Source organism: Lysinibacillus sp. RS10, assembly GCF_041956855.1.
In the GTDB taxonomy this organism is placed as follows: Bacteria; Bacillota; Bacilli; order Bacillales_A; family Planococcaceae; genus Lysinibacillus; species Lysinibacillus xylanilyticus_A.
Genome location: NZ_CP167122.1, coordinates 2,071,420 through 2,128,780, shown reverse-complemented (window position 1 = coordinate 2,128,780; position 57,361 = coordinate 2,071,420). Strand labels below are relative to the sequence as shown.

At 34.6% G+C, this 57,361-nt stretch carries 69 protein-coding genes, 3 pseudogenes and 1 riboswitch; of the genes and pseudogenes, 15 read left to right on the top strand and 57 right to left on the bottom strand.

Annotation, left to right across the window (positions count from 1 at the left end; translation table 11 throughout):
* Window positions 1-41: 41 nt before the first annotated feature.
* The 27 genes and pseudogenes from ACB089_RS10905 to ACB089_RS10775 form a co-directional block, all read right to left on the bottom strand.
* Entirely contained in the window at window positions 42-590 is a 549-nt protein-coding gene (locus ACB089_RS10905; RefSeq protein WP_374966415.1) for a hypothetical protein, read from the bottom strand.
* Window positions 591-1,042: 452 nt separating this feature from the next.
* Window positions 1,043-1,801, bottom strand: coding sequence for a MerR family transcriptional regulator (locus tag ACB089_RS10900; RefSeq protein ID WP_374966414.1), 759 nt, complete (start codon window positions 1,799-1,801; stop codon window positions 1,043-1,045).
* A 17-nt stretch (window positions 1,802-1,818) separates the two neighbouring features.
* On the bottom strand, window positions 1,819-2,160 hold the full coding sequence (locus tag ACB089_RS10895; protein ID WP_374966413.1) for a DUF4870 domain-containing protein: 342 nt from the start codon (window positions 2,158-2,160) through the stop codon (window positions 1,819-1,821).
* Window positions 2,161-2,480: 320 nt separating this feature from the next.
* Window positions 2,481-2,765, bottom strand: a complete 285-nt coding sequence (locus tag ACB089_RS10890; RefSeq protein ID WP_374966412.1) for a hypothetical protein — start codon at window positions 2,763-2,765, stop codon at window positions 2,481-2,483.
* Entirely contained in the window at window positions 2,765-3,061 is a 297-nt protein-coding gene (locus ACB089_RS10885; protein ID WP_068984527.1) for a DUF2089 family protein, read from the bottom strand. Before ACB089_RS10885 ends, ACB089_RS10890 begins: the two co-directional genes overlap by 1 nt.
* Window positions 3,062-3,903: 842 nt before the next feature.
* Window positions 3,904-4,230, bottom strand: coding sequence for a DUF5713 family protein (locus ACB089_RS10880; protein ID WP_374966411.1), 327 nt, complete (start codon window positions 4,228-4,230; stop codon window positions 3,904-3,906).
* Between the two features lie 69 nt (window positions 4,231-4,299).
* A complete protein-coding gene (locus tag ACB089_RS10875; protein WP_374966410.1) occupies window positions 4,300-4,758 on the bottom strand; it encodes a hypothetical protein in 459 nt (152 codons plus the stop codon).
* 198 nt (window positions 4,759-4,956) lie between these two features.
* Complete coding sequence (locus ACB089_RS10870; protein WP_374966409.1) at window positions 4,957-5,460, bottom strand: DUF6630 family protein; 504 nt, start codon at window positions 5,458-5,460, stop codon at window positions 4,957-4,959.
* 72 nt (window positions 5,461-5,532) lie between these two features.
* Window positions 5,533-6,387: a hypothetical protein gene (locus ACB089_RS10865; RefSeq protein ID WP_374966408.1), complete on the bottom strand. Its 855-nt coding sequence runs from the start codon at window positions 6,385-6,387 to the stop codon at window positions 5,533-5,535.
* Between the two features lie 230 nt (window positions 6,388-6,617).
* Complete coding sequence (locus ACB089_RS10860; protein ID WP_374966407.1) at window positions 6,618-6,875, bottom strand: hypothetical protein; 258 nt, start codon at window positions 6,873-6,875, stop codon at window positions 6,618-6,620.
* Between the two features lie 54 nt (window positions 6,876-6,929).
* On the bottom strand, window positions 6,930-7,235 hold the full coding sequence (locus ACB089_RS10855) for a hypothetical protein (RefSeq protein ID WP_374966406.1): 306 nt from the start codon (window positions 7,233-7,235) through the stop codon (window positions 6,930-6,932).
* A 283-nt stretch (window positions 7,236-7,518) separates the two neighbouring features.
* A complete protein-coding gene (locus ACB089_RS10850; protein WP_374966405.1) occupies window positions 7,519-7,920 on the bottom strand; it encodes a DUF2750 domain-containing protein in 402 nt (133 codons plus the stop codon).
* 502 nt (window positions 7,921-8,422) lie between these two features.
* Window positions 8,423-9,250 carry a hypothetical protein gene (locus ACB089_RS10845; protein WP_374966404.1) on the bottom strand — a complete coding sequence of 276 codons (828 nt, stop codon included), beginning with the start codon at window positions 9,248-9,250 and terminating at the stop codon, window positions 8,423-8,425.
* A gap of 263 nt (window positions 9,251-9,513) precedes the next feature.
* Complete coding sequence (locus tag ACB089_RS10840) at window positions 9,514-9,726, bottom strand: hypothetical protein (protein ID WP_374966403.1); 213 nt, start codon at window positions 9,724-9,726, stop codon at window positions 9,514-9,516.
* Window positions 9,727-9,777: 51 nt separating this feature from the next.
* Window positions 9,778-9,963: pseudogene (locus ACB089_RS10835) on the bottom strand (hypothetical protein); the annotation flags it as partial.
* 361 nt (window positions 9,964-10,324) lie between these two features.
* Window positions 10,325-10,840, bottom strand: coding sequence for a hypothetical protein (locus tag ACB089_RS10830; protein WP_374966402.1), 516 nt, complete (start codon window positions 10,838-10,840; stop codon window positions 10,325-10,327).
* 545 nt (window positions 10,841-11,385) lie between these two features.
* Complete coding sequence (locus tag ACB089_RS10825; protein ID WP_374967542.1) at window positions 11,386-11,481, bottom strand: S-layer homology domain-containing protein; 96 nt, start codon at window positions 11,479-11,481, stop codon at window positions 11,386-11,388.
* A gap of 152 nt (window positions 11,482-11,633) precedes the next feature.
* Window positions 11,634-12,023 (bottom strand): hypothetical protein, encoded by a 390-nt coding sequence (locus ACB089_RS10820; protein ID WP_374966401.1) that lies wholly within the window; start codon window positions 12,021-12,023, stop codon window positions 11,634-11,636.
* Window positions 12,024-12,142: 119 nt separating this feature from the next.
* A complete protein-coding gene (locus ACB089_RS10815) occupies window positions 12,143-12,376 on the bottom strand; it encodes a hypothetical protein (RefSeq protein ID WP_374966400.1) in 234 nt (77 codons plus the stop codon).
* Between the two features lie 242 nt (window positions 12,377-12,618).
* A complete protein-coding gene (locus ACB089_RS10810) occupies window positions 12,619-13,380 on the bottom strand; it encodes a hypothetical protein (RefSeq protein ID WP_374966399.1) in 762 nt (253 codons plus the stop codon).
* 363 nt (window positions 13,381-13,743) lie between these two features.
* Entirely contained in the window at window positions 13,744-14,373 is a 630-nt protein-coding gene (locus ACB089_RS10805) for a hypothetical protein (RefSeq protein WP_374966398.1), read from the bottom strand.
* Window positions 14,374-14,691: 318 nt separating this feature from the next.
* Entirely contained in the window at window positions 14,692-15,231 is a 540-nt protein-coding gene (locus tag ACB089_RS10800; RefSeq protein ID WP_374966397.1) for an SMI1/KNR4 family protein, read from the bottom strand.
* A 179-nt stretch (window positions 15,232-15,410) separates the two neighbouring features.
* Entirely contained in the window at window positions 15,411-16,013 is a 603-nt protein-coding gene (locus tag ACB089_RS10795; protein WP_374966396.1) for a hypothetical protein, read from the bottom strand.
* Window positions 16,014-16,307: 294 nt separating this feature from the next.
* The gene (locus ACB089_RS10790) at window positions 16,308-16,928 is read right to left on the bottom strand and encodes a hypothetical protein (protein WP_374966395.1); all 621 of its coding nucleotides are present in this window, start codon (window positions 16,926-16,928) and stop codon (window positions 16,308-16,310) included.
* A gap of 322 nt (window positions 16,929-17,250) precedes the next feature.
* Window positions 17,251-17,517 carry a hypothetical protein gene (locus ACB089_RS10785; RefSeq protein WP_374966394.1) on the bottom strand — a complete coding sequence of 89 codons (267 nt, stop codon included), beginning with the start codon at window positions 17,515-17,517 and terminating at the stop codon, window positions 17,251-17,253.
* 160 nt (window positions 17,518-17,677) lie between these two features.
* A complete protein-coding gene (locus ACB089_RS10780) occupies window positions 17,678-18,619 on the bottom strand; it encodes a hypothetical protein (protein WP_374966393.1) in 942 nt (313 codons plus the stop codon).
* Window positions 18,620-18,821: 202 nt separating this feature from the next.
* On the bottom strand, window positions 18,822-19,190 hold the full coding sequence (locus ACB089_RS10775; protein WP_374966392.1) for a hypothetical protein: 369 nt from the start codon (window positions 19,188-19,190) through the stop codon (window positions 18,822-18,824).
* Window positions 19,191-19,500: 310 nt separating this feature from the next.
* Between ACB089_RS10775 and ACB089_RS10770 the strand changes: the two genes are divergently transcribed.
* The 3 genes from ACB089_RS10770 (at window position 19,501) to ACB089_RS10760 (ending at window position 22,248) form a co-directional block, all read left to right on the top strand.
* Window positions 19,501-20,364: a YwqG family protein gene (locus ACB089_RS10770; protein WP_374966391.1), complete on the top strand. Its 864-nt coding sequence runs from the start codon at window positions 19,501-19,503 to the stop codon at window positions 20,362-20,364.
* A gap of 88 nt (window positions 20,365-20,452) precedes the next feature.
* Window positions 20,453-21,688: a DUF6138 family protein gene (locus ACB089_RS10765; RefSeq protein ID WP_374966390.1), complete on the top strand. Its 1,236-nt coding sequence runs from the start codon at window positions 20,453-20,455 to the stop codon at window positions 21,686-21,688.
* Window positions 21,689-21,699: 11 nt separating this feature from the next.
* The gene (locus ACB089_RS10760) at window positions 21,700-22,248 is read left to right on the top strand and encodes a hypothetical protein (protein WP_374966389.1); all 549 of its coding nucleotides are present in this window, start codon (window positions 21,700-21,702) and stop codon (window positions 22,246-22,248) included.
* A gap of 343 nt (window positions 22,249-22,591) precedes the next feature.
* Here ACB089_RS10760 and ACB089_RS10755 read toward each other — a convergent pair whose 3' ends face one another.
* The 3 genes from ACB089_RS10755 to ACB089_RS10745 are packed head-to-tail and all read right to left on the bottom strand — an operon-like array spanning window position 22,592 to window position 23,928.
* Window positions 22,592-22,966, bottom strand: a complete 375-nt coding sequence (locus ACB089_RS10755; RefSeq protein WP_374966388.1) for a hypothetical protein — start codon at window positions 22,964-22,966, stop codon at window positions 22,592-22,594.
* 28 nt (window positions 22,967-22,994) lie between these two features.
* Entirely contained in the window at window positions 22,995-23,471 is a 477-nt protein-coding gene (locus ACB089_RS10750; RefSeq protein ID WP_374966387.1) for an ankyrin repeat domain-containing protein, read from the bottom strand.
* Between the two features lie 22 nt (window positions 23,472-23,493).
* The gene (locus ACB089_RS10745) at window positions 23,494-23,928 is read right to left on the bottom strand and encodes a GNAT family N-acetyltransferase (protein ID WP_374966386.1); all 435 of its coding nucleotides are present in this window, start codon (window positions 23,926-23,928) and stop codon (window positions 23,494-23,496) included.
* A 689-nt stretch (window positions 23,929-24,617) separates the two neighbouring features.
* On the opposite strand from ACB089_RS10745, the gene ACB089_RS10740 reads away from it, so the two are divergent.
* Complete coding sequence (locus tag ACB089_RS10740) at window positions 24,618-25,094, top strand: GNAT family N-acetyltransferase (protein WP_374966385.1); 477 nt, start codon at window positions 24,618-24,620, stop codon at window positions 25,092-25,094.
* A gap of 570 nt (window positions 25,095-25,664) precedes the next feature.
* Here ACB089_RS10740 and ACB089_RS10735 read toward each other — a convergent pair.
* From ACB089_RS10735 to ACB089_RS10710, 6 genes and pseudogenes are all read right to left on the bottom strand, one after another.
* Window positions 25,665-26,075 carry a DUF6508 domain-containing protein gene (locus tag ACB089_RS10735; RefSeq protein WP_374966384.1) on the bottom strand — a complete coding sequence of 137 codons (411 nt, stop codon included), beginning with the start codon at window positions 26,073-26,075 and terminating at the stop codon, window positions 25,665-25,667.
* A 306-nt stretch (window positions 26,076-26,381) separates the two neighbouring features.
* Window positions 26,382-26,774: pseudogene (locus ACB089_RS10730) on the bottom strand (VOC family protein).
* A gap of 216 nt (window positions 26,775-26,990) precedes the next feature.
* Entirely contained in the window at window positions 26,991-27,347 is a 357-nt protein-coding gene (locus tag ACB089_RS10725) for an aconitate hydratase (RefSeq protein WP_374966383.1), read from the bottom strand.
* A complete protein-coding gene (locus tag ACB089_RS10720; RefSeq protein WP_374966382.1) occupies window positions 27,340-27,678 on the bottom strand; it encodes a YolD-like family protein in 339 nt (112 codons plus the stop codon). The genes ACB089_RS10725 and ACB089_RS10720 overlap by 8 nt, the downstream gene beginning before the upstream one ends.
* 56 nt (window positions 27,679-27,734) lie before the next feature.
* Window positions 27,735-28,949 (bottom strand): UV damage repair protein UvrX, encoded by a 1,215-nt coding sequence (locus ACB089_RS10715; protein ID WP_374966381.1) that lies wholly within the window; start codon window positions 28,947-28,949, stop codon window positions 27,735-27,737.
* A gap of 41 nt (window positions 28,950-28,990) precedes the next feature.
* Complete coding sequence (locus ACB089_RS10710) at window positions 28,991-29,212, bottom strand: transcriptional regulator (RefSeq protein WP_374966380.1); 222 nt, start codon at window positions 29,210-29,212, stop codon at window positions 28,991-28,993.
* 413 nt (window positions 29,213-29,625) lie between these two features.
* Between ACB089_RS10710 and ACB089_RS10705 the strand changes: the two genes are divergently transcribed.
* The 3 genes from ACB089_RS10705 to ACB089_RS10695 all read left to right on the top strand — a co-directional run bounded on the left by ACB089_RS10705 (window position 29,626) and on the right by ACB089_RS10695 (window position 31,575).
* Window positions 29,626-30,300, top strand: coding sequence for a cupin domain-containing protein (locus tag ACB089_RS10705; RefSeq protein ID WP_374967541.1), 675 nt, complete (start codon window positions 29,626-29,628; stop codon window positions 30,298-30,300).
* A 114-nt stretch (window positions 30,301-30,414) separates the two neighbouring features.
* Window positions 30,415-30,702, top strand: a complete 288-nt coding sequence (locus ACB089_RS10700) for a hypothetical protein (protein ID WP_374966379.1) — start codon at window positions 30,415-30,417, stop codon at window positions 30,700-30,702.
* Between the two features lie 387 nt (window positions 30,703-31,089).
* Window positions 31,090-31,575 carry a DUF3231 family protein gene (locus tag ACB089_RS10695; protein WP_374966378.1) on the top strand — a complete coding sequence of 162 codons (486 nt, stop codon included), beginning with the start codon at window positions 31,090-31,092 and terminating at the stop codon, window positions 31,573-31,575.
* Between the two features lie 43 nt (window positions 31,576-31,618).
* Here ACB089_RS10695 and ACB089_RS10690 read toward each other — a convergent pair whose 3' ends face one another.
* From ACB089_RS10690 to ACB089_RS10680, 3 genes are all read right to left on the bottom strand, one after another.
* The gene (locus ACB089_RS10690) at window positions 31,619-34,225 is read right to left on the bottom strand and encodes a cation-translocating P-type ATPase (RefSeq protein ID WP_374966377.1); all 2,607 of its coding nucleotides are present in this window, start codon (window positions 34,223-34,225) and stop codon (window positions 31,619-31,621) included.
* Between the two features lie 377 nt (window positions 34,226-34,602).
* A complete protein-coding gene (locus tag ACB089_RS10685) occupies window positions 34,603-34,893 on the bottom strand; it encodes a hypothetical protein (protein ID WP_068984569.1) in 291 nt (96 codons plus the stop codon).
* A gap of 105 nt (window positions 34,894-34,998) precedes the next feature.
* Window positions 34,999-36,189, bottom strand: coding sequence for an MFS transporter (locus ACB089_RS10680; RefSeq protein ID WP_374966376.1), 1,191 nt, complete (start codon window positions 36,187-36,189; stop codon window positions 34,999-35,001).
* Between the two features lie 91 nt (window positions 36,190-36,280).
* Window positions 36,281-36,380, bottom strand: a riboswitch (purine riboswitch).
* Between the two features lie 220 nt (window positions 36,381-36,600).
* Here ACB089_RS10680 and ACB089_RS10675 point away from each other — a divergent pair.
* Window positions 36,601-36,807 (top strand): hypothetical protein, encoded by a 207-nt coding sequence (locus ACB089_RS10675; protein WP_368635087.1) that lies wholly within the window; start codon window positions 36,601-36,603, stop codon window positions 36,805-36,807.
* Window positions 36,808-36,862: 55 nt separating this feature from the next.
* On the opposite strand, the gene lepB is transcribed toward ACB089_RS10675, so the two are convergent.
* From lepB to dacB, 6 genes are all read right to left on the bottom strand, one after another.
* Complete coding sequence (gene lepB, locus ACB089_RS10670) at window positions 36,863-37,420, bottom strand: signal peptidase I (protein WP_068984571.1); 558 nt, start codon at window positions 37,418-37,420, stop codon at window positions 36,863-36,865.
* Between the two features lie 280 nt (window positions 37,421-37,700).
* Window positions 37,701-37,808 carry a transcriptional regulator gene (locus ACB089_RS10665; RefSeq protein WP_068984572.1) on the bottom strand — a complete coding sequence of 36 codons (108 nt, stop codon included), beginning with the start codon at window positions 37,806-37,808 and terminating at the stop codon, window positions 37,701-37,703.
* A gap of 327 nt (window positions 37,809-38,135) precedes the next feature.
* A complete protein-coding gene (locus tag ACB089_RS10660; RefSeq protein WP_374966375.1) occupies window positions 38,136-39,068 on the bottom strand; it encodes an LCP family protein in 933 nt (310 codons plus the stop codon).
* A gap of 263 nt (window positions 39,069-39,331) precedes the next feature.
* A complete protein-coding gene (locus ACB089_RS10655; RefSeq protein WP_068984574.1) occupies window positions 39,332-39,766 on the bottom strand; it encodes a MarR family winged helix-turn-helix transcriptional regulator in 435 nt (144 codons plus the stop codon).
* Entirely contained in the window at window positions 39,744-39,929 is a 186-nt protein-coding gene (locus ACB089_RS10650) for a hypothetical protein (protein WP_374966374.1), read from the bottom strand. The genes ACB089_RS10655 and ACB089_RS10650 overlap by 23 nt, the downstream gene beginning before the upstream one ends.
* Before the next feature lie 121 nt (window positions 39,930-40,050).
* Entirely contained in the window at window positions 40,051-41,484 is a 1,434-nt protein-coding gene (gene dacB / locus ACB089_RS10645) for a D-alanyl-D-alanine carboxypeptidase/D-alanyl-D-alanine-endopeptidase (protein WP_374966373.1), read from the bottom strand.
* Between the two features lie 173 nt (window positions 41,485-41,657).
* Between dacB and ACB089_RS10640 the strand changes: the two genes are divergently transcribed.
* Window positions 41,658-42,026: a hypothetical protein gene (locus ACB089_RS10640; RefSeq protein ID WP_374966372.1), complete on the top strand. Its 369-nt coding sequence runs from the start codon at window positions 41,658-41,660 to the stop codon at window positions 42,024-42,026.
* Between the two features lie 87 nt (window positions 42,027-42,113).
* Here the strand turns inward: ACB089_RS10640 and ACB089_RS10635 are convergent, their stop codons facing one another.
* Window positions 42,114-43,847, bottom strand: coding sequence for an ABC transporter ATP-binding protein (locus ACB089_RS10635; RefSeq protein WP_374966371.1), 1,734 nt, complete (start codon window positions 43,845-43,847; stop codon window positions 42,114-42,116).
* Entirely contained in the window at window positions 43,844-45,586 is a 1,743-nt protein-coding gene (locus tag ACB089_RS10630; RefSeq protein ID WP_374966370.1) for an ABC transporter ATP-binding protein, read from the bottom strand. The genes ACB089_RS10635 and ACB089_RS10630 overlap by 4 nt, the downstream gene beginning before the upstream one ends.
* Window positions 45,587-46,774: 1,188 nt before the next feature.
* On the opposite strand from ACB089_RS10630, the gene crcB (ACB089_RS10625) reads away from it, so the two are divergent.
* Genes crcB (ACB089_RS10625) through ACB089_RS10615 form a run of 3 tightly spaced genes read left to right on the top strand, consistent with a single transcriptional unit; the run spans window position 46,775 to window position 47,832 of the window.
* Window positions 46,775-47,137 (top strand): fluoride efflux transporter CrcB, encoded by a 363-nt coding sequence (gene crcB, locus ACB089_RS10625; protein WP_374966369.1) that lies wholly within the window; start codon window positions 46,775-46,777, stop codon window positions 47,135-47,137.
* Complete coding sequence (crcB, locus tag ACB089_RS10620; RefSeq protein WP_374966368.1) at window positions 47,134-47,463, top strand: fluoride efflux transporter CrcB; 330 nt, start codon at window positions 47,134-47,136, stop codon at window positions 47,461-47,463. Before crcB (ACB089_RS10625) ends, crcB (ACB089_RS10620) begins: the two co-directional genes overlap by 4 nt.
* 21 nt (window positions 47,464-47,484) lie before the next feature.
* A complete protein-coding gene (locus ACB089_RS10615; protein ID WP_374966367.1) occupies window positions 47,485-47,832 on the top strand; it encodes a hypothetical protein in 348 nt (115 codons plus the stop codon).
* 152 nt (window positions 47,833-47,984) lie between these two features.
* Here ACB089_RS10615 and ACB089_RS10610 read toward each other — a convergent pair whose 3' ends face one another.
* From ACB089_RS10610 to ACB089_RS10595, 4 genes are all read right to left on the bottom strand, one after another.
* Window positions 47,985-48,527 carry a DUF2812 domain-containing protein gene (locus ACB089_RS10610; protein WP_374966366.1) on the bottom strand — a complete coding sequence of 181 codons (543 nt, stop codon included), beginning with the start codon at window positions 48,525-48,527 and terminating at the stop codon, window positions 47,985-47,987.
* Window positions 48,527-48,844, bottom strand: a complete 318-nt coding sequence (locus ACB089_RS10605; RefSeq protein WP_068984582.1) for a PadR family transcriptional regulator — start codon at window positions 48,842-48,844, stop codon at window positions 48,527-48,529. Before ACB089_RS10605 ends, ACB089_RS10610 begins: the two co-directional genes overlap by 1 nt.
* A 250-nt stretch (window positions 48,845-49,094) precedes the next feature.
* Window positions 49,095-49,931: a CbrC family protein gene (locus tag ACB089_RS10600; RefSeq protein WP_374966365.1), complete on the bottom strand. Its 837-nt coding sequence runs from the start codon at window positions 49,929-49,931 to the stop codon at window positions 49,095-49,097.
* A gap of 38 nt (window positions 49,932-49,969) precedes the next feature.
* Window positions 49,970-50,281, bottom strand: a complete 312-nt coding sequence (locus tag ACB089_RS10595) for an antibiotic biosynthesis monooxygenase family protein (protein ID WP_374966364.1) — start codon at window positions 50,279-50,281, stop codon at window positions 49,970-49,972.
* Between the two features lie 173 nt (window positions 50,282-50,454).
* Between ACB089_RS10595 and ACB089_RS10590 the strand changes: the two genes are divergently transcribed.
* Together ACB089_RS10590 and ACB089_RS10585 are read left to right on the top strand one after the other, a co-directional pair.
* Window positions 50,455-51,126: a response regulator transcription factor gene (locus ACB089_RS10590; RefSeq protein WP_368635101.1), complete on the top strand. Its 672-nt coding sequence runs from the start codon at window positions 50,455-50,457 to the stop codon at window positions 51,124-51,126.
* Complete coding sequence (locus ACB089_RS10585) at window positions 51,126-52,361, top strand: sensor histidine kinase (RefSeq protein WP_374966363.1); 1,236 nt, start codon at window positions 51,126-51,128, stop codon at window positions 52,359-52,361. The genes ACB089_RS10590 and ACB089_RS10585 overlap by 1 nt, the downstream gene beginning before the upstream one ends.
* Before the next feature lie 52 nt (window positions 52,362-52,413).
* Here ACB089_RS10585 and ACB089_RS10580 read toward each other — a convergent pair whose 3' ends face one another.
* Genes ACB089_RS10580 through ACB089_RS10565 form a run of 4 tightly spaced genes read right to left on the bottom strand, consistent with a single transcriptional unit; the run spans window position 52,414 to window position 54,777 of the window.
* On the bottom strand, window positions 52,414-52,968 hold the full coding sequence (locus tag ACB089_RS10580) for a ferric reductase-like transmembrane domain-containing protein (RefSeq protein ID WP_374966362.1): 555 nt from the start codon (window positions 52,966-52,968) through the stop codon (window positions 52,414-52,416).
* Entirely contained in the window at window positions 52,969-53,868 is a 900-nt protein-coding gene (locus ACB089_RS10575; protein WP_374966361.1) for an FAD:protein FMN transferase, read from the bottom strand. It abuts the gene before it with no gap.
* 13 nt (window positions 53,869-53,881) lie between these two features.
* Window positions 53,882-54,124 carry a hypothetical protein gene (locus tag ACB089_RS10570; protein ID WP_374966360.1) on the bottom strand — a complete coding sequence of 81 codons (243 nt, stop codon included), beginning with the start codon at window positions 54,122-54,124 and terminating at the stop codon, window positions 53,882-53,884.
* A gap of 11 nt (window positions 54,125-54,135) precedes the next feature.
* Window positions 54,136-54,777 carry a stalk domain-containing protein gene (locus tag ACB089_RS10565; protein ID WP_374966359.1) on the bottom strand — a complete coding sequence of 214 codons (642 nt, stop codon included), beginning with the start codon at window positions 54,775-54,777 and terminating at the stop codon, window positions 54,136-54,138.
* Window positions 54,778-55,155: 378 nt separating this feature from the next.
* Here ACB089_RS10565 and ACB089_RS10560 point away from each other — a divergent pair.
* Window positions 55,156-55,295 (top strand): annotated as a pseudogene (locus ACB089_RS10560) (glycosyl transferase family 2); the annotation flags it as partial.
* Window positions 55,296-55,664: 369 nt separating this feature from the next.
* Here the strand turns inward: ACB089_RS10560 and yiaA are convergent.
* Window positions 55,665-56,135 (bottom strand): inner membrane protein YiaA, encoded by a 471-nt coding sequence (gene yiaA / locus ACB089_RS10555; RefSeq protein WP_374966358.1) that lies wholly within the window; start codon window positions 56,133-56,135, stop codon window positions 55,665-55,667.
* Between the two features lie 351 nt (window positions 56,136-56,486).
* Window positions 56,487-57,206 carry a metallophosphoesterase family protein gene (locus ACB089_RS10550; RefSeq protein ID WP_374966357.1) on the bottom strand — a complete coding sequence of 240 codons (720 nt, stop codon included), beginning with the start codon at window positions 57,204-57,206 and terminating at the stop codon, window positions 56,487-56,489.
* Window positions 57,207-57,361 lie beyond the last annotated feature (155 nt).

Sequence of the window (57,361 nt, the reverse complement as noted above, 5' to 3'; positions counted from 1 at the left end):
TTTTGAAAGCGAGGTAAAAAATAAGGTTAATGATGTAAGTTTTATCCATATAGCATGGCTGGTGCACGAACACCTTGTAAATAGTCTGCAAGCTTCCCAGCATATACTTTTTCTAAATAGGGTAATTGTGCGATACAATGTGGTGTCATTAATGCTGGGTTTTGATAAATTTTCAAACCACCAACCTTTAAAAGCATCGCCACAAATTGTGAGCAAAAATAGGCACGCTCTCTTCGAACCTCCTTTTGCATGACAACCCCAAAGAGTCCAATAAAATTATATTTATAGCGATCTCGATTACAATACATATAACGTACAAATTTCATCATTTCTAAGTATTGATCATGTGAAACTCTGCAACGATAAATGACACAATCTGCTGTCTCAAACAATCCTCTTTCTGCATCTTCTCGCAAAAAACCGCCGCTTAGAGGATTATTTAGCTGCTTACGTCCAAAGCTATACATGTCGAAAAGCTCCTCATCGAACGCAATAGATGCATGATTCATCTCTTTCCCAGTATACATTCCAATAGCTTTTGATAATAATGTTCCTGTTTTTGTTAATACTATGTAAATGGTGTATGCCATTTCTTCACCTACTTCAATATTCTTTACTACTACCAATACGGATTAAATCTTCAAATAGTTTCGTAAATTCCATTTTTTTATAAGTATATAATTCAAATCTTAATTTTTTCCTCTATAGAAACTTAAAAATTTCTTAATTTTTTTGTATTTTTCATCTACTAACTCAGGAATCAATGTTTGCATGCCTTTTATTTTTCTACTACCTTTATTTATATGTCTTGAATCTTAATCTTATGTGGTGCACAGATGGGGTGTGAATGATTTTTTACTGGGGGAGTTGGGGTAAAATATATCCTCTCGGGGATGTACCTTAATCAGATAGCGACGATAGATATTTATAAATTAAAGAAAGTCACTCATTATTTTTTCAAATGAGTGACCTTTTCATATTAGAAATTTTTCAACTTGTCTTTTCAATGCTGGATTTTTAAATCTTAATTCTTCATTATTTCCTAGGTGTTGCTACAATTATTTTGATATATTTTCATCGCTTCTTTTAAAAATATTTGTTCTTTTTCTGTAAAAGGATTCGGAAATTTGAATGATTCTGTGGATGGTAGTTTTTCTTCAATCAAATCTAACTTTCCTTTCAAGGTTTCATTCATAAGTACTAAAAGTGTTCCAACAGTTTCTTGGGATTCTTTAGAAGAAGGTATAGCTTCAGTGAGCGTTAAATGTTTAATTTCAAATAAAACCTTTGTCCATTTTTTATCTAAATCGATTTCTTCGGATTTATTTATATTAAATAATTCATCAGTTATATCTTGTGAAAAGTGTTCTTTAAACCATGTTTCAGTATTTTCAGCAAATATTAATTTTTGTAGCATCGCACAAAATATGTCGATATTGATAACTTCCTCATCTTTTACTGTTTCAATAAGATGATTTAAATCAGATAATGTATTAATAATTTCAAGTTTTTTTGCTTCAAATAACTGTTTTTGATCGATTAGAGATTTTAAGATCACTTCGCCTTTAACAGTATTTTTTTGAAGCATGTCTTTAATTTCTTTTAGCGACAAACCGAGAAACTGTAATGACTTAATGTTTTGTAGAATAGTTAAATCCTCATTTGAATAAAGTCTATGTCCACCCTCTGTATAATCACTTGGTTTAAGTAGGTCTATACTGTCATAATATCGAAGTGTCCTAATACTAACACCAGACTTTTGCACAAGTTCACCTATCGTAAATATACCTTTTCCCGACAAATTATTCTCTCCTCTATTCACTTAATATTGACTTTAAAGTAACGGATAACGGGATAAGAAAACTTTTTTCCATTAAAAGTATAAATTGCCGCAATTACGATTAATATCGTTTCAAGTATAATAAGGACAAAAGAAAGGCTAGAAGCTGCACTCCATTTTTCGGAAATAAAAGTTAAAAACAAAAATACTGGGAAGAAAGTAAAATGAAGATTCATCCCTTCTTTTGCATGATCAGCAAAATATTTATTCTTATTCCTTGTTACTAAGTATACCAATATAGGTAAAACAAAAGTTAGTATTAGCGAGAACAGATGCATTAAACTTGCCAATCCTCGGTTTAATAAACTCTCTTTTTTCATAGTGCTGTTCCTCCAATCGCATTATTTGATTGTTTACCTTTTAAAGTAAGTAACCAAATTCATCATAAAAGGTGACGTTACTGGAGATTCAAGGACAAATGATAATTTTTTTATTAAACACTTACATAACAGAATTAGCGTTCGGATTTTGGTGATTAATTTCATATAAACTCTGATGTGTTTAGTAACCATTCATTAGATGACGCTGATTTCCGCACAGCTGAAAATAAAAAAGACAAGATACGGAACTGCACCCCATTGCTAGACAAATCTAACAAATGGATGCAGTTTAGCATCTTGGTCTTAGTTATTACTACCGATTATAAGTCAAAAGCCTTCATCTTTTCTAATTCTCTCTGTCTTTTACTAGCTAAAATTTTTCTGCCACTCATCCAATATCCTACTAAAAATAGTTCTCCGACAATCCCAAATAAAATGAACTGCATCATAGACCATTCAAATATCCCGTAAAACTGTACACTTATTAGCGTTGCTATGTATATAATTGGTAACAAACCTCCCCAATACATATTATTTCTAGTAGATAAAAAATGTTGCATTGCAAAAACAATTAAAATTAATAGTAGTCTATACCAATCGCTCATTATTTTTGTACCTCCATTTTATATTTTTCAATTATTAATTTAGCGTCCTCTAAGCTAATTCGATCATCAATTGACAGCCTCTTTATAAAACTTATGAATTCTTCATTTTCGGAACTCTCATTCACATTAATTTTATTTATCAGCTTATCTAACCGAATTCTTACAGTAGGATAGGACACGTTATAATATTTCGCTATCTCTTTTAATGAACCTGAATTTATTACAAAATTTTTAATAAACTCCACATCTTCCTTTTCTAAAGATAAAAGCCAACTTGGAATTTCATTATTATTCAAATTATCCCTCCTTCACATTATTTAACTTTACTTCATCATTATCTTTAACTTTATTCAACTTTTATTTAATTTTATTTATTTTTTTTAAAAAGAATACTTCATTCTTTGCTAATAACATCGCTCAGAATATCCTAGGATCCGGTCCATTGTTCCACTTAATGCGATGCTTGTACCATCCAGCTTTTTTCATCACCCAATGTAATAAAGTTTTCCATTTACAAAAAGGAACAGATACTCACATCTTAATCGAGTACCTGCTCCTTTTTTGCTTATTTACTTCGAATTCTAAATTATAATTATCTATTTTGCATGCTTAATAATTTTTAGCTTAAAATCTAAATAGGATACTTACTTTTTATTTTAATTTTATTTTTCAGGCAATTCACTATATAAACATAACATTCGAAGCATAATAATAGTAGTGTAAAGCAATTCAGCTTTGCACCTTCCGATTTGTTGGCTAGGGTCACTCTGGTCCAGTGACCCTTTTTAATTTTTATCTCATTCCATATCATGCGTACGAAATTTATAGACTGTGAAAACTTATTTTCACCTTCTTTTTTTGCTTCTCTTAATGCATATGCTATACCAAGATTTAATAATAAAGGAGCAGAAAAACGTTAGAGAGGCAAATTTATAGTTATTATCTCTACATAATATCGATTCTTTTTTCCTGTGCTTTTTCATCCAAAATAGCTGTTGTTATTTTTAGTTTGCCTTAATATATGTTATAATTCCTTTACTGACTAACCTATGTAAGACAAAAACCAATTCTAAGCTGTAGCGATACCGTACGCTACAGCTTTTCTTTTGAAGGAAGTTAAAATATATTCGGACTTAATTCACCATTCGCGTTCTCTAATAGCTTCTTCAATATCGATATCAAGCTCAAAATATTGTAAAATTTCTTCTACAGTTGTACCAATTGAATCACGTGCAACCGTTTCAATCTCACTATCATTTTGATCAAACTCATTTTGTAGTTCATTAATAGCTAGCGTCATTTCATCTAACTTTTCCTGAATCTCTTCTATTGTATAAGTGTTCTCCTCAATAAAATGAACTACTTTAACAATATGTAATTTAAGTTTATCCACTAAAAATGTTGGAAAATAAGGATCTTCGTACATATCCACTAAGTATTTGAATTCAGAATCAAGTTTCTTCACAATGTTTCCTCCTCGTTGTTGATGTCATAAGTAGAATACCACATTTCTTCTACTATTTTAAAACCATCTTTATTTATCAAGATCTACAGACCAATCAATCTCTTCATTAAACCAATTACACAATTTAGTTGAACCATTATCCATTTTCAAAGGGATTTCTCTTGCCCACATTTTAATGTCACTTATGAACATCTCTTTTTCAAGCCCTTCAAAGTTGTGTTTTTCTAACGCCCTGTTTAGAAACTCTAAAAATAGATTCCCCAAATGATACCGTTGCTCTACTTTATACATTTTTTCATATTCTTCTACCGTAACTGCCATATCGATTGTCAAATAGTTATCTTTTTTAGTATATCGAATAAATGACTTTCTTCCATAGGATTCAGGTAAGCATCTAAAGGCTATTCCGATCGAAACATCGACATTCCTATATTTTGAATTTATATTAGATTCCAATGCGTGTATTAATTCACTAGCTAATTCACCAACTCTTGCACCTGCAGTGTCTGTAACTATTGAAAAATCCATTTAACGCACTCCTCCATTTTTATTCCTGTAGGTTATAAAGATTCCAACTACAAAAAATACTATTCTTCTGCAGCTTCATTAAGCCAATCCAAATTTCCCCTTCTCCCTATTTCTATTTTGGAATATTTTTCGCAAATGGTTTATCTCATTCCATCTACATATCGTATACACTAAACTCATTCTAGGAGGCTCGCTACTTCAAAATGAGTCTTGAATTCTATATCCCGCTTCTTGTGCCAACTTCTTAATTTCATCGATGTCAAATGATGGAACAGTGATCAGAACGTAACAGTCACTTTCAATATCTAAACATGCCAACGAAATTCCCTTTTCCTTTAATTTTTTGGAAACTTCATTTAAAAACTCAGACGTTGGCAGCTCATCAAATTCCCCATCTTCAAACTCTTCCCAGCTTACGCACTCCATTTTTTTCCTATCCAATAATTCGTCAACAACATCGCAAATATATAACCCTGTTTCTTTCCAATCGATTTCATATGCTAAATCTTGATCAAGAAGTGCATCCACTAAAGAAATCCATGCTAATTGTTCAATCGGGCTATCTATTCCTCTTTCATCAAGTCGATCTTCGAACTTCTCGAAATAGGTTTCTGGTTTTTCTATAGCTAATGAAACCTCTGAAAAAATTTGTTCTTCCGCATCACATGAAAGCTTTTGCACAAGTAACAGCATTGCATTCATACACTCACTCCTCTTTTCCACTTAATAGTTGAAGGTATCTCCTATTCTTTAAAATTTCACAATCAAATGCCCTTAACGTATAAGGCGTTGTGCATCCAGCACTTTTTCATTTTGAATGACGAATTGCAATATCTCATCCTCATCAAGTTTATACCCAGGTTTATCCTTTGGAATTTCAGCCAGAGGTGTTTGAAGCAACGGATGCTCTATATTTGGTGTGGCTAGTCCCTCTTTTTCTCTTATTAATTGAATACAATAATAATCGTAAGGAATACAGTCGAACGATAAAATTTCACTTGATTTATCTGGTGTGTCGCTTAGACTATAGATGTGAAAATCACATAGCTCATAAAGATGCTCTCCAAATTCGTTTGTATCGTTCCAACTGCGCATTAATTTTTGGTAAACATGATCTTCAGGTAAAATATTAAACAATTCAGGCATTTTGCCAGTTTTCCAAGAATGATATAGGCATGTCATAAAAACATGATGAGTCTTATTCTCAGAATAAAAATTTCGATCTTTCATGAACATATTAGTTGAATATTTATATGTTAGCTCTGCAATATCTTCATAACCCCATAATAAAGAAAGCCCAATCAGTCCTCCTATCTCCCTGTCCGATACATTTCTTTCACTTGGATTGCTTTTGATCATTTGATTCAACCAAAAAAGTTGCTGCTCTAATAAAATCCATGCTGATGGTTCTCCATTTAGTATTCTATTTTTTGCATTCATTTCAAGATGTACACCTATTAATAAACCTAAGCTCTCAGCTAAACAATTTCGTTCATTTTTTTGAATTAAGTCCTTCATTTCCTTCATTCGATCATCTAGTATTTCTTTCACTTCTTCATCTGAAATTACTCTTTTTTTGTACTCTTTCATCACTCGATTAAAGTACTTCCAATACTTGTTGGTACGCATATTTCCACCCCTTTGATGTCCATTCAATAATAAAAAATTGATTTTAAGGTTTATTTTATTGTCATCTAATTTGACTGATTAAATGTTAATATACCTCCGTTGACTCGCCGAACTTTTTAAAACATATTTCATCTGCGATACCGAATAGAATTTCACAATTTTCAGCTGTAACCAAAGCCTCCCAGAAAGAGCGAGCTTCTCATTTTCTAGTGGTATTCAGACACTGCAAGCTAATTATTATCCCATATCCTTACATGCAGTGAACAAAATCCAAATACAACATCTAATAATTCGAGTATTCTATCTTCATAAGAATCATCCTTAACGACTGCTCTTAAACTTTCTAACACTGCATATGCATCATTTCGCTTACCACCGGCATCTTTATATTCCTTAAGGATTTTAAGCAAGTCAAATAATTCACAATGATTTAATAAACCATTGTGAATGTCAGTTTTCAATTTTTTATTATCATATTCTTTATTCATTCACTTTGCCCCATTTAATATATAGATAACCTTTTTAAAACTTAGTTCTAAACTTCATTCAAACAAAATCTCAGCCAATCTAGATATTTCGTGAACTGCATCTTCAAATAGCTCTTCTTCTTCTTTAGTGTACTTGCCCTCATGAAAATAAAAATAATTACTTATATCTACAAAACATAAAGCGAGTTTTTTAGGAACTTCAGATTGATCTTTATATTCTTCAATCAGCTTTGTCATTGCTTCAATTAAGAGTTTGTAGCTTTCTTGATTTAATCCTTCCCCTGCTCGTAACTCCACCAATCTTGAGTGATCACCAATTGTATAATCATAAACTACATTAAGTGCCTTATCTTTATTCATCGACTTCTCCCCCTTTATTGATATTATGTAATCGCTGAAGCTGGTTCTTGACCTTGAACTAATCCTTCTTTTGATTTTACAGCAGCTCTACTCAACAAAATTATTAACTGTTTCTGATTATATCTTTTCATAAACAGTTCTATCCTGTGGTGTTATGTCAACACTATCAGTAAATTCGTCATTTTCTTGATTCTGAAAGCTTGCCAAAAAATCCTCAAGCCTGCGAGTTATTCTATGTGGATTTTATTAAAAAGTTTTGATATCCATATTTTCACTTCACATTCTATTCTAATTGAGAACACTCATATAATAAATTATTCTTAAAGTCATCAGCAGATACTCTTACAACTTCTGGATTTTCGGGAACCTTGAATACAACTACTTGCGTTCCTTCTTCTGATAGGTTAGGTAATATTTCTTCTATAAGTGTATGTAAATCTATTTTTTGTGTTTTACAGTTTTCCCATTCATCTCCTACACATTTCATAGCATACTCTTTAAATGGCCAAATAGGCATAGACAGATTTCCCTCTTTATCTGAAGTTGTAACAAACCCTTCATTTAGTTTCAAAGACCACGCCTCTTCCCAGTCTGCAATACGTTTTACAGAGTAAATATATCTATCCCTAGCTGATTTTTTTATCATGGCTTTAAACTCTGGACTCGATTCAAATCCCTTACCCATAGTAAACTCCTCATTTCTATTTTTATTAACAAGGGGTTTGGTTACTCTCTCCCTCGTTATTTTTTATTCTTTTGTGTCTACTCGTGATCAGTGAACGATTGCCTAATCATCATAATTACTTGCCCTCCAATAAAACAGGCATACACTGTACTCTTATTTGCCCATTAATGAAATTATCAAATTACTATGATTAGTTTATTTTAGGAATAACACACAAGAAAAAGACTTACCAAAAAGGAAAATAAATTCCATAAAAAAAAGATTATCATAATTCCCAAAGAATTCATGCTAATCTTTTGATGTAAATATAATTTTTTACATATACACACTGGGGCTTTTTAATCTATACGAATCCTATTGTGGTTTGAAAACATGCAACATTTCTTCTCTTTTATTTCATAGAGATTGCTGGTTTCAATGACCGAATAAACTTAAATCACTATCAGGCACGAAATGCAGCTTATTAGAATCTGTAGAAAATCAAACTAATATACATTTGCAATTATATATATTCGATTACCTTTAAAAATACAGGATCTGGTTCAACCTCTATTAAACCTTCAATTACTGGAAACAAATCTTTAATAAGTGGATGTTCAATATTTTCCACATCTAAACCCATTCCTTTTCTCAGCAAAAGGGGAGCTAATATTTCTGAAGGTAAAAGCATTTTGTCTTCTCTATCAAATTCTTGGTACATTTTTGTTCTACTTAAATGAAATTCACAGGCTTGATTCACAGAAGCATTTATGTCTTTCTTTGTTTCATCCGTCAAATCGTTTAACAAATTAGAATATATGTCATTAAGCGGTTTTGGGAATTCATGAGGAATTTCTTTATCCTTATAAAATATTGAAAACATTTTGTTAACAAACTGGCAAACTGATTCAGGTGGCTCTACATTAAAATTGATTTTCTCAGGAGAGGTATACTGCAACAATTTATGTGCTTTATCTACTTCTTGTAAAATTAATAGATTACAAGCAGACAAACATACTTCTACAAACCATATTGGTTTAATTTCCCCTTTTTTTCCTGCTGCATATAATAGATGATCTATTGTTCCCCATAACATGCATTGTTTAAGTGAATAAGAATAATCACCCTTGTTGTTCAAATATCGTTCTAGAAAGTCAGCACAGTACCATGTGGAAAGTATATTACATGTATTACCTAAGGTAATATAATCTTTTTTTTCTTTAGAACCTTCCAAAAATTTTTCTATAATCGCATAACTTTCTTCATACATAAAAAACCGTTCTTTTTCTGCAAATCCTTTGCTCCATCTCTTAACTTTACTCTGTATTTTTTTATAAAGATTGCTTTCCAAACCTCATTCCCTCCTTAAGGACACCATTTTTTACCTCTTTCCTTTAAAACATTATTATTTAAGTCCACAAATACGTTTACCAATGAGGGTGATAGACCGTTTATTGCACTTTAAATTATCAATAAAACGGTTATTAGTACCGCGTACTCAAATGAAAGTAAAAAGGTACTCGCATTTATAAAAGTACATAATAATCAAATAATGGCTCATCAAGCTGATTTTTACTTTTTTCCTTCACTGTTAATCAACAACTGGTTTACCACTTATCTATATTTGTTAATTTCTTCCTTAAATTGTATGTCTCCCCATGGACTTCTAAGTAAAAACACTTCATCCCCTCTACCTTTAATTTTAAAATGTAAGCCTACTGATTGAATTCGATGTTCATCGCCATTAACTATAGAATATTTTATATCTCCGCAATCATTATCAAAAACACCCATTAATTTCGTATCTGTACCCTTTTCAGCAGCCATCCCCCAATAGCGCAAATGATCAACATTTTCAGGGATGAAATGATCTTCATGACCAATTACCTTCCAAATTCCTTCTTTCTTTCTTTTACCGAATAATCCCCAAGTATCTATAGGAACTGGCTCAAAAAGCCTTTTGTTGGTGATATTTGCATCATAAATATTTTCTTCTGAAAAACAATCGAAAATTTCAACGATATGTCCTACACTTATTTGAGAAATACAGCGTCCAAATGCATACTCACGATTATCTTATTTTACACTAAAAATATCTCCCACTTGAAACTTACTTTTAGGCGTTTTCATCGCTTTCACTCCTTTTTAATCCTTATTTTGTAGGATTTTCAAATTGATAAACACAAATTTAATACAGTTCATCTATACTATATAAATATTTTAATAGAGAATTAGTTCGCTATCATTTTGATAAAACTCTTTTTGTAGCTCATTGATTCTATAGTCATTTCATCTAACTTTTCCTGAATTTCTTGTTTTGTATAAGTGTTCTACTCAATAAAACAAACTACTTTAACAATATATTATTTAAGTTTATCCACTAAAATTTTTAAAAAAGGATCTTCGTATTTATTCATTTTCATAATCACGTAGTAGCCCTAAAAATATTCCTATCTGAAAATGAAAATTCCCTATTGTTATGTGAAAGTTCCACAGATAATTTTAACTGTGCATTAATTTCATTCAAACAAATGGGAGTATTAAAACCATCTTCATCAAGAATATCCGTGGCATCATCTTGAAGGATAATATCAATAATATTTAATGGAATTAAATAAATTGCTTGTCCTCCATTACTAACTTGGCCATTTTTTAAATCTCTAATAATTACATCAGCGCCATTAATAAATTCTTTTACAGCACACTCTGAAACATCAAAATCGTCTAAATCCTCATATTCCATATCTCCAAATTTCCCCATTGAATCTAAAGGGCTATTTTTAAGATTTAGATTCTTGTTTTCACCACCATTTATCTGCCAGAGAAACTTATAACAATCTTCAATGATTTTATAATTACTATAATTTTTTTCAATTTTGTCAAATGCAAAAGTTAGGCACCACAGTCTCCAGAATAGAGCGTTTTCACCTTTTATCCCCAATGTTTGATTATCCATACTAATTTAATAAATTCATTTTTATTATCTAATTTGTATTTTGTCAATGGGTTAACCTCTTTTCTTCCTAAAATACGTGACTGTCCCAAAGACAATTAATCAATGGTTCATTATCTCCTCTACTTAATAACTCGAAGACATTTGAGAAAAGATTAAAAGGAGTAAATTTGCATAGAAACCCCTTTCAATGCACTGAAAGTATACTAAGATTATTGGATAGCCTTTGTTACAGTTAACAACTATAACAATCCTCACAAAAGCAAGCAAATCAACTTTTGCTGGTTCTTGAACATATTTTGATAATAGATTTCCTTGCACTTACTGCTAATGATGTCGGCACTTCTTATTTTACTTTCGTTTTTCAACTGCAAACGAAAAAGAACCTACTCGTTCGTTCCTGCAGCTTGTAAGTTACGCAAATTCCTTGTAGACATTACAAGACATGCACTTACTAACATAGAAAATGAGCAGATTCTTCTTATTTTATATTATGTCGGCCCTAAGCCCTTTCATTTCTCTTATAGTAAGACTTATAAACCAAGCGCTCGGTACATGAGTACTGTAAATTCTGCGCGTGTTAAGTTTTCAGTTGGTCTAAAATTCCCGTTTTCAGCGCCTAGTGCAATGTTATTCCTGACGTTAATCTTTTTTCGCCCAAGTTGTGCAGCTTAGTGTTGACTATCCATTCTTAAAGTACTTTTGCTGCATAATCTGATTTCTTCATTTTAATGAACTAAAGATATAGGCTCCCTACATTAATTTTTCCATTTATAAATATTTAAAAATCCTCATACAGCTTTCTAAGCTCATCAATATCGTCTCCTTCTTCAATAGCTAGCCAAATATCCTGCAAACATCCATTTAATTTGTTTGTACTTTTCTCAAATTTAAGTTCTAAATTTTCAGTTGGATCTTCTAAATAGTAAACACCATCTAACCACCCGAACACATTGGAAATTGTATCTGAAATTGAATTTTTCATAAGATAGAAAAACAAACTCTTTTGATTTTCATCCAGGGATTGATAAAAGCGAACACCTTCGGAAAGCATATCTGTATTATCTGAAGGCAGAGCGTTCAAAGTCCCTTCATAACTAGAAATATGTTCTAAATAAATATCTTTTTTCATAGCTAATACTAAATCAACTGGATTTAAGTTTTTCTGCATTTTTCAAACGCCTCCGAATATCCATGTCTGTATTCCAATTTTATTATTTCTCGTAATTCAAGTTGCGGCTCATTTGATGCTTTTAATAACATTGCCCTTATGAAATAGCACAGAATAAATCATTCAGAAAAAAGTTCCATTGCCTTTTCCTGTAACTCAATTCCGATTCCCTCTAATTCTTCTAAAATCTCATCTTCAAAATATCCCGCTTGAAATGAAAATGCACCATAGATGTCAACCATAGCCAATGCTAACTTTTTGGGAACTGTCTCTTTATCTTTATAATAGTGTGTTAAAACATCCAGTGCCTCGCTCACTTGATTTAATAAATCAGAATCTAACTCCCTATTCATTCTGAACTTTACTGGTACTGAATTTTCACTAACTAACCCAATATAAATTATTTCAATTGCTTCCTGTATATCTATAATTTCACTTCCCCTTTTTAAAAAGTAACCTTATTCATCGGAATCTATCGAGAGCCAGTTTGAATGAGATTACTTTTATCATTAACATCTATTTATCTTTCTTCTTTCTTGTGCTGTATCTGTCGTTTTGACAAAAAACTCTGTATCCTTGCATGAGCTAATTTTGATCAAACTAACCCAAAATTCTCTCCTTTTACTCCAATTAGAAGCTTTTTTTCATAGAAAAACTTCCCTATTTCATGTAGGCGTTCTTCCGGAACTATCCACAACCAATTTCCTAGTCCTATTTCTTCCAAAATACCATTTCCAGGAGCTTGTATCCAATTTTTAAATGAAAAAGTAGCATCTTCATACTCTAAAAATTCACGGTTTATGATGTTGACTGGATATATGTGTCTTAGTTTAGGAGAAGAATTGTAAAGTATATCTCTGTTTCTAGGATTTAATGCAAGCCACCAAGTATGATTATCTTCCATATATAAGTCTAGACTCTCACCTTTTCCCCAGATTGTTTCATATGAAAAATATCCAAAATTGACTATTTTATCATCTAAGCAAGCTTTTAATAAATTTACAAGAATTTGTGTATGATTAATTTCTAAACTGGTATTAAAGAAAATCTGTAACTCTCTACTGGGTTGATCAAACCTTATCCCATATTCCCAGGAGCTTGGAACTTTCAGACTTTTACCCTTAAATATCGTAAACGAAAATAAACTTTCCACATCTCCTTCATACATCTCATTGAATTCACTTTGAAACTTCTCAAGACTCTTCCTCTCTAACTTCTGATAGTTCACGTCATAACTAACACTTTTAAGAGGAAATCCATTGTTAGAAAACAGCTCAATAGATTTTTTTATCCATTCTGAGATACTGCCACAATAGCCATGAATATTACAATATATCCTACCATTTTCTGTATTCATATTGAACTTCCTCCATTGACCTAATTCATTTAAAGAAAAAGCAGCAATTAAATCCAGTTCGAGATTAATTGCTGCTCTTGCCCTATCCTGCCAAAATTAATTTATAATTCAAAAGAAGCTGTAATTAATAATTGGTTGTATATTTTCTACTTTGTCTTCACTTCTTTGAAGAATATACATAGGGGTTATTTCGTTTCCGAGTGTTCCTGACCAAGTACATAGGGAAAGATTTATTTTTTCACCAGCACCTTTGAATTGGATGCCCTTTTTGAGCCGCCCAGCTTATCCCCTGACTTGAACATCTTCTTCATATGTTTTTGAGCATTTTTTAGTATTTCTCTGCCATCTTAATGTCTAAAGCATTTAAGAGAACTGCCAATATCCAACAACAGGATCTGTAACATTTTCATTCTTTATCTGTGCATATATGTATAGGACACCATATGAAAATGGATAGTTCCCTTGGATAAAATCATCTTCTTCTGGATACCCTTGTTCATCAATTTGAAATAAAAACTCAAACGAATCAGCTACTAACTCTTTAGTATAATAGTTTTTATTTTGGATGTGTTCAGGAGTTCCTCCGAATTTTACCAAAAAAATTTGATTTTCACTTGTATCGTTATTTATTACTCCACAATTACCAATTGCATACTTCTTCATATCTGGATTAGTGAACACATCTGTGCTACTTTCATTAGATACAGGGTGCTCAACTAGTAGAATTGCACAATTAGGATACTTGTTATTTTCTAAGTATTCATCATAATCTCTATGAAAAAAAATTGTAAACATCATAGTTGGATTTAGTGGATTTACTAATGATAAGTAAAAGTAATATTTAGACCCGTATTTACATTGAAAATCTTTCTTATCATCAAAGTACGCTGGGGCATTCCCTCCAATCCAGCTAGTATCACCGTCATTGAATTTTCTTCCCATAAAAACAAGCGCTTTTGACCTATTACTTAATAAATCATTCGAATTTTCCATCTATTTTTTCGAAACCATATTTTCACTAACTGGCTTCTTCTCCCTTTCTAAGCATTACAAGGATTAAGACCATGTTTTTTTACCACTAATTGTTTCTCTGAATATTTGTTAAGCAGTTTAGTAAAAAAGATCAGCATTCTCCCCATGCTCATTTTTTAATCGCCCCGCTATTTCTTCAAATGTATTTATCTTTGCATCTTTAAGTTGAAACTTTACGTCTAGGTCGGAATTATAACCAGTAGGCATCGTGGGATAGGCAGCCATTCCTACCAGCTCAATCAGATAGCAGAAGAATATCGCCAAACAACCATATAAACATTAATCCTTTAAACCAACAAAGGTAATTTTGCTATCTTTATCAGGAAAATCATTTGGAAATATAGGGCAAACAATACTCCCACTTAATACATCATAGAGAAATCCAGTCATAGAACCTTTATATTCAAAATAATCACCTGATCCACCATCTACCAAAATAGCCCAGTCACCTTGATTAGTATCCACAACCCAATTTAATGTATCTCCATTTTCAGTTCGTCCCCAAGGCAGTATTCCTCCATTTGTTGAGAATACTTCATATGGAAAGTCCACAGGGAAACTCTCCTTTAAAGTTAGATATGTATCTTTATTCAAATTTTGTTGAATAAAAAAATTCATATTTTCATTTTCTGTAAATGGAGAGTATATCATTATAAAGTTTCCAATAATACCTGAACCATATAAAGCGATCAACTCTTTGTAATCTGAAGGTAATACTACACCTAAATTATTTTCAACTTCACTCCATTTTGAAGAGTTATCTGAAGAAATTGCTAAATTAGATACTGGTAGAGTGGATTTTAATTTTTCAAAAGACATCGTTTCCTCCTAACATTTTACTGTTTACATTTGTGTATAACGCTGACATCTGACGAGAATTCGCCGCTCCCCCTAGCATGTAGCAAACAATTCTTTTAGTTATTGTTAAAACTCACTAAGTCACTTTCATCGTGATACTGCTAATTTCATCTGCTAAACTGATACCCTCTGTAGCCTTTTTACAAGTTTTTTATTATTTTCAACTTCTCTATTACATCAACATAACGATTATGTGTAGTTATATCCAGTTTTGAATAATTAATATATTTTCCCAAAATGTTAGTAATGATTTCTATTTTCTCAATAGGAATTTCACTAATTTTCTTTTCAATTTCAAATAAAAAATTGTCCATGGAATATCTTTTCGGTGGAATCTTTGCAGTCGAAATAATATAATCCCATTTTCCTTCATATTTATCAAATTGAGGCATGGATATTATTCGTGATGCGACTACGAACTTTATCTCATTACTACTAGACTCGAAATGTTTAAATAAAAAATCGTAGATCTCTTGGGTATTAACATTATATCTTTGAGAAATTCTCGTTATCGACCTTAAAAACCAAACTAAAATTTTTTCATCGGACTCATATTTGTATGCTATTTCTATTAATTTTTCAACAACGAACGTATTGGAAAAGAAGGTAATTGTCTCTACTCCCATCTCCACACATGTTTCTCTATTAATTTTTTTTATTAGTGGGAGAACTTCGCTTGGTGAAGTCACTTCTAATTCATCAAGTAGTTTTAAAAATTCTTTGCCGTATTCTAACCTGGACAATTAATATCCTCCTTTCCATCTATATGAACTCTTTTCCATTTTTCATCGCTACCTTCCCCTAGCTTTTGTGGATTATATGAATATTAATATCCATAGTTTACTGATCTAGTTTCTATTCTTACCTATGTATGTAGAGTCGGATTTCCACCAGTAAGTCCAATTTGGATATATTCCAACACTTTTACTCCGAAGCTATTAATAATCTGCGAACATTTTCATATCTCAAAACTTCTAGCGACTTAAAAAAACATATGTAAAAGTAGTTCGTGTGAATGTATTCTTCATCTCTTCACATTAAGAATATTGCCAATAACTTTTTATGGGATTCTCAATCGAATCTTCTAAAATCTGTGCATATAAATATATAGCACCGAACGCAAAGGGATAACTTTTTCTTGGCTTTATCAGAGTGTCTGGATACCCTTCCTCATCGACCTGGAATATAAAACTAAACCCATCATCATGCAATTCCTTATAATAATAGTCTTCTTCCTGAATTTGCTTTGGAGTTCCCAAAAATTTGATAAGAAAACTTTCTTTCAATGCATTTTTATCGCTTACAATATTAGCTTCCGAAATAAAATGCTTTACTAAATCAGGGTTGGTAAAAGTATCAAATTTACTTTCTTCTGTTCTAGGGTGTTTAATTGTTACTAATGAACAATTTGGATACTTATTTTTAGAAATACGTTCTTCAAAATTTTTAGGAGCAAAAATGGAAATCATTTCGTTTTTCTCAAAAGGATTAACTATAGACAAATAAAAATGCAACTCAGTTTCTCTATTTACTATGGCTTCCGATTCATCAAAATAAGCTGGTGCATTTCCTCCGATCCATCCATTACGGCTATCATTTTCACTCGCTTGAAAAATCATACACTCTTTTCGTTCTTTAAGGATTTTTAAATCTACCATTATAATCCCCCTCGTATATTTTTCGCATTACATGGTACAAGCCCATGCTTTTTCCTTTTTTCCATGCTCGATAGCTGTAGTCCTAAGTTCCAACGAATAAATACCGTTTTATCCTTCCATTTCGCTTATGCACTTATCGGAAACGTATCGCACAATTACATCTCTAACAAAATCTTAAGTACCATTAGTATTTAAAGTCGAACTAGAAACAAAAGAGTAGTAATAAAAATCCAATTTCAAGGAATTTTACACTACTCTTTGACAAGGTAATTATTACAAATATATCCACCAAATGCTACTATTTTGTTTGCAAAGCCACCATCTAATAAATACCTGTAGTTTCACCATACTTATCAAAATATACCTCATCTGCAACATGGGCAATACTTTCATTTGTCCTATCTTCTACGGAATAAGGGATTCTTTCAGAGTGTTTTAGAATTTCAGCATAGTAGGCTTTACCTTGACTCACAACCCAATTGCTAATATCCTCAATGCCGTCTTCCGAACGCTCAGTAAAGTTTGTGAACGGCTCGTATCTTAATTCAACTGCAGCCTCAACAAAAAAATCTTGAAACCTATATATCATTTTTATCCATTCCTGTTAGTATTTCTCGGAGCTTGTTCTCATCCTGATCTGACTCATTGACTATTTCCCAAAACCAATCGCTTATTCGTCCAATTCTTTCAGCCATCCATCTTAAACCACCTTTTAAATCTTTTTCTTCAATTTTTATTTGTTGAGAAGTTTAGTAAAAAAGATCAGCATTTCCTCCATGTTCTTTTTTTAATTGCTCCGCTATTTCTTCAAATGTATAGATCTTTGCTTCTTTCATTGTTCTCTCAACAAGTTGAAACTTTACGTCTAGGTCTGAATTATAACCAGTAGGAATCGTGGGATAGGCAGCCATAGGCGTTGAAAACAACTCATGTTTAATTACGGGGACATCTAATCCTAGCTTTTGTCTCACTTTAAATAGATTAATTAGTTCCATAGGTACAAGACCAAAAAATAGAAACTCTTCATCTTTCCGTTTGGTTCCCGTAACACCGATTCCATTTAAATGATACTCACACAAGCTATTCCAATACTCTTCCTCAATTTCATTGAATTGATGATCCCACTCAGCTACAATTCGCTCATAAATACCTAATCCATCACCGTATTGCATGACCTTATCTTTTACAGGATTCGGTATCCCTAATTTCTCAATTAAGAAGTGTGTCAAATACGTACTTGGGTATACCTTTTGCTTAATGTATTCCTTGTTATTCTTATACTCATCTCTTTCTAAATCAGCAACGGCTTTTGTTAATAGTAGTTCTATTAAATCTATTCTTTCCACATATAGAGCATAATTTAATAATGGTGCAATTGGATCAATAAAAGGAAAACTACCACCACCTGTATATCCGTAAGCGAAGAATTGTGCAGTACGTTCAAAGAATTTCCAGCATTTATCATTACCTAGAAAAAGAAGATTTTTAGCAGCAATATGTTTACAATTTGGTGTGCCATTTAACGCAATATAGAGATTATTGAGATTTTTTTTATTTTTTTTACCTTTTGTAAAAAAAGAATACCTATAAAAAAAATCCTCATTTGTTTCGTCTTGGTTAATATCATCGTTATACTTGTATCTTCTTAAAGCCTTTTGAATAAGTTTATGATTGTATTGTTTTACTTGCACTTAATCTTTACGCTCCTCTTATCAATATTTATTCTGATCACTTACATATACATCCAATGATTATTTCTTTTCTGCAACAATACGCTGCGACTTTCTTCAGTTACGTTAAATCTTTATTTGAATCTACTACTTGTTATATAGCAAATTTAGGTTTACCTATGTAAATAAACTATTTCAAAGGTAATTTGATAAAGCAAGGCATTTATTTTCTTGAAGGCGCGCTACATACGAGATATTTATTATTCCAAACACCGCATTTTGTTATTAATGTTTCATGATCTCTTTTAAATATTAACCCTGCCCCTTCTTGAGAATCGAATATCCATCCTTGTTTCTCTATTTCTTCTATAAATCTTTTTTGTCCTTCACCTTGTTCGAACAAAGTAAGATACCAATCATATTCCTCTGTTTCTCCAACTATTTCAAGTTTTTTATTAGATTTTTCAAGTATATCCATTGCATCTGAAGATTTTATCTCATTTGTAGGAAATTCAAGTTGCTGGTGTCTAATTATTAAAAATAGTATTAAAACAACAATTAATATCCCTAAAATAGTTACAATTCTTTTCAAATAAAAACCTCCATTAAACTGAATGCACGATATGTTATTTATATCATATAAAGGTAGGAATTGTAATATTTGAATGATTGGTTTATCATCAACGTTCCATCGCTTCCAATCTATTAGCTATTAAATATTTGTTATTTTCATTTCACCCTTCCATCTCAAGTTGACATAAATCATCTTTATATACTCAAAATACGCCACCTTTATTCTTTAACTATTGATTCAACAATATTCTCATAATTTAAAATGCATTTTTACAAAACAAGAACGTATGTGCTATATTGAAATTAGACAAAAATGAGGGGGAATACACATGGAAAAGTTACGTGCTGCATTGCATGCTTTCGAGCTTGGAGAGGTGGCAGAGCAAATTTTGCAGTTCGCAAAAAATTCAATTCGTGTTACGACAATACCAACAGCAGATGACGCCATTCAAATCGGACATTCTAAAATTGGCGGTGCTCCCGATGTACCGACAGATTTTGTATGGCCCTATACAAATAATAATCAACCGTTATACTTTCTATGTCAGCTCAATTTAATGGAAGTAAAGCCCTATGATTCAGATAATTTATTACCAGATGAGGGGCTGTTATCCTTTTTCTATGATGCTGCTGGACAGCCTTGGGGCTATGATCCAAATGATGGCGATGGCTTTCACGTTTTCCATTTCACACAAGCGCCTGACCGTTTACAACGAATGCAGCAACCGGCAGCATTAGATGAGCATATCGATAGCGCGGCGTTACACTTTAGAAATGAATGGACACTACCCTCATGGGCGTCTCCCTATGCTGAAAATTTAGAAGACATTTTAACAGAGGAACAACAGGATGCCTACAATGATTTTTTATATGATTGGGTCGATGAGGAGTCAATGGAACAAACGACACATCGCATAGATGGTCATCCTGATACGATTCAAGGGGATATGTATTTACAATGCCAGCTTGTCACAAATGGTTTATATTGTGGGGATTCAACAGCCTACAATCACCCGTTACGCAGGGAGCTTGAACCACACGTAAAGGATTGGCATCTCCTATTACAGCTTGATTCGGAAGATGACCTCGGCTATATGTGGGGCGATAGCGGCAAACTATACTTCTGGATTCGCAAGGAAGACTGCAAAAATAAAAAATTCGATAAGGCATGGACTGTTTTGCAGTGCTATTGACTATTTGTATGTATTGATTTTCAGTGGCTTTAATCGTGATGTTACATCAGGCATTAATATATTTACATTTACAGAGGGAGGCAATACCATGAAAGTTGAACAATTCACCAAAAATGAAACATTATGGCTACAACTTGAGCAAGAGCTACTTTCTAAACAATATAAAATTGAAACAGACGACTATACTTCTAAAATCATCACCCCTTCTTTTTCACTAAACGACATCACGCTGCATGAAATACTTTGCCACTATCAACAGCTCGCATTGTTAGATGCATTTCGTCAAGAGCTTGGCTTTGAGACACAGCGCTACTGCCTTTCTAATTTCACTAACAAGCACCAATCATTAGCTTACCTACCATTGTTAAGCTACTATGCAATAAATCTAAGAAAGTATGGTGCAAGTTTTGAATATTTAACAGTTAAAGAATTGTTAGCAACCATTAAAGAATTAGATACAGAAACTTACAACTCATTAATCACAATTGGCTCTGGTACTTTGCCAGTACATAAACAACAAATGGAATCCGACCTAATTTTTTGCCAAGCAAATGATGTGCTGGCAAAGATTACGATTCAAATTAAAGAGGAAAGCGAAGAGGCTTATCGCCAAGCATTAGCCTACTTGAATGCTTTATTAGAAGAAGATTTCCCTAAAAGCTATAGCATTCATTATGAAGGTAAGAGTAACTTAGTGCTACCAATCGAGCATTTACCTGTGACATCATCACATCACTTCTTCGCTAAAGCTGTCAGCTACCCTAGCCTACATGCCGCACTAGCCGAGTACAGCTATAAGGCGATGGCACAATATCATTTTTATCAAGATGTCGATGAGGAACAGGCTGCGATGCCGAGTACATTCGCCGTTTTTGGTCTTGGTTTATACGATAAAACCTATAGCAAGCTCGTTATCGACTATATGTATGAATGCGATGGTGACCATTCACTAATGCCTGAATACTTTGCGAAAGCCTATGTTGAAACATTTGGGCTAACACCGGAAACATTGCCCGTCTTTGTATGTACGATACAATCTGTACAAGAAGTTCCGTATGATGCATTCTTTGAACAAGCTATGAGCACAGATGATAACTTACAATGGCTCGAAAAATTTATGACGACACCACTTATAGAGCTTTGTCCATATATTCCTCTCGAACAAAACGAAGAATTTGAGGAATATAAAGATATGGCTGTAGCGCAGCTTTTATATACATGCTTTGGCATCATCCATTTGAATGACTTTACAAGCTCAGCATTTATGCGTATTCCAGAACCATATCGCACGCGCTTTGAGACGATTATAAAAGAACTTATATAAGGAGTATTTTCATGCAAATTGCCTATCAAGAAATGTTAACGATACCTTGGCATCGTTTAACAACTGCATACGGAAGAGGTACAAAAATTCCAGAATTTATAAAGATGGAGCAATATGATAAGCTTGCACAATTAATTGAACATCAAGGCACGCTATGGCAGGTTACACCATGGGTTATTCAACAGCTTTTACACACATTGCCGAATCGATCTGTAGAAAGTGTAAAGAAGGAAGAAATACAGCTATATATTGCAGTTGCTTCTGCTTTTACTTGGGAGGAGCTGACATCTAGCCCTGTGCAGCATATGGATGAATTGCTACAGGAAAAATGGCTTTGGTCAGTCGTTGAAGAGGAAGATGAGGAGGAATGGGAGGAGAATGAACCACGCGGCTATGAAGAATGTGCTTTTATTAGCTACTATGTTTACAGTGAATATCAAATGCGTGCAGCGGTACCCTTATTCCAAAATATCTCAAATATGCGAAAAGATTTAGCTCCGAGTTTGACAGAGCTACTTGAGCTATTGGTGAACCGCCAAAAGCTATGGGAAACAATTTAACATTAAAAAGAGCGTACCTTTATGATACGCACAACGAATGGCCAGCTATCTGAAATTTTTTCGGATAGCTGGCTATTTTGCATATATGCTGACACAATCACTATAAAATATTGATATAAGCATCGCCATTTTTTTGCACTGTTGGCACATAGGCAAGGTTGTTCGCGTATCGTTTTTGGATGCTGTGGCAACTCATACGCCACACCTTTTAACCTTCGCTCTAATGTTTCTTTTGTACAATAATTCCCATTCATGTACCTCTATTGAAGGTTTCTAAATGAAAGGATTTAGTGTTAATGCATTAGTTGACTACGAGCTTAAGCCTACTAGTTTTTAATATATTTTAGCCATCCACCTCTACAGAAAAAAAGCTTTCCATTACACCCACAAATTCAATATCAATTAAATGATCCTCATCAAGCTCATGCTGCGTGTAGGTAAAGCGTCCGCCCACTTCATCCACCTTTAAAATAGGTAAATGTAGCCTCTTCATTACATCCTCTATCGTTGCCTCTGGATAAACATATTCAAATGTCTCTGATTCCACACAAAACCTAGCCAACTCTTCTAATTTAGTGGTATATTGATTTCTGACATCCTCAGCAAACCGCATACTTTCATCGTTCATTAAATGCTCAGGTATATTGACTTTCATACCATCAAGAGTCGCTTCGTACCTCTTATACTTGTCCGAAAACTCATAATGCAGGTGCTCCATTGTTATCCCCCTCGTCTAGCACTAACCTCTATTCATTTTTTAATAACTCTTTAATAATGAGTGTTTCTTCCCTGCTTTTAGCAATATCTAAAGCAATTTTTCCAAAAGTATTCTTGATTTCTCGATTTGCGCCTCTTTTTAGAAGTAGTTGAATATTATCGATGCGTTCCTCACCGTCTGAAACTTGTGTATGCAAAGGAGTATCTCCATTATTTGCGGTAATATCTATTAATGCCCCATGATCTAATAGACATTCAACTACTTCGGGGTAAAGTACGATATGTAAAGGAGAAATCCCATCATCATTTTTCGAATTCACATCGACACCTAGGTTAATTACATATTTAACAAGTTCTGTATTTTCGGTACTTACAGCAGCATGCAGTAAAGTAAAACCATATTCATCTTTACTTAAAGCTAAGCTAGCATTCTCGTTTAAAATATCTTTTACTTCCTCAAACTCGTCCAGCTCAACCAAATCATATAAGTCATTAAAGTTTTTCATACATTCTTCTCCTTATGTTTTTCTAATGATTATTACTTTCCAAGTACTCCTCAGTTAGTTGTGGATCTTTGTATATTGCCATACCCGTTTTTAATTTATTAAAGCCCATCTTTTCATAAAAAGGTTCATTTCCTGTTGTTGCAATTAATTGAATACAAGAAACGTCCTCTAATTGTTTCATGATGTCCTCTAAAAGAATTCTCGCAATTCCTCTTCCTTGATAATCTTTATGCACTACAACATCGTAGATAGCAGCATTAAATACTCCATCTGAAAGAGCTCTTGCAAAACCTATTATTTTGTTATCTTCTACTGCGAAAACTTGGTGTGTACTCTCATTGAATACTTTTTTTATGATAGGTTCGTCATGTTTCATCCATCCTACTGATTGGTATACTTCTTTTAACATCATTAGCTCTTTTCCATCTATCTCATATTTAAGGACAACCATTTGCATCCCCCTACTTATTGAAATATTAGTATATTCTACATTATATCTCCTTTTCCTGTTAAGCAATATCAAATATGTGTAAAGGTATTGAATGGTGCTCTATTAACTCGTGAGCCAGTTTCTTCTAAGGTTCCTTTCCGCTTCATTGCTCTATCACATCCTGTTTTGATAGTAGTATTTTAGCCATTTTTTATCATGCGTCTTTTTTATTGATCATTTTTGAATGGAAAGAACTTCAGGAACAAAGATTCATTTAAGTTCGTTTAAGTAAAAAAGGAGGATATATATGGGAATCAATTTAAATTTGTGGTCATTCTTCATGTCTTTATGCTGCATTTTTTTATTCTTCATAGCAAGTTTTTCTGCCACTTTTATAAACCTTTTTGTCTCCTATCTTCATTTCCATCCATTGAGTGTTGTTTTACTATTAACAATCCTATGTTTTTTCTTAACACTCATTGGAATGAAAGATGTTAACAATATAACGTCTATGATTAGAAGCTTTATCTCAATCGTTCTCACATTGCTTCTAGCTAGCATCATATCCTTTATATTATTTTTTGGAAGCTTGTTTAGTTAGCGGTACTATGTGAAGATCTGCATTGCCTTTATACGAATTTGGTTAGGATTCATTTTATGTATCTTGACGAACATTTGTTCTATTGTTAAAATAATTACAAAGGAGGCAATTTTTTATGCAAAAAACTAACGCCATTGAATTAGTACATTTCTCAGAAGACTTTGTGGATGTTTTGAATGACTTTGAACTTCCGGAAGAACAATGTCAATTTACCGCCCTTCCAAAAGAGATTTCGATTGAAATGGTTGGACAGTATCCAATTGTTATTTTGAGCGATAATGTACCTGTAGGATTTTTTGTCCTGCACGCAACAGAAAGAGTAAAAGAGTATTCTAACAATCCAAATGCTATGCTGCTAACGGCATTATCTATTGATCATAAACAGCAAGGAAATGGGTATGCCAAAAAAGGGATGCTGGCATTATCTGAATTTATTAAGAGAGTATTTAAAGAATGTAATGAAGTGGTTTTAGTGGTGAACCATAAAAATATTCCCGCTCAAAATTTATATTTAAAAGTTGGCTTTGTCGATAACGGGGAAAGAAGAATGGGACCTATTGGCGAGCAAATTGTTATGAACCTAAACTTCTAATAGATTTTCAAAAATCACTCGTCATGACATGAGTGATTTTTTTCTGTTTGCCCCTTACTGACGGGCATCAGGATATAAGGAATTTGAACCTACACATATGATTGTCATTGCGGATATACTGTTTTGATAATCAGCTATTTAAAGAAGAAAATGTCAATGACATGTGTAAGGATTACATACTCTTTTGGATGTTCTAATTGAATTATTCCACTTCATATCAAATCTTTAAGTTCCTTCGCATAGTTTACATAATATTTATATTCAATAAATAAAGTGTTCCTCTATTTGGTAAATTCTCATAGTAGCTCTTCTTGCTTCCACACCACAAGATGTTTAAACTTATTGGGAACATTGCTGTCCCCCACCGTCATCTGCAGCTATACCTTTTACTAACCCCATAAGTTCAATATGTTCCACAAACTAATAAACGAATTCCAATAATAGGAATTCGTTTATTATCAATTTTTATACTAACTCCAACAATGGCTATGTAGGAAGTTCCTATAAGAAGCACGCAATTCATCATACAATAGAACTTTCATTTTGTTTATATCCAAAGTCAATCCTTCTTTACTCAATACTGTTTAATCTTTCAAGCCACTTCAATATGCAGCCACTCTTAAAGAAATCTAATAATGCACCTTCGCAAAAGCGCTCAGCTCTAACAGCACCCATAATAAGCGCAAGCACACATTGTGCATTCAAATTTGAAACGTCCGCATTCTTCATAGAATCCGTATCCCACTCAAGGTCGTTATCTTTGAGAATATCTCCATAGCGGGTAAGCTCCATATTTTTATTACTTTCTTCAAAGGTGTAAACATCGTTGATGAAGTTATGCACCATTTCGGAATAGCCCACAAAAGGCATATGTATCGGATGTTCTGGCGTTCCATCGTTTTCTTTATCAATAATCCATTCACCAATGCTCGCCGTCTGGATTATAGGTATGTATTTTACCAAAATATTGAATTTACTCATCATCGTCCTCCTCAGTATCGTCTATGCCTAATAACTTCTTGAACAACACTCCATTAGATTCTAGTTTGAAATTGAGTCTTTTTTAGTTTTTTCTAGAGTTTTCTACTATTCCGCAATAGAGGTTGCTTTTTTATTTGCAACCTCTATTCTTTGAGTGGATTCTATTAGTTCCATTTCTAGTAAATTCTACAATATATATCCTTCTTCTTTTTAGTCTTAAAAAGTTGTTGAAAAATATCGCAAATCCCTGGTAAATGCCAAATCTAAAGAAACCGTCTTGACGTAAAGCCCCCGTTAATACAATACTTAAACTTCCTCTTTTCTCATAATAGCTTTTATCCGTGCTTGTTCTTCAGTCTTATCTAAGTATTCAAAAAAACCAAGACGATTTCCCCAAGGGTCAGTAAATGTATGTTCCCCATTTAGCTGAAACTTCTGGTCTTGAGTAAATTTCAAAGTTATCAATGTTAAGTTCTTTTATTTTTCCGCTTCGATATTTGTAACCCCTAAACGTAAAGGACCATTTCCTTCAATAAGATTACCCTCTGCTACTTGTAACCAACAACCAGGTATGAGTTCCCACTCTACAAAACCATCATGTGGTATGAAATCAGGTTTTTTGTTTAACAGTGTTTCATACCATTTATGCCCTTCTTCGATATTAGATACTCGTACTTGAGTAGTCATTTCAAAAATCATTTTACCCCTCCAGATTATGGTATATATATTTTTCAATACAGTTGATTAAAAACCCTTTATTAAACGTAATTTTGGATTATAACTTTTTTCTTTGGTTCGTCAACTTTAACTGTATCAGTAAATGTGATAAGAAGGTTTTAAAAATGGTGCGTATTTAGTTTGGACATCAGACCAGTTTTGTATATTCCCTATTCCCATAGGGTCGTTTTCTGCGATTCAAACTATCTCTACACACTTGTTTAAACGGCTATGAATGAGCTCCTCTACCTGTGCTTTTAGTGCTTGATTAGCATAACGTAGCACTTCATCCTCGCCGGCTGTTTTGATGATTACATCGCTGAAATAGTCATCAATTTTAACCCATTTTACAACGGCAATATTTTTCTTAACTAAGGCTCGTTTTTTGTTGTAGAAATCATTTCTTATATCTTTTAATAAACCTTCTACAATCTGGATGTAGATTTTGGACATTTTTAACTTTTCAAGCGACGAATAGTCTTGTTGTAATGACCTGATTGCCATATCTAATTTTATAAACTCATACAAAATACTGCGATCCTCACCATTAATCATCAACGTCCACCATCTTTGCGTCTTTGATTTTATCAAATGCAATACGCTTGATAGCTACATCCGTCTCTAGTAGCAATTCCTTTTTGAATGTATCAGTTCCTGTAACTAGCCCTGTCTCGTCGTGCAAATTATGGTTGGTCCATTGCGTTAATGTAATCGGTTTTTGCATTTTAAAAGCACGTTGTATGGTCTGTTCTATTTCTTCTAACTCCCACTCAGTTAATTCTCGCTTTTTATCGTAAAATTGCTCTTGCTTCCACTCTTTAATGAGGCCAAGATGCTCAGGAAGCATCATCGCCGTCCATTTCATTGATCCACGGTCACGTATCATCTAAACACTCCTCGAATTCTTAATCGTTCTCCTATCTCTTCTTCTCTCATTCCCCCTTACGCTAAGTGCCCGCCTACCAAGCGAGTGCGTGTAATGGCTGTACCAGCTTGCGTATAAGATACTGCCCTTAATAATGCCACAGCGCCATATTTTCTGCGGATGGCATCCATCACATGACCAATTACCTGACGTTGCTCCTTGCGCTCATCGAATAAATCCAATTGGATACTGCACTCTGGCTCCAAGTTCGTTACTCTCACTGACAATTGACGTGCTGGCTCACCAGCAAAGTGCTCATCCAGTAACTCAAGACAGACTTTATACATAACAAGGGTTTCATTTGTTGGGACTTCCATCGTTCTAGAGCGATGAAATCCTTTTGTCATAGCATTTCGACTATAGGAAAGGCCTAAGCTGATTGTACGCCCAACATCCCCCGCTTCCCTTGTTCGTCTCATAACGTCCTCACACATTTCAAGTAGGACGACGGCAATTTCTTTTCGCGTGTGATAATCTCTCATTAACATTTGTCCTTTACCAAAACTTAACGCTGAATTCTTCACTAAAGGCTCTCCTAATGTGGAAAGATCAATCCCCCATGCATGGTAATATAATTGATTGCCCATAATACCAAAGCGCTTTTCTAATTCCTCTAAATCCGCATTAGCCAACCCACCGACTGTTTGTATCCCCATTGCTTTCAAGTTTGCTTCCATCTGTTTGCCAATGCCCCACATTTCGGACAGAGGTCGTACCGGCCAAAGTTTTTTAGGAATATCTTCATATGTCCATTTAGCAAAGCCAGATTTTTTCGCATCTAAATCTAACGCTAATTTTGCTATTAGCATGTTGGGTCCCATACCGATTGCACAGGGAATGCGAAATTGCTCGTAAATCGCCTGTTGAATCGTTTTGGCCGTTTGCTCAGGCGAACCCCAAAGGCATTCTGTACCAGTTAAATCCACAAAGCTTTCATCGACACTATAGACATGAATCGCCTCAGCAGGTACATACTCAGCTATAAGGCGAGTGATTGCCATTGACATGTCGAGAAAAAATGACATTTTAGGCTCAAAAAGCTTAATATCTGGATGCTTAGGTATCTCATAACGACGATTTCCCGTTTTGATTTTAAATTTTTCCTTCATCACTGGTGAGGCTGCGAGTACGATACTACCTGGTTGCTCAAAATTCCCAATAACTGCAATAGCATCTTTCAAGACATCTAGACCTTCTAGCATGGCAATACAGCTTGCGTAAAAGCATTTCATGTCAATACAAAAAATGTCCTTGTGTGGCAGATTGTCGTAATTCAAATCACCTCACGCTTCCGATGTGTAACCGGGAGTATTGCTAGAACATTGTTAATAATAAATGTACGCTTTGCCTGCCTCGTAAAGCAAAATGCTATAAAGGAATCACCAACAATCTTCATGATTTTCACACGCCTTTTCGTAATGGCACCCGACTTGGCTACATACATCATGCGAACCACTTGTTGACGCTGCATTGCTTTTATTAACTGTTCTTTCATCTTAGTTGCTCCTTTTCACTAGCTCTGTTAGATTTTTACTTCCCTCCCCAAAAAACAAGTAAGTATAACAGAGCTGTTTTTCATTACAGAACAAATGTTTGTATATCCATTATACGCACATATGTTCTTAATTAGAAGTGGTAATTTAAACTAATTTTTAAGGAGGATGATGTACCCTTAGAGGACAAATCAATTTCGCCTTGGCGTAATTGCGTTCGAAGGCTTTATTTTCATTCAGTAGGTGTTTGGATATCCACTGAAAAGGAACCACATCCCCATTCATCTCTCCATCTTCAGGGATGGGAGTCTTCTCTGATGAAAATAAAATGGGCGTTCATGTAAGCCTAAACTAACGTTGGTACATATTCTGTGCTGATGACAAGTATTGAAAATTAATGAGAAAGGATGTAATTATTAGCTCAAATATTGATTATACTTCTCCGTCAACACAGTTCACTTTTGATGTAAATGACAGTACTCTGTTTAAAAAAGATCAACAGAATTATATTAATATCTTAGGTGTAGAACAATTAAATACATTAGAAAATACGTCCTTGCTTGATATTTTCCTAAGTAAGGACAATGTAGTAGAACCTCACTATCATCAAAATGCAGCCGAACTTGTTTATTGTATTTCGGGTGCTGCTATTGTATCTATACTTAATCCCTTTACAAAAAAAATTGAGAATTACCCTATAAAGCCTGGTCAAGTTGCAAATGTACCGCAAGGCTGGTGGCATTATGAAGTAGCTACTGAGGATGACACGCATTTACTAGCTATTTTTGATGCTCCAACTCCTGAAGTCATTTTAGGTTCAGATATATTAACATTTACACCTGCCAATATTATGGCTCATACTTATTGTTTAGATGAAAAACAGTGGAAGAAAACCATTGCGCCAATTGTACCGTCAACATATATTGGTCCGCCTAAAAACTGCAATCGTGTAAAATCGGCTTCTGAAAAACAAAAAGAATCTGATTGTAAATGTAAACATAAACATAAACCCAAGCCTAAACAGCCAAATTATATGAACCCATATCCATATCAATACCCATATGTGTATCCTTATGGCTCCTATTATTAATTGCTAAACAATATCGCTTAACGGCTCTACACCTTCATCGAATAAAAATAAGTAAACAGGAAATTCTATAACTTAAAGTCAAAGCTTTGTTACTACTTAAAAGAGGTGTAGAAAATGGAATTATTTCCAGTGATCCATACAAATTTTTGGGATGCCGTCATAGCCGTTCCAGCTGTGTTAATTATTACACAGCTCATTAAGGTATTTATGCATGTTCAGCCTAAATATGTTCCAACAATCGCTCTGGCTATTGGCTTGCTTATTTCTATCTTCATTAGCCATAGACACGATCTTATTGCAGGAATATTTATGGGCTTTTTTTATGGGTACGCAGCTATCGGAAATTTTGCTGCATTAAAAACAACTATTCATAGCTTTAAAAATAAGAAACGAAAGGAATAATTGTTGATTGGAGTGTTTGGAGATTAGCTACACAGGTGGACCCTGCAGCGAAGAGACTCAGTCGGAACGGAAATCAACTTCACGTTATTGTGGTGAATTCATTTTTATAGGAATACTTTTAAGATTTATCGGAACAAAATCTCATTTTATCGGAACAATTTTAGCTTTTATCGGAATATTTTCTTGTTTTATCGGAACAATTTCAGTTTTTATCAACTATGAGCGACTTCCTGGAGATTAGGCACAGATGAGACCCTGTAGCGAGCAACGCAGCTCATCGGACGCCCCTGCCAGAACCTTTTATTGTAAAATATGATTAGAATTTCATTTATTAGCACATCCTAATCTCAAATAAATGAACGAAAAGATGAGTTAGGAAGTGTCACTATGGAATTGATAAATGGAAATTTAGAATCATTACGCTTTAAGGAGATTTTTAAGATTTGGACACAGCTCGGCGTTAATAATGGCTACATAGCTTCAAATCATGCATTTTTCAAACACGCTGTTGATAAAAATTTGAAGGCTATCACCGTAGAATTTATTCAATGTTTAAAAGAGGAAAATAAACAGCTAACAGCGTTATTAAAGGACAATGGCGTACTTGCCCCGCCTACAGCAATCGAATACGGAAAGTTGAAAATGGGAGATATTCGAGGAAAAACAGCTATTAATGATACCGAAATTAGCGCCATCTTATCGATGAATATTGCTTCTTCTGTTATTACAGTCAGCCAGGCTTTAGAAATATCTGTTCAGAAGAAACATACTACAAAATATGGAGAGCTTCATATGAGGTATGCTATACTCGGTGCTAAACTAATAGAGCTAAGTAAAGATAAAGGGTGGTTACTGGCCCCTGCTATAACTTAATGTAAAAGAGCTCTCGTTTTCACAACGAGAGCTCTTTTACATATTATCTTCTTCTCACAAACAACAGCTTATACCACTGATTCACTAGGAATGGCAACACAGACAAACTATAAATAAAACCTAATTGCGCAGGGCTTAAGATAGCAACTTCAAACACACCTGTCAGCATTGGAATAAACAATACTGCGTGTAAGCTTAATAAACCGATTAAGAATGCAAGCCAAGTATATTTATTCGAAAATATTCCAATGGCGAAGATGGATTCTTTAGCTCTGGAGTTGAAGCCATGCACTAATCGTGACAAGCATAATGTTGTAAATGCCATAGTACTCGCCGTTAACGTATCTCCCGTTGACAATCCGATCTGAAAAGCAATAATTGTAGAGATAGCAATTAGTAAACCTTCGAGCACCACTTGAGTAGTAAATGCTTTATTTAATAATGGTGTATGAATATTTCGGGGCTTGTCCTTCATTGTTTTTTTATTATTCGGCTCTAGACCGATTGCAATCGCTGGCAGACTATCGGTTAGTAAGTTAATAAACAAAAGATGTACAGGTGCGAAAGGAACTGGCAAGCCTAATATTGTTGCATATAAAACAACAAAAATGGCACCAGCATTCCCCGATAATAAGAACAAAATAGCATTTTTAATGTTCGTATAGATGCTTCTGCCGTTTGCAATAGCTTTAACGATCGTTGAAAAATTATCATCCGTTAAGATCATAGAAGAGGCATCTTTTGCCACCTCTGTGCCGGTGATGCCCATCGCCACACCAATATCGGCTTGTTTTAAGGCAGGGCCATCATTCACACCATCTCCTGTCATGGCAACGACCTTGCCGGTTTCCTGCCATGCTTTAACGATACGAATTTTTTGCTCCGGTGTGACTCGGGCATAAACAGAGAAATCTTTCACCTTTTCTTGTAGTTGTTGATCCGTTAATCCTGCAATTTCATGACCTTCAATCGCTTCTGAGGGATCATTTAAAATACCGATTTGATGAGCTATAGCCATTGCTGTAATTTTATGGTCACCAGTAATCATCACCGGTTTGATACCCGCTTTTATACAATTTTCAACCGCATCTTTGGATTCTTTTCTTGGAGGATCCATCATGGCCACTAAGCCAACAAAGATTAAATCTTTTTCCGCTCTTACATCAATTGCTTGATTTCCCTTTACCTCTTTGTAGGCAATTGCTAGCACCCTTAACCCATTCATAGAGAAATCGCGATTCACTGCTTCGATTTTTTGACGCTGTTGTTTTGTAATATTAAAAATACCATTTGACGTTTCGATTTTCACAATTTTAGGTAAAAGAACATCTAATGCTCCTTTTGTAATCATGATAGATTGCTGATTGAAAGTATTTACCGTACTCATAAGCTTTCTATCTGAATCAAAAGGGATTTCGGCCATTCTTGGATAATGATCTCTTACCAGTAATTCGTCCAAGTCATATTGCTTCCCTAATTTAACAAGAGCAATTTCAGTAGGGTCACCGATTTCTTTACGGTCCCTTTCTACAGCATCATTACATAATATTGCCTTTACCATCAGATTTTTCTCAACTGCATTTCTAGTGTTTAAACGATCATATGGAATAATTTTTTCGTCCACATATACTTCTTGCACAACCATTTTATTTTCAGTTAATGTTCCTGTTTTATCTGAACAGATGACAGATACACTTCCAAGACTTTCAACGGCATAGAGCTTTCGTATAATGGCACTTTCCTTGGCCATTTTTTGTGTTCCAAAAGCTAGTACGATCGTAACAATCGAACTTAATGCTTCTGGAATAGCTGCAACAGCAAGTGAAACGGCGAACATAAACGATTCTACTAATGCACGTCCTCGAATAAGGTCAATTGTGAAAATAGCTAAACAGATTAGCGTAATACCTAAAGCTAATTTTTCGCCAAATTGATCCAAACTTATTTGTAAAGGTGTTTTCTTCTCTTTCGCCGTATCTAGTAAATTGGCAATTTTACCGATTTCAGTTTGCATACCGATTGCCGTAACCATGACGATACCGCGACCATTCGTCACAAAACTTCCAGAGTATACCATATTCTTTTTGTCAGCAACAGTTACATTGTTTTCTTTGATGGGGTCTATAATTTTCGCGACAGCAATTGATTCACCTGTTAGTGAGCTTTCATTAATATGCAAATTATAACTTTCTAATAATCTCCCATCCGCATTTATATAATCGCCAGCTTCCAAATAAAGAAGATCTCCTACGACTATATCTTCCGAAGAAACCTCTATTAGCTGATTATTTCGCATGACTTTTGCAATTGGAGAAGTTAAGGCTTTTAAATTATCCAAAGACTGTTCTGCCTTGACATGTTGTACAGTGCCTAGAATAGCATTTAAAATAACGACAATCATAATCACAATCGTGCTTTCTACTTCCCCTAATAGAAATGAAACGAAAGCAGCAATAATTAAAATTATGACTAATAAATCTTTAAACTGTCCAAAGAAAACGGCAAATGTACTTGTTTTTTTACCTTCCTCTAATACATTATAGCCGTATACTTCTTGTCTCTTTTGAACGTCATAATCACTCAATCCTTGATCTGTCACGTTCAAAGTTTTCATAACTTCAGCTGACGATTGTTGATGATATTCTGACATTCGATTCCCCCTCCATTTGAAATGATTAGATGATCCTGCCAATTAAAGAAACTCTCAGTATCCACCCTATTCTGAACTCTTAGGGAGAGTATAAATTCGCTTGAATATACATCCTAAAAATAGTCATCAATCATCAGAATCTCTATCTACTTGGCCTCTAAAATACTGTAACTACAACAATCTATTCCTTGTCCTATTCCAGTATGATAATAATCGATAGGGAAATTAATTATTTGTCAGATAGGTGAAAATATGACGTAAATTCAATCTACTCTTGCTAGCTATAACACTAAAAAAAGACATTTGGAATATGGCTATTCCAAATGCCTTTGTCACATGCATAGACTCCCTATTAGACCAGTCTTGCAATTACTTTATTATTTTACTTGTTTCTCTTTATTCGCTACTAATAAATAATCAAGTGCACTCATTCTAGTAAGTTTATGCGTGAACTTTATAGCATCTGCTTGAGAGTCAAACATGAAGTTTTCGAGTTCGTCTGTTGGTATATATTGATCAGCGATTTTTCGTTTTAGTTTTCGTACAGATAAAGTGTGGGAATCTTCTTCATATAAAATAATAGCACCCACATTGCGGTAAAGCGTCTGGTCAATTGTTGCGACAACTTTCACATTTGAACTTTTAAATTCTGTTAAATCTATCTGCATGTATTTACCAACCTCCTCTAAACTTACATTCTATCTCTCTATAAGATTGTCCTTCTTTTACAGTAGTATTTTTGGATATTTCAGCCAAAATTTTTCTACTTTAAACTATGAATTGTTGTGAGCGGAGTTCAACCCTAGCTCAGTGTCATGTGAAACTGGTGCTCTTTTTAGAGAGAAAATAGCACAGCCTAAAGCACACAAAGCTAAAATGGCACCGAAGCTAGCTAAGTGCATAACAGACCCAGTAACAGTAAACATAGCTCCACCAACAGCTGAACCTATGGATATACCGATTTGTAACGCAGCTGTATTTAAGCTTTGTTGAATATCCGATGTTTTTGGATCAATTTGTATTAAATAATTTTGTAATGGAGGTGTAAGTGCCCAGCTAAGTGCACCCCATAAAACCGTGACGATTAAAAAGAGTGGTAAAGCGACAATCGTATAAGGGATACTAAATAATACAAGCACAAATGTTGAAACAACAATTAAAATTGCTTTTCCAGTACCAATTGTATCACTTAACCAACCACCGAGAGCATTCCCACTGACAGAAGAGATCCCGAAGATCAAATAGCAAATACTAATCCAAGAGGCGTTCATATCAAATGCTTCTACTAAAAATGGTGTTAAATAAGCATATAGCATATAATGACCAGCTAGCATAAACATTGTTGTTAATTGCGCACTAAGGATTTTTAAATTTGCTAATGATTTAATTTGTGCCTTTAATGGAACAACTTCTACAACTGGCATTTTTTCAAGTAGTAACGCATTAAGAATCATGGATATAGCTGAAAGAAGAGCGATCCCTAAGAACACAGCTCGCCAACCAAATGCCTCTGTCACAAATATCCCCACTGGAACACCGATGACAAGTGCCGAACTTACACCTACGAAAACAAGACCTAGAGCTTTTGCACGATGTCTTGGCTCAACAATTTTTGTTGTAATCGTTAAGGATAACACAATGACCAACGCTGTACTCATCGCGGTAAAAATTCTAGCAATCATAACTGTCAAGAATGTCGTACTAAAAAAAGTCATCACATTTCCTAAAGTAAAAATAAATAAAGAAATAAGATAAAGGCGCTTCCTTTCCACTTTTGCCGTTAATGATAAAAGGACAGGCGCAGATATTGCATAGACGAGAGCAAAAATAGTAATTAATTGTCCTGCTGTTGCTAAGGACACATTTAAATCCTCTGCAATTTTTGGTAATATACCACCAACAATCAATTCCACCAATCCTACTGTAAAGGTAGTAACGGCAAGAATATAAACTCTCCAATTCATAATAATCACCCTTCTAACCTTCATTTTTGTAGAGAGGGTTTTCTAGATGTCTAAACACCTACCGAATAAAGACAAAAAAATCCTGACTACAAAAATGAAGCAAAATTTTTGTAGTCAGGATTTTATGGTTCCTGGTAGAGACCCTCAATCCATATCATTGAGGTTATACAGTTCAAATATTTACTTTAGCTATAGTAGCATATTGAATTTTACATGACAACAATTTTTTATTGTTATTCTTCTCTCTTCTTTGTCATCCATAAAATCGTTTCACTATAGCACTTTCCCTCATTAAACGCCAATCATTCCGTAAAAAAAGTCCATGCAAAAGAGAGAAATTTTAGATTTTACTTATATTTTTTAAAGTTTGACCATACATAATAATAGAACGGAAAATTGCGAGGTGATTGTTTGCGTATATTAGGTTTAGTATGCTATTTTCTGATGTTGTTTTATGGCGTAGAACTAGTAGTAGAAGAGCTCACAATCGATGAGCCAACAATCATTTCCCCTAGTCTGAGCAAACAGCAAATCCCCATAAAAGAAACTGTTGAAAATTCAACAGTTTGTGTCCATTATCCCGACTATAAAGTTTGTACGGCATTATCCGCTAACTAAAAAATCAAAAAAAGAGGCCACTCATGCGTAGCCTCTTTCTTACTGAAAGTCTTTATTATTTTGAGCCAAGATGGAAGTTACTAAACGGATAAAGTGTTACTTTCGCTTCACCGTAAATGGCATCCTCAGAAATTAAACCATAGTGGCGGCTATCGTAACTTTTTAGTCGATTGTCCCCAAGTACAAAATACATACCTTCAGGCACTTTTTTCTCTTTTAATAATTGCTCTAACGTGAAATTTTCTGTAATACGTAATTGATTAGGATCATCTGTTTGACGATTCACATAATCTTCTTTATAGGCTTTACCATTTACATACAAAACATCGTCCTTCATTTCAACTGTATCACCTGGTAGGCCAATTACTCGTTTAATATATAGTTCATCTTCTGTTGGTGATTGAAAAACAATTTGATCAAAGCGATCAATTTTACTCATTTTACTTACAATAATAATATCCTTATCATGATAAGTCGGGTACATAGAAGCCCCTTGCACTTTAATCGGTGCAAATAAAAATTGCTTACAGCCTAAAACAACTATAGCTGTAATGACAATAATTTTAAGATAGGATAGTAACTCTTTTTTAAAACTTGTTTTCTCTTCTTGCATGTTCATTCCCCGATACTGTTTTTTTATAGTATAACATTTTATACAGTATATTGACGAATGAATCACATAAATAGTTTCGAGTTCACAGAAAAGGTTCATCACCTTGATCCCCAAGGAGTCACTCAATAATAAACCTATTTTTTTCCTAATCAACATGCCTGATATAAGGCATACTTCTTATCAAATGTCATCCTCAATTTTTCCTGATGAGCCACAAAAAAATAGACAAAGCTACATGATCACTTTGCCTAGATTATCTTCTATTTTTTTGTTTTCACGATTAATGGTTACTTTGCGTAGTAGAGTGATGCTGCTCATTCAATAAATCTACTGCTAAAACAATCCCTGCGTGTAATGCAACTGCTAATAAAATTGTACCTATAATCATCACAATCACTCCCTTAACCATTTCTAATATTATTATACACCAAATTTTCTGATATTTCAAACAAAATAAAAAATCATTCAACTAGGCATGCACACTACCTGAATGATTTTTTATGTTTCACATGAAAATTTTTAAGCACAATAGTTGTAAATGTCGAATAGCTGAACTGACTGGAATTTTTTGAACTTTACGTTTAGGCACATAGCTTTGCATGCAATTATTGAGAGCTGTATACCTAAGCACCTGGGTCCTCCCATTCATTCATCTCCCTCCCTTCTTTGCCAAAAAATTTACAGCTATCATACCGAATTGATTCATTCTTATACTTTATTTCAAATGAGCTTTTAATTCCGTTTGGATTTTACCTAGCTCCGTCTCATCAGGGATGTAATACCATATGTGATTAATTCTTTGGCCACCCTCAGCTTCAAATGACAGCTGATCGATATTGCCATCCATTTTTTTATAAATACTTTGTAGCTGGATTAAATCCTTCATCGTAAAATTCATGCGGACATTATCGCCTACTACATCAAGCATATCTGTAGCCTTTAATAAGATAGATGGTGTCGTTGAAGCTTTTTTCAGAACCGCCTCAATAATTTGTCTTTGGCGAATTTGACGACCAAAATCACCGCGAGGATCTTCATAACGAATACGTGAAAAAATTAGTGCCTCCTCACCGTTTAAAGTAATCTCTCCCTTTGGATAATGATGCTTATCATAGGTTAAATCCATGTCATTTTCAATTGTTATCCCACCAATCGTGTCGATAATTTGTAGGAAGCCATCCATATTGATATACACATAATAATCAATAGGAATATCTAAAAAATGCTCCACCGTATCGACCGCCATTGGGACACCACCAAATGCATAAGCATGATTAATTTTATCGACGGAATCATGGCCAATAATTTCTGTACGAGTATCTCGAGGGATACTAAGCATCTTCATCGTTTGTTTTTCAGGGTTTACCGTAACGACAATCATCGTGTCTGAACGTCCACTATCATCTTTACGTTCGTCCACGCCAAGCATTAACACAGAAAATGGCTCTTTTTTTGTCACTGTTTTTTGTTCTTTTTCTCCACTATCTGTCGTTTCTAATGGTGTATTTATTTTATTCATCGTTTTATGGATCGAATAATAAGCAGTACCTATAAAAATTAAAAAAATTGCTATTAAGCTACCTACTATCCAAAGCCAGATTTTTTTCTTGCTCTTTTTTTCCTTAGAGCGCTTCATGTTTTTTTCCATACATAAGTCCTTTCTTACTTACCAAATTTACCCCTCTTTTTGACGTTTTAAGTTGAAAAAAAGTTTATATGGTCTATTTATATGCATACTAGACGAAAAAAAGACGTACACTAGTATTTACTAAATGTACGACAGGCTTCCTCTATTTGCAAATTATTCCTCATTCAACTAACATTGATCATAATCCGATAAACAAGTAATGAGGAAATAAACCATCATAATCCATTACTTGTCTTTAATGTTACTGAGTAAAACTTCTTTTTCTATAAGCTTTTGTCTTGTATTCCTTGCACTAATTTTTCTTGAATCAGCAAATATTGCGCAATTTCTTCATCATTCAATACATCAAAAAGCTGCATAAAAACCTCTTGGCCAATTGATTGGGCTTTCGCTAAGGCTTTTTCACCTTCATCCGTTATTTGTAATCGAATAATACGACGGTCAGATGGGTCATACAGTCTTTCCGCTAAACCGAGCTTTACTAATTTTTCAGCAATACTCGTCATTGCCCCTTTTGTATAGCCGAGCGTCCCTGCTAACTCAGCCTGCTTTTGCGGACCTTTCGCGTGTAACTCACTTAATACTAAAATTGGTGAGATCCCCAACGGATACGGAAACGCTTTTGTAAAACGTATAATATTGGCATTATTCATCTGTTCAACCATATGAATAAGCTTAAAAATATTTGTTTCTTTCAAAAAAATCCTCCTCAAACACCTGAGAAATTAATGAAGCTTTCTGACTTCCTGTCCACAATAATTGAGTGATATATTGAGAATTATCTGGAGCTAAGAAAACAGCTGCACATCTAATTTTATTGACTATCACCAAAGCAACTAAAGGGATCTTATTTTTAGCCACTTCGTAATACTCAATGTCTGTTTTTTCAACCCTTGTACACCTGATCAATTAGCAAGTAACTAATTCCATCATTTAGTTTAACATTAAACTAAATGTAATGAAACTACGTTGTTCAACATCCTTACATTTCATTTGCAATCTGCTTGACAATCTCATCAATAGTTGGGATTGCTGAAGTTTTATTGCCCTGTGTTAAAATACTAAAAATATACCATTTGCCACTTTTTCCTTTTACATAGCCACTTAAAGCATGTGTACCAGAAATATAGCCTGTTTTTGCCGATACACTATAGCCCTTCATACGATTTTCTAAAGTTGCACCAACAAGCTTACCCTTTCTCCCTGCATGCGGTAATGCATCTAAGTATGAGTAATACCAGGATTTACTTCGAACTTTATATAATAATAAACTTTCTTGCATACTACTTGCTCGATTTTGATGACTTAAACCTGAACCATCTTCAAAAACCCATTGATCCATATTTAGCCCAATATCATTACCGTATGTACGAATTGCTTGAATGCCAGCAGACCAGCTTCCTTCTCCAAGTAGTTCTCGTCCGAGTTGTTTTGTAAACATATCACCCATACCATTATTGCTTAACTTCAAAAATTTAAAGTTAATATCTTTTAATGGCTTGGAATAAGAAATACCTACTCGCTCAGCATTTTCAGGTACTTGTCCCATCTTAAGAGGCATTGTTTGAATACCTTTTGCCACTAATTTTTCCCGAAATACATCGAGTGTATACAAGGTTGGGTCATAGACCGTGACATATGTACTTTTCTCTGAACCTGCGGGTAAATTCCCTGTCACAACAATTCGATCTTTACCATATTCTCGTGTAATCTTTACCGTACTTTTCTCGCCCTTTTTAACAACTTTTGTTTTGTTAACAATGGGAATTGTACTAGCAAACGGTACAAGCTGAACAGTCGCTGTAGAGCCGACCTTTGAACCAGTCACTTTAACTTGGACAGTCGCAATATCGTATTGCTCATTTGGCGAAATCGTTAATGCAGAAATACGGGAAGCATAAGGTAATGCTTCTTCTTGCGGTACAATTCCCTTCGGTAAGCGATCTGTATCAAACCACGTATCATCCGCAATTAAGGAACCTGTAATTTTCGATATACCCATTTTTTTCAATCCACTGGCAAAAGAATCTAAATGAGAAGGCAACAGCGTTGGATCTCCCCCACCCTGTAAATAAATATTACCTTGAAGTACACCATTTTCAATTGGACCATCGACATAGACCTTCGTTTCAAAGCGATAATCAGGTCCAAGTAAATCTAATGCAGCAGCACTGACCAAAAGCTTATGAGAAGAAGCAGGACGTATCATTTTTTCACCGTTTTTATTGTAAAGTACATCCCCGGTTTCCATATCTCGTACGGTAATGCTGTACTCATTATTCTTCCAATTTTTCGCAAGAACACTATCCACCTTTGTTGTCATGGTTTGCTCGCTTGCTTCAGCCTTTTCAAGAAAGGTTATAGGTAAGCAGCAAACCGTCAAAATCATTGTTAATAAAATTATTTTCTTTTTCATAGTACCTCCTAATAACAAATTTCTCCTTTTCACGCTTCTATTCTACGGAAAAATTTAGTAATTTACAATTAAACACTTTTTAATTTTTCAGAGAATAATATGTCATCTTTTTTATTCGACAGAATAAACTGTAGTAGCTAGCTAAATCACTTTCGAGAAAGGAGTTGGTTACGATGGGTGCTAAATGGATAAAAATTTCAGTCATGTATTTGATGCTTGTTTTCGCTTTTGGACTATTTATGCATTATACAATTCAACTTCAATGGACGGCTACACATGCCCACATTGGTGTAGTAGGTTGGCTGACAACTGGATTTATCGGTTTAATTTATTCAATTTATAAAGATGCAGCGGAAACGGGGCTGGCCAAAGCACAATTTTGGTTTTACAATCTCGGTTTGCCGTTCCTCTTAATCGGTATGATGATGGTTCATATGGATGTGCCACACTGGTTATTTGAGCTGTTCGTATCTGGTGGCGGGATCGCTGTAGCAATTTCAGTGCTATTCTTTGTTGTCAATGTCTTTAAACATGTAAAATAATGTACATCTTAAATAGAAAGCCCCACTTTTTTTGTAAAGTGGGGCTTCCTTTATGCCATTTTATAGGTACAAGCATTCAAAATATTATTATTGTAATGAATTCGCCTGCATTTGATACATCTTTTCGTAAATGCCGCCCTGTTCTAAAAGCTCATCGTGTGTGCCACGCTCAACAATTTTCCCTCGATCTAAGACAAGAATACGATCTGCATTTTTAATAGTAGAAAGTCGGTGAGCGATAATAAATGTTGTACGTCCTTTTTTCAGCACATCCATCGCATGCTGAATAATCTCCTCTGTTTCCGTATCAATATTAGACGTAGCTTCATCTAATATTAATATAGCCGGGTCAAAGGCAAGAGCACGTGCAAAGGAAATTAACTGACGCTGCCCAGATGACAATGTGCTCCCCTTCTCTATAACAGGCTCATCATAACCATCTGGCAAATTCGCTAGGACACTTTCCCCACCTACAGCCTTTAATGAAGCTTCTATCTTTTCACGTGAAATTTTAGGGTTGTTTAGGCTGACGTTAGAAGCAATAGTACCTGTAAATAAGTATGGGTCCTGAAGTACAATGCCCATATGTTCACGCATTGTTTGACGAGGAGCCGAAGTAATATCAATTCCATCAATCGTGATTTTCCCTTTAGATGGGTCATAGAAGCGGAACAATAAGTTCATAATCGAACTTTTCCCAGATCCTGTATGACCTACTAAGGCAATTGTTTCGCCTTGGTGTGCTTCAAATGATAGGTTTTTCAATACATATTCATCATTTTTATAAGCAAAGGAAACATCTTCGAATACTACATTTCCTTTATAACGAGGTAAACTTTTTTCAGATACAGGTTCCCCATTAATATCTAACACCTCAAACACACGCTTCCCTGCAACAAGCGAGCGCTCAAGCTGAGAGAATTGATTGACAATATTCGTTATTGGATTAAATAATTTCGTTAAATAATCAACAAAGGCATATAATGTCCCCGCAGAAATAACTTCCGTTGCCGTAAATGACTGTGTACCAAAGTAGAGAATAAAGATCGTAAACATAATAAGTCTTAATGTATTAACAAGGTTGAAGGAAGTTGCAGAATCAAGGAAAAGTAGCTTACGCTCATATGCATAATGCTCATTATTCATGTCATCAAATTCCTTCGTCATTTGCTGCTCACGGCGGAATGCCTGAATAATCGTCATCCCTTGAATCGATTCGTTAATCATGGCGTTAATATCAGCAATTTTCGTTCTGATCACATCATTATATTTCGAAGCAACTTTCCGATATAAAATCATCCATAAATAAACGATTGGTACCATCGTTAATGCAAGGAAGGCCATTTTCCAATTTAAAATGAAAAGTGCGATATAAACACCCACAATGGAAATTAAGCTTGTAACGAAGTTGGAAAGTACCTGTACATATAAATTACGAACAGCCTCCGTATCATTCGTTACACGTGCTACAATTTTCCCCGCTGGTAAATTATCGAAGTATTGAATTGGCAATGTTTGAATATGCTCAAAAACATCCTTACGTAATTTTTGTACAACACGGTTGGCACCCATTTGTAAATAGATGTACATAAAATAGCGTAAAACCGCTGTAGCTATTGCTAAAATTAAATAGACAAGTAATAGCCAAGTAATTGGTTTTAGTTCGATGTGGCCAATTGTCATATAATTATCAATGATATGCTTTGCAATAAATGGCCCAACAAGCTCCGTAAAGACGGCGATTGTTAAGAAAAATAATCCAAGTAATATCGGTTTTTTAAAATACATTGCATAGCGCATTAAACGTTGACTCGTACTCATGAGGCACCTCCTTCTAGCTGCTGACGGTCAAATTGCTCTTTATACCATCCTTGTTGTGAAAGGAGTTGCTCATGTGTTCCCTGCTCTACAATTTGGCCTTCATCTAGCACGATAATTAAGTCAGCATGCTGAATTCCTGATAAACGATGTGTTGTAATAATCGTCGTTTTGTCTTGTCGTTCTCGCTGTATATTTTCAATAATTTTTGCCTCTGTTTTGGCGTCTACGGCCGAAAGCGAGTCATCAAGCATTAAAATTTCAGGGTCCTTAATAAGAGCACGCGCTATTGACACGCGTTGTTTTTGACCACCTGAAAGTGATACACCCTTTTCACCGACAAGTGTCTCAAGTCCCATCGGTAAATTTTTCAAATCCTTTTCAAAGTATGCTGCACGAATCGCCTGCTGCAAATCAGCCTGTGTCGCATCTTCTTTCCCAAATAAAACATTTTCACGAATAGTACGTGAGAATAGAACATGATCCTGTGGGACATAACCAATCCAATCGAGTAACTGCTCCTTCGTCTGTGCAGTTATATCGACTCCATCAATCGTTAGCTGCCCCTCGCCCATTGGATACTCACGTAATAATTGTCGCAGGAAGGTCGTTTTCCCCGCTCCTGTTTTACCAACAATCCCAAGTGTTTGCCCCTTTTTCAACGACAACGAAATTCGCTGGAGGTTTTTCACCTGACTCATTGGATATTGGAATGTTAAATCATCAAAGCCAATCGCATTTGGTGTCGCAATCGTTTGTGGATTCGCAATATTTTGAACATCTGCCTCGTAGTTTAGCGTTTCCTGTACACGATCAAGAGAAGCACTACCTTGCTGCATGACATTGATAAGTTCTCCAATTGCAAATATCGGCCAAACTGCTAGACCCAAGTAAACATTGAACGTTACAAGCTGCCCAACTGTCATAGCCTCAGTCGCTACTAAATGAGCACCATAGCCAAGCGCAACAACATAACTGATCCCAGTACCGACTTTTGTAATCGGTCCAAATAAGGCGTTAATTTTTGCGGTGTGCATATTTTTTTCATACACACTCTCGCTCATCTCTGCAAAATTTGCTTCGTCCTTTTTTTCTTGTACATATGCGCGTACCACTCGCACACCTGCAACGGACTCAAGAACACTATCATTCAGCTCTCCAAAAGCATCTTGTGCCTTCATATAACGTTCATGCACAATTTTCCCTAAATATTGAATAAGGATGGCCATGATCGGCACGGGCAACATTGCAAAAAATGTAAGCTTCCACGAAATCAAATAACCCATGGCGAAAATAATACAGCCCATGTAAATCGTGGAATCAATCAGTGTCATAATCCCGAAGCCAGCAGTTAGTGACACTGCGTTTAAATCGTTCGTCGCACGTGCCATTAAATCTCCTGTGCGATTTTTTTCATAAAACGTTGGCGTCATGCGTAGAAAATGCTGCATAAGATTCCGACGTAAAATTTTCTCTAGGTTAATAGCTCCTTCAAATAATCTGAATTGCCACACAAAATTAAGGACATAACCACCAATAATGATGCCAACAAAAATCAAAATATACTTTGATAATATAGCTGGTGTCATTTCTCCCGCAGTCAATAGATCAATAATTGACCCTAGTAAATACGGTGGAACAACTTCCAAGCAACTAGCAATTATTAAAAGTACAATTGCTACTGTATATTGCTTCCAGTATTTCTTAAAAAACCAACTTAATTTACTTAAAACATCAAACATACATCATAACCTTCTTTCTCCAGTGCTGTTGAGGCTTACTACCCACTATCTAGACATTCCTTTTTGAAAATCATTTTTAGTACTGTGTTTCGCATACTGCATACACTCCTTTTTTTGTTATCACTACAACCTTTTTTACAACAAAAAAGACACATACCCCTAAAAAAGAGCATGTGTCTCTTAATAAAAGGCAAGATGTAACCCATGCCTTTTGCTGCAATGTAAAATACAAAGCTAGAAGACATGGACAATGTATGCAGTTGTGTGGTGATACGATACTGGTAAAACTAACATTGCCATGACCTCCTTCGCTTAATTTGTTATAGTGTTCTTGAAGGTTATCATACTTTAGAAATATTTGTCAACAACTCCACTGTTATTTTTTACTTTTTTCAGAAAATTATTAGCACTTTAAAGCAATGAATTACTACAGTCATAATCTTACGTTTAGCATTTTATTTCTTCAAAACAACATCCGGTATCAGGTGTGTTAATTAACCATATCGATCCACTTTTATTAGATGCCGCTAATTTCCGGTACGGGCTGAATTCCACCTTGTACTTGCCACTTAATTTCCCCTTTCTGTTTTCTACAATCAATTGAATTTGCATTTTACTGTTACTTGAAACGATTCTGTTCTTCTAGCTTCCCCGTCCTCTTATCATCGTCGTTATTAATATTTAGTAATTTATTATTTAGTAATTTATTATTTAGTAATTTAGTAATTAGTAGTGATGGATTTTCCGTTAACGGGTTTTCCGTTTACGGGTATTCCGCTTCCGGTTTAACCGTACACGGGTTTTCCGTTAACGGATATTTAGTAGACGGTGGAACATGAGATCATAATCACCCCTCCCTTTTATAAGTTATATACATATCAAACTATGCCATGGGGACAATTATTGCGAATTACGCGGCAGAATATTGGTATATCCGAAGGAATTTAATGGAAGTCAACATGACATCCGTCGGAGCTACTCTGTACACTCTAAAAAGAGGCTACTAAACACTTTATCAAAATAATTATTACACTTAGTTTGTAGCACTTATTAGGGACCGACCCAAACGCTAAAAATGCCACTACATCCTTTGATATATTTGAATCCATATAACGATTGAAATATATCTAAAATTCATTTCTCATGATACACTTTTCTATATAGACAATTTAGTAAGGAGTCTTAAATTTGAAATCATTTTTAGCTGTTGGGATTGGCGGATTTTTGGGCGCCACCTGTCGATATAGCCTTAGTATTGTACTTCCAAATACAGGCGGTTTTCCATTTACAACACTTTGTATGAACTTAATTGGCTGCTTTTGTTTAGCATGGCTTTTTACTACTTTTACAACACGTACACCTGTTGTTTTAGGAATTGGTACTGGCTTTTTGGGTGCCTTTACAACCTTTTCTACATTTTCTCTAGAAACGTTATTACTTTTACAAGATAGTAAATGGCTACAAGCCGTACTTTATATGTTAGTGAGTGTTTTTGGCGGTTTAGCTTGTGCATGGCTAGGATTTAAACTAGCAAAGGAGCGCATCGTATGATCATGGTTGGAATTGGTGGATTTTTGGGTGCACTAGCGAGGTTTTATTTAGGGAAATGGCTTGTTCATACATATCCGTGGGCAACGTTTTTGATTAATATAACGGGCTCTTTTGCACTGGGTTTTCTATTTGCTTTACAGTTAAGTGATTGGCTTTGGCATTTTATAGGGATTGGTTTTTTAGGAGCCTATACGACATTTTCAACATTCGGTTTTGAATGCTTGCAGCTCTTGGAACAGAAAAAATGGAGACAAGCAATTGTTTATATATTCACTACAGTTTTATTCGGTATACTTTTCGCAACACTTGGTTTTCTACTCGTATAACAGCATTTATTAGGTGATTTTTTGACACAACCATCAATCGAACAATTACAAGCACTCGAAGCTGAAATTGAACAAACATTATATATATTAATCGACCTAGAATTAGAAGAAAACTTTCCAGAAATGAATACTCGCTTTGCACAATTACTGGCAAAGGTACAGGCTGCTCAGTTAATTGATTATAAGCTTGACGTCCTCGTTGACCCTCAAGCATTCCCAACAGAAACATGTATTCTGCTACAAAGTTTAATAGAGGCAAAGGCTAGACCACATAAAAGACAACGACTCCTCACGCATCGTATGATTTTGAAAATATGGCTACGTAAAAATCAACGGTTTATGAATGAATTTTTACCACAAATGTTTTAGGCGCCACTTGATTTCTCAAGGGCGCCTTCTTATATTTCCGATTGATATTACAGTCGATTTTCTTATTTTATCAGGTGTGTTAATTAACATTTTTACCCACCTTTATTTATTAAAAGAAACACTGGTTTCCTCTACGAACCGTTCTTTCTTCATTAATATTTGGACCTTAATCGTAGGTTTTTCCACATATGATAGTAGACCCCACAAGAAGTCATCACGGCTGGAACTGTAAAAATAAATGAATATGTAAATCCTTGTTGTGCAATGTATTGAATTGTCCCAGAGGTAAATGTCATAAATATCCACAAAAATATAGTCATAGCAAGAGCAACTGATGCTACTAAATTAACAGGCTTCGCAAGACGATTTAAGTTATCTAAAGAAGATTTAGCATCACTATAAATAGGTGTAGTGCCTGGAGCGGCTTTAAAAATATGCATATCAGTACTTGAACAAACATGTGTCCAGCCACCGTAAGCAAAAAGTTCAAAATACTCCTCTTCTTCAGTAGCTCGTAATTTACGATAGTCGATATTGTAAATTACTTCTTCTGAATCGCCTTTCTCTAGCTCATAGCCTGCAAATCGAAATCTTTTTAGATGCCAGCCCTTTGCCGCTTTTTTACTTAATTTTTTCATATCGCGTTCCTCAAAAAAAGCTAAACCATCTGATATCATATATCTCTTATCAAGCACTATATATTCCCCCTTTGTAATCCCTGCTCTGCTAAATGAATCATGACCTTTCTTCTTTCAATATCTTCAAGTAATATTTCTCGACCTTTATCCGTTAAGACATAGACTTTTCTACGAGAATCCGAATCATCGTGTAGCTGAATAAGCTGTTCAGCTACTAGTTTTTTTATAATTGTATAAAGGGATGCTGGTCCAACTACAAAAGTACCCTTTGTCGTCTCCTCTATTAAACTCATGACAGCATAGCCATGTCGAGGCTCCGTTAAGGCCGCCATAATATAAAAAACAGAATCTGTTAACTGCTCTAATGATTTCATTGCCTACACCTCCAACATATCACAAAATGATATATCATAAAACAATATATCATTTTGTGATATATCAAGCAACTCTTTAAAGCATTTACTCCAAAATATTAAAAATCCCCACCTAGCTTTGGAGGGGATAATAAGACGCTCTTTAATTTTCACGAACTGGACGATTCAACGTAGCTGATCTCTGAGCGTTTCTTTTCTCGTGTTTTAATCTAACAACAGAAAGTCATCTCCTGCTTTATAACATATTCATTTAACTAAAATCAGAATAAAGGACATAGAGACCACATTCCAAACATTGAAATAAATACCCTTGATGATGCCCATTATTCATGAGGGATTCTGACAACTCTTCATTAGAAAATCCAGTATAATTCTCAAATTGATCTGTAATGCCTAGCTCCACTAACTCACTCCACCCAACATAGCCAATAAATGTACAATAATCTGAGCAATGGGCCATCCAATTATTACCTTGCCAACTAACATAACCTGGTGTTCTACACATAACTTCCTCAGTAAAATTTGCATTTACAACATTCTTATCGTTTATTAGATCTTGCTGGAAAGTACCGTCGTATTTTTTAGCAGCTGCACCAATATGTATACATGTAGGACAGAGATATTCAACCTCTTCAATAGCGTAAATACCCCCAGTATAATAAACATCTACTTCCTGTTCACAGCAATCACAGGTAACAACTGCTTTTGCTTCAAAGATTTTGGATTGCAATGGATTTGGTAAATATTTAAATTCAGGTATTACCGTTTTAGTTGTTTGATCCTCTCTAATTTTACAAGGATACAAGGGCTTCACAAAATTCGGATTATCTATGTAATATTTTATTGATCCGAGTTTTTTCCGATCTTTCTTGTTCCCTAAATCCATAACTGAAGTGAAAACTTTATAGGCATCAGCATACATTCTAAGCATGCAGTAGACGTCTACAAGTATCCTTAGATTTTCCTCCGTTTGTTCTTCAAGTTTCAATTTTCCTTTGAACTCATGCATTTGATTAATTCTATCTGGATTTGAAGGATTGAAATTTTTCCTTTGTTCATGCCATTCTTCTAAAATAGATGTAGTCATATATTAACTCCCTCTATAAGGATTTGACGTTCCTCAATTTAATTCATTGTAAAAGAATAATCTTTTATGACTTTACAAATTTCCACGTTATATTGTGTATACCATTTTTCTTTGCCAAATTGCTGTGCAACTAGATGTTTTGAATTCTCTTTCCATGCCTGAATTGCCTCTAGTGATTCCCAATAGGATACAGTAATCCCCTTCCCTTCAACACTTCTAGCACTTTCTACACGGAGAAAACCAGGCTGTTTTTGTGCTAGTTCATCCATTACTTCTGCCATTTTGGCATAGCCCTCTCCATCCTCATCTGTTCTTTGTGATGTGAAAATTACGGCATAATATGTTTCCATAGCTATTTACCCCCACCTCTTTATGTATTATTGTATACGATAAATACTTGTACGAAAATCGAAATATGGAATGCATAATTTTAAATTTAGTGTTGCCGAATGGAACCTTTTCAGTTTCATTTCATTTTTTATGCGTATATTTAGCTGAATATAGTAACCAGGAGGAAGCTGCCTTGAAAATATTATTAGCAGAAGATGATGCACGACTAAGAAGAAATATCGTTCATATTTTAAAGAAAGAATTTCATAATGTGACAGAGGCCGGGGATGGACAAGATGCGCTAGACCATACTCTTATAGAGACATATGATCTTGTTATTTTAGACTGGATGATGCCGCAGCTTAGTGGAATTGATGTATGCCAGCAGTTAAGAGACACTGGATTCAATGGTAGTATTTTAATGCTAACAGCAAAGGACGATACAGAAGACATCATTAAAGGGCTTGATAGTGGCGCAGATGATTACATAGTAAAGCCATTTAAAATAGAGGAACTATTAGCTAGAGTTCGCGCATTACTACGAAGAAAAGATAAAGTAATTGAACAGGTTATCCAAATAAATCATTTACAACTAAATATAGATTCCCGAGTATTTTTGTACAATAATAAAGAAATTGACTTAACTAAAAATGAATTTTTACTTTTAGAATATTTATTTATCAATAAGGGGCGTGTACTTACAAGGGAACAGATTTGTATTTATATATGGGGCTATGATTATGATGTTTCAAATAATTCCTTAGATGCTTTAGTGAAGCTTGTGCGAAAAAAAATTGATGATGGTCAATCCAAATCACGTATTCAAAATGTCAGAGGTATTGGCTACAAACTGAGGGAAAACTAATGTTTCATAAAACGAGAAAAAAATTATCCTTTTTGTATGCAACGCTTTACTTTTTATTATTTTCATTATTCGTTATTGTTCTATACTTTTCACTCGTTAAATTAATGGAAAATCAACAAATAAACGAATTAGAGGATTTTTACGCTAAGCAAGAGCACGATTTTTTTGAACACGTCTATGCAAACACAAAAACTTTAAATTATAATCCAAATCGTAATTTTTTTTACTATATTTACACAAAGGATCATCAGTTTGTTCATGGCGACGAATCTTACAAAGGGCTGAAAAAACAGGTTGAAAAAGTATTTGACAATAGCAACCCACGTGAAGAACTCCTAAAACATTATGAATGGCAAGAAGAGCATTTTCTTCTTCTAAAAAAGCCAATTTTAAACAACGATACGGTAGTCGGGTATATTATCGTTGGTAAATCTGTAACGTCACAGCATCACTTTTTCCAAAATGCAAAGTATTTACTAATACTCTTAACTTGTATCTCGACAGTCTTAATCGGACTACTGAGCTATTATATGGCAGGTAAAGCGATGATACCTATTCAATGGTCGTTCGATAAACAAAAAAAGTTTGTATCCGATGCCTCCCATGAATTACGAACACCACTCAGTATTTTTTATAGTTCACTTGAAATTTTAGAAGTTGAGGAAGCAAAACAATTAAGCTCCTTTGGAAAAGAATTAATTGCGGATTTAAAAGACGAGGCTGAAATAATGAAAGAGCTCATAGAAAAACTGCTGTTCTTAGCAAGACACGATCAGCAGCAGGCTTCTATTCATAAAGAAATAATACCATTATCTACTTTACTCAATAAAGTGAGCTCAAAATTTCAAAAGATTATGCCTCCTGACATACAGTTTTCCACTGAAATTCAAGAGAACATCGAGCTACTTGGAGATGCTTCAAAAATGCAAGAGCTACTTTATATTTTATTAGACAATGCGACAAGGTATACAAATAGTGGAAAAATCACACTTACACTTTTAAAAAATCAAGGGTTTGTAAAAATTACTGTTGCTGATAGTGGAATTGGTATGACTGAACAGGAATTGCCTTTAGTGTTTGAGCGATTCTACAGAAGTGACTCTGCTCGTCAACGAAATGGTACTGGTTTAGGTCTTGCCATAGCAAAAGCAATAGTAGAGCAGCATGACGGAAAAATTTATGCAACAAGTAAAGTAGGTAAAGGCACTACATTTCATATTGAAATTCCTATTTAAATATTGATCATCTTAAAGGAGTCGGGGCTTTTTAGAACAGCCCCGATTCTCTTTAATGATTGTGCGATGTTGAAATATTTCCTTTATTTTTGAGCTGACTTATTGTTCTTACCATCAATATCAACAAGATCCCCCCTCCAGAAGCTACATAAAACATGATAACGAAAGCATTTTCTGAATCAGTTCCAATAAGCACTCCATGGGCAAGTGACAACACCCACGCTGGTAACACAAGAAAGTGAAGTTTTTTCCATAAGGAGCGATTCATCGTTCGCATAAATAAATCCGATGACATGATTACCATTAGAAATAAATAGAATGCTATTGTTCCAATGGCTGATGGTAGGGACTCATATTCAGCTGAGAAAGGGATTAAAATCTCTCCTAAATTAAAAGGCTCATAGCGATCGATGATAAGCACTAACATATGCCCAATCACAGTGACTAGCCCTAGCCATCCTGCGTTTTGATGTATATGATAAGTTAAATTTTTATGTGCTTTTACAAATGATGATTTTCTCAATAAACCAAATATAATAGAAATTGTAAAGTAAAAATACGCTAAAAATCCGAATAATCGAATCCATTCCCATGTACTTATTAACATTTATTTCACTCCTGTCATCCTCCAATTTGCTACTTTCCCTTCTTTCACAATAAAGCGGGCACTTTGCTGACAATTTTTTTCGAACCATTGCTGAAGTTCATCTCCCTTCATAAGAAAGCAAAGTTTTGCACCAACCTCTGCATCACATAAAGAGGACGTGACGACTGAAGCTTGTAGCACATCTGTTTCAGCAACTTCACCTGTTTGTCCGTTCAATAAATGATGCTTCTTCTTTGTTCCTTGCACCCAGCTTCGATAAACTTGATTGGATGTAGCAATGGCACCTGTTTTCATTTTAATTGAGCTAATTTCCTTGTCTATATTCCAGGCATCTGCAACACCGATCGTCCAAGTCTTTTCCCCAGAAGACCACATTTTCATATCCCCTCCCCCGTCTATTAGTCCAAAATCAGAAGAGACATCTTGCTCAAGCCAATTAGCCAACTTCTCAATAGCATATCCTTTGGCAAACCCACCTAAATCAATTTCCTGCTGTGCTACCTTCATCACTTGCCCATCATCTAGAAATTGAAATGGTTGATCTATAATAAAAGGTTTGTTTTGAAATGTCTTACTTTTAGCTGTTACAAATGGGAAAGTTTGATTGTAGCCATGCTGTTCTAATTGCAATTTAAGATATGGTGAAAATAAACCATGAGAAAGTTGATAATATTGATCTGCTTGCACTAAACAATCATATAATAACGAACTAATGCGTAGCGTTTCTGCCATTTTTAAATCATTAAGTTGTGATAATTCGTTGCTTGGTTGAAACCTTGACCACTCTTGCGCTACGTATTGAAGCCATTTCTCTGCTTTTTCTTTCCATGTGAAATGACTACCTTTTGGCATAGCAATATAAAATTCTGTATTCATTATTTGTAAAGTTAGTGTATCCACACGACCAACTCCATTAAGTTCTTTTCGTTTTTCGCTCGCTTTTGACAGCGGGTTGACTTGTCATTTCAAAGTTCGTCCAATCAAGCTGTACTAGCTCTTTTTCTCTTTTTGTCATATTGTCCTGATCTACATCCTGACTATTATTTGTGCGTCTTGTTTCGGCTTGTGTTGAGCTGTTAATTTGGGTTAAAATCGCTGCGGCTAAAAGGATCCCTGACGCTCCTAATACCCACTTTGCCTTTTTCGGATCTTTCATAACGCTTCCTCCTAATTCGTAATTGGCTGGCATACAAACGTTTGATTACTTTCTTGCCATTCCGCTAAATAGCCTAAGCCATTCGTTATTGCACTAATAGGTACATATAATTCTTCATTGACATAAAACGCTTGTGCTGGAGATGGCGTTTTCACGTTATTATCATAGACAACGTTTGTTCCAGCACGAAAAAGTAATTCATTCGCTTGAAATTGGATAGCTAAAATTTTACTTTCTTTGTAAAAGGTCGCTTTCGCTCCTAAAACCTGTGCTACTGTTTTTCCCGGTACAAAAAATTCTCCGTCTTTTGGTATCACAGAAAAGTTCAGCTCCTTATTCGTCCCTTCTACTTTTAATGTGACCTTTTGAGAGTTCGTGAAAGGTAATACTTCTTTATCTGTTACAACTGTTCGTGTCCAAATATTCCAAGTACCTTTTTCACTTACCGCATCTTGAAAATAGTAAGTTTCTTCCCCTTCTTCATCATCATCGTAATATTCCTCATCGTGTTCGTAATCGTCATCGTCATCGTCTTTATACTCTTCATGTTCTTTATATTCATGTTTGTCGTCATCTGCAAGTACAACTACGCCATTTGTTATAAAACCTGCCAATGCAAGAACTAAAATAAGACCAATTTTTTTCATCTTCATCTACAACACTCCTTTCCTTTGACTTCATTTTAGGTTTTAAAAGTGAAAGGAGACTGAATTTTTTTAACAAAATTAGTCATATAAAAAGCCATTCCTATGGACAGATTTCTCTGCACCTAGAAATAGCTTGGTTTATCAGTTTATTATTCTTTAGAGTTTCTCTTCACTTCGATGTTTCCTTAAACTCTTCTTCCACAGGTATAATACAGTGTAGTTGGTAATAAAGTTTGATTATTAGCTGGGTCAGTTATTTGAATTCCCTTTTCATCTTTTCAGTAAATTTAGGAACTACTTCCTCACAGATACTGTATTATCTTCAATATTAATAGGCTAAATCATTATTATGAACGAACATGTGTTGTCTAAAGCAGGGAGAACTTAGTCACTGGAAAGTATATTGACGGCGGAGTTACAGGAAAATTTGAAAGAATGTCTTTAGAAATTTCTGTTCAACTTTGTTATTAATTGGGCCGCTTTTCTTTAAATATGAAGCAATTTCTGTGGGTATCTTTTGGTGCTTATCTTAAAGAAACAGAACAGACATATGCGGATGAAGCATATTATGAAAATCAAGATAGATAAAAATAGCTATCTACTAATTTGGACCTGAGTACAGCCCCAGGTTTATTGATCAGCAAATGCAAAAACCCCATTTTGAAAAAAGATTGATCAAAATGGAGTTAATCTTTCTAACTAAGTATGAGATTTTATAAAAAGTTTGGTTAATTAAATGAGCCTTATACAGCTAAGAACGAAATGAAACCTTTCCGCAGGTGATCTCCGTTCTCAAATTTAAATGTAGCTGTCTATGCAACAATTTAGACCCTTTGCGAGCCATGGAAACCGCTTGCAGCATAGTAGGATTCTGCTCCGTTGTGGTACATAACTCAATCTTTTTCTCTTGCTCTCTGTGTATCTCTTATATTCTTTTGAACCGTTATAGCTGCAAATAAACTAAGAACAAATGCCATACCATAAAATCCTTTTTCGCTTAAAACAATACTTCCTGCATTGTATAAACCGATGGCAATTAATGAAATAGATACAATTAGTGCGAACCAACTAATACCATAATAAATACTCGTAACTGGTATTCCCTCATCTTTATCTCTAACTGCTTTTTGTAAAGATATCGCCGAATAAAGTCCGAATACTAAAACTGCAAAGTAAAATCCTTTTTCGTTCAATAGCATATTTGCATTAAACAAACCTATAAGATAAGAGGAAACACCTACTAATAGCGCTGCCCACGAAGCCCCTTTGAAGGCTTGAGTCGGTTCTCCCTCTTTCCTTTCTTCTTTCACTTTTAATTCATTTCGGTTTCCTTTATCTAACAAAACTTCATTTTCATTGGTCATTCAATTTTCCGCCTCCATCTTTTAATCTAATAAAAATGGAGCACTAGAGACACTGTAGTGCACCTACATCTATTATATAGAAATCACTTGCAAATAATATATAACTTTATTATTATTTTCCATTCAGGATTTTTAAACTCACGACTTGCTAAACTAACCTGCCATTAAGTTGCACAAGAAGTCTTGTGGTCATTAAAGTCACAAGACTTTTCCCTTAATAATTGGTTTCCTCCTTTTATATGAAGATGTGTTCCAGTCAACGCTAGAAATCGGTTACCCGTTAGCCATCGTTTAATCATTTTCTGCCTGAGCTACTCAACAATCGCGCCCAATTATTGAATAAAAACGGCTCTAAGCGTTTCGATACTTTGCTAACATAATTTCATCATAATATTTATCTAATTGAGGCAAACCCAACTCTTCTGCGATCATAAGCTCAGCCTGCCTGTCATAATCTACTCTAATAAATTGAATGGCATTGTTTGAATGTGTTCCATCTAAGATTGCATATGAAGCTGAAGTTAAGTCAAGTGAATTCCCGACACTGCCAACGTTACACAGAATACCCTTTTTATATGTCTGTAAAAAAGTTGTATGTATGTCGCCGTAGAATACAATATCAGGGAGTTTATTATAATGGAGTGAATTTATTATTTCACTATTCTCAAACATCGATAAACGCTTTTCAATCGGATGTCTAACCGAGATACGTTCAAATTCACTTCTTGGAGAAGCATGGAAAAATCTAATTAATTGTCCATTCAATTCAAGATCAATATTGAATGGTAACAAACTTAGATACTGATAATCTTTTTCTGTTAATCTATCTTTGAACCACTGTATAAATTCATTATCAGTAGGTGATTGAATAAATACGTCCCAGTTACCTCGAACTACTCTTTCGCAGTTCTTTTGGATGAGTTCTATACATTCAGATCCTCGGGGACCTTTGCCGATTAAATCTCCTAAACAAAAAATTCTTTCAATCTTTCTTAATCGAATGTCTTTTAAAACTGCTTCTAATGCCGTTTTATTCCCGTGGATATCAGAAATAATTGCAATTTTCGTCACAAAGCTTCCCCCTCATAAATTCCATCTATTCCCTATAGTTGTTTCTCCATGTTATTCGACAAAATGCCTTGTAATCCCTTTAAAAACTAGATGGACCGAAAAAAAGACGTACATATTTCTGAAGTGCGTCTTTAACATAATGAAAAAGCACAGAA

Excerpts from the sequence above, each read along its gene's own strand:
- ACB089_RS10875 (WP_374966410.1), bottom strand. The coding sequence starts at position 4,758 with ATGGATTTTTCAATAGTTACAGACACTGCAGGTGCAAGAGTTGGTGAA.
- ACB089_RS10665 (WP_068984572.1), bottom strand. The coding sequence starts at position 37,808 with ATGATTATAGGTACAATTTTATTAGCAGTTGCATTACACGCAGGGATT.
- ACB089_RS10570 (WP_374966360.1), bottom strand. The coding sequence starts at position 54,124 with ATGAAAGATCCGAAAAAGGCAAAGTGGGTATTAGGAGCGTCAGGGATC.
- ACB089_RS10680 (WP_374966376.1), bottom strand. The coding sequence starts at position 36,189 with ATGAATTGGAGAGTTTATATTCTTGCCGTTACTACCTTTACAGTAGGA.
- crcB (WP_374966368.1), top strand. The coding sequence starts at position 47,134 with ATGATCATGGTTGGAATTGGTGGATTTTTGGGTGCACTAGCGAGGTTT.
- ACB089_RS10630 (WP_374966370.1), bottom strand. The coding sequence starts at position 45,586 with ATGTTTGATGTTTTAAGTAAATTAAGTTGGTTTTTTAAGAAATACTGG.
- ACB089_RS10600 (WP_374966365.1), bottom strand. The coding sequence starts at position 49,931 with ATGACTACATCTATTTTAGAAGAATGGCATGAACAAAGGAAAAATTTC.
- lepB (WP_068984571.1), bottom strand. The coding sequence starts at position 37,420 with ATGCAAGAAGAGAAAACAAGTTTTAAAAAAGAGTTACTATCCTATCTT.
- ACB089_RS10890 (WP_374966412.1), bottom strand. The coding sequence starts at position 2,765 with ATGAGCGATTGGTATAGACTACTATTAATTTTAATTGTTTTTGCAATG.
- ACB089_RS10635 (WP_374966371.1), bottom strand. The coding sequence starts at position 43,847 with ATGAGTACGAGTCAACGTTTAATGCGCTATGCAATGTATTTTAAAAAA.
- ACB089_RS10640 (WP_374966372.1), top strand. The coding sequence starts at position 41,658 with ATGGGTGCTAAATGGATAAAAATTTCAGTCATGTATTTGATGCTTGTT.
- ACB089_RS10580 (WP_374966362.1), bottom strand. The coding sequence starts at position 52,968 with ATGTTAATAAGTACATGGGAATGGATTCGATTATTCGGATTTTTAGCG.
- ACB089_RS10750 (WP_374966387.1), bottom strand. The coding sequence starts at position 23,471 with ATGAAAAACTTTAATGACTTATATGATTTGGTTGAGCTGGACGAGTTT.
- ACB089_RS10800 (WP_374966397.1), bottom strand. The coding sequence starts at position 15,231 with ATGTCTTTTGAAAAATTAAAATCCACTCTACCAGTATCTAATTTAGCA.
- ACB089_RS10690 (WP_374966377.1), bottom strand. The coding sequence starts at position 34,225 with ATGTCAGAATATCATCAACAATCGTCAGCTGAAGTTATGAAAACTTTG.
- ACB089_RS10820 (WP_374966401.1), bottom strand. The coding sequence starts at position 12,023 with ATGCAGAAAAACTTAAATCCAGTTGATTTAGTATTAGCTATGAAAAAA.
- ACB089_RS10805 (WP_374966398.1), bottom strand. The coding sequence starts at position 14,373 with ATGGAAAATTCGAATGATTTATTAAGTAATAGGTCAAAAGCGCTTGTT.
- ACB089_RS10700 (WP_374966379.1), top strand. The coding sequence starts at position 30,415 with ATGGAATTATTTCCAGTGATCCATACAAATTTTTGGGATGCCGTCATA.
- ACB089_RS10865 (WP_374966408.1), bottom strand. The coding sequence starts at position 6,387 with ATGCGTACCAACAAGTATTGGAAGTACTTTAATCGAGTGATGAAAGAG.
- ACB089_RS10735 (WP_374966384.1), bottom strand. The coding sequence starts at position 26,075 with ATGAGTAAATTCAATATTTTGGTAAAATACATACCTATAATCCAGACG.
- ACB089_RS10760 (WP_374966389.1), top strand. The coding sequence starts at position 21,700 with ATGCAAATTGCCTATCAAGAAATGTTAACGATACCTTGGCATCGTTTA.
- ACB089_RS10770 (WP_374966391.1), top strand. The coding sequence starts at position 19,501 with ATGGAAAAGTTACGTGCTGCATTGCATGCTTTCGAGCTTGGAGAGGTG.
- ACB089_RS10905 (WP_374966415.1), bottom strand. The coding sequence starts at position 590 with ATGGCATACACCATTTACATAGTATTAACAAAAACAGGAACATTATTA.
- ACB089_RS10605 (WP_068984582.1), bottom strand. The coding sequence starts at position 48,844 with ATGAAATCATTAGAGCAGTTAACAGATTCTGTTTTTTATATTATGGCG.
- ACB089_RS10565 (WP_374966359.1), bottom strand. The coding sequence starts at position 54,777 with ATGAAGATGAAAAAAATTGGTCTTATTTTAGTTCTTGCATTGGCAGGT.
- ACB089_RS10870 (WP_374966409.1), bottom strand. The coding sequence starts at position 5,460 with ATGAATGCAATGCTGTTACTTGTGCAAAAGCTTTCATGTGATGCGGAA.
- ACB089_RS10695 (WP_374966378.1), top strand. The coding sequence starts at position 31,090 with ATGGAATTGATAAATGGAAATTTAGAATCATTACGCTTTAAGGAGATT.
- yiaA (WP_374966358.1), bottom strand. The coding sequence starts at position 56,135 with ATGACCAATGAAAATGAAGTTTTGTTAGATAAAGGAAACCGAAATGAA.
- ACB089_RS10740 (WP_374966385.1), top strand. The coding sequence starts at position 24,618 with ATGCAAAAAACTAACGCCATTGAATTAGTACATTTCTCAGAAGACTTT.
- ACB089_RS10710 (WP_374966380.1), bottom strand. The coding sequence starts at position 29,212 with ATGAAAGAACAGTTAATAAAAGCAATGCAGCGTCAACAAGTGGTTCGC.
- ACB089_RS10585 (WP_374966363.1), top strand. The coding sequence starts at position 51,126 with ATGTTTCATAAAACGAGAAAAAAATTATCCTTTTTGTATGCAACGCTT.
- ACB089_RS10785 (WP_374966394.1), bottom strand. The coding sequence starts at position 17,517 with ATGATATATAGGTTTCAAGATTTTTTTGTTGAGGCTGCAGTTGAATTA.
- ACB089_RS10755 (WP_374966388.1), bottom strand. The coding sequence starts at position 22,966 with ATGGAGCACCTGCATTATGAGTTTTCGGACAAGTATAAGAGGTACGAA.
- ACB089_RS10860 (WP_374966407.1), bottom strand. The coding sequence starts at position 6,875 with ATGAATAAAGAATATGATAATAAAAAATTGAAAACTGACATTCACAAT.
- ACB089_RS10725 (WP_374966383.1), bottom strand. The coding sequence starts at position 27,347 with ATGATTAATGGTGAGGATCGCAGTATTTTGTATGAGTTTATAAAATTA.
- dacB (WP_374966373.1), bottom strand. The coding sequence starts at position 41,484 with ATGAAAAAGAAAATAATTTTATTAACAATGATTTTGACGGTTTGCTGC.
- ACB089_RS10895 (WP_374966413.1), bottom strand. The coding sequence starts at position 2,160 with ATGAAAAAAGAGAGTTTATTAAACCGAGGATTGGCAAGTTTAATGCAT.
- ACB089_RS10745 (WP_374966386.1), bottom strand. The coding sequence starts at position 23,928 with ATGCAAATGGTTGTCCTTAAATATGAGATAGATGGAAAAGAGCTAATG.
- ACB089_RS10720 (WP_374966382.1), bottom strand. The coding sequence starts at position 27,678 with ATGATACGTGACCGTGGATCAATGAAATGGACGGCGATGATGCTTCCT.
- ACB089_RS10765 (WP_374966390.1), top strand. The coding sequence starts at position 20,453 with ATGAAAGTTGAACAATTCACCAAAAATGAAACATTATGGCTACAACTT.
- ACB089_RS10595 (WP_374966364.1), bottom strand. The coding sequence starts at position 50,281 with ATGGAAACATATTATGCCGTAATTTTCACATCACAAAGAACAGATGAG.
- ACB089_RS10685 (WP_068984569.1), bottom strand. The coding sequence starts at position 34,893 with ATGCAGATAGATTTAACAGAATTTAAAAGTTCAAATGTGAAAGTTGTC.
- ACB089_RS10810 (WP_374966399.1), bottom strand. The coding sequence starts at position 13,380 with ATGAATACAGAAAATGGTAGGATATATTGTAATATTCATGGCTATTGT.
- ACB089_RS10790 (WP_374966395.1), bottom strand. The coding sequence starts at position 16,928 with ATGGTAGATTTAAAAATCCTTAAAGAACGAAAAGAGTGTATGATTTTT.
- ACB089_RS10660 (WP_374966375.1), bottom strand. The coding sequence starts at position 39,068 with ATGGAAAAAAACATGAAGCGCTCTAAGGAAAAAAAGAGCAAGAAAAAA.
- ACB089_RS10715 (WP_374966381.1), bottom strand. The coding sequence starts at position 28,949 with ATGAAATGCTTTTACGCAAGCTGTATTGCCATGCTAGAAGGTCTAGAT.
- ACB089_RS10840 (WP_374966403.1), bottom strand. The coding sequence starts at position 9,726 with ATGGCTGCTGAAAAGGGTACAGATACGAAATTAATGGGTGTTTTTGAT.
- ACB089_RS10815 (WP_374966400.1), bottom strand. The coding sequence starts at position 12,376 with ATGAATAGGGAGTTAGATTCTGATTTATTAAATCAAGTGAGCGAGGCA.
- ACB089_RS10855 (WP_374966406.1), bottom strand. The coding sequence starts at position 7,235 with ATGAATAAAGATAAGGCACTTAATGTAGTTTATGATTATACAATTGGT.
- ACB089_RS10850 (WP_374966405.1), bottom strand. The coding sequence starts at position 7,920 with ATGGGTAAGGGATTTGAATCGAGTCCAGAGTTTAAAGCCATGATAAAA.